This is a genomic window from Rossellomorea aquimaris, assembly GCF_003315075.1.
In the GTDB taxonomy this organism is placed as follows: Bacteria; Bacillota; Bacilli; order Bacillales; family Bacillaceae_B; genus Rossellomorea; species Rossellomorea aquimaris_C.
Map to the genome: position 1 here is coordinate 1 of NZ_QNRJ01000018.1, position 57671 is coordinate 57671.

The window sequence follows — 57671 nt, forward strand, 5'->3', positions numbered from 1 at the left end:
TCTCCAGATTTCAGGGGGTGGCAATTTTTTTGCTCAAAAAGCCCTCTATTATAGGAATTTATAACCTATTTCTTATAAAAGTTTTGACAATACGATGTGTTCCTAGGGGGAGAAAAAATGAAGAAAAAGCTACTTGGTATTGTTTTTGGCGCTTCATTGGTACTTGCAGCCTGCGGTGGCGGCGGCGAAGAAAGTACAGAAACAAGCTCTGGCGGAGTAGACCCTGAAAAAATCGTGAACAATAAATGCACCAGCTGTCATGGTGGAAACCTTGAAGGCGGTATGGGACCGGCCCTTAATAAGATCGGTGCTGAATTAAACAAAGATCAAATCCTGGAAGTCATTCAAAATGGTAAAGGTCAAATGCCTGCAGGACTCATCGAAGGTGAAGAAGCAGAAGCAGTGGCAGAGTGGTTGGCGAATAAGAAGTAAGTGAGGAAGAAGAGTCCTGAATTGAGGATTCTTCTTTTTTGATTTATCCACATACTTTCTCCCTTCCCTTCTTTAAATATATGTTACAAAAGCTCATCTGATAGATTTTGTTAAGATTCCGTACTAAAACCGCAAAAAATTATAACCTAGTAACTTAATCAGATTAGCATCACCCTAAGGTTTAGCATCTGCTCATTATCAAACTTTTCCCCTTGCTTATAGTACCAGGTTATAGATAAAAATACCTACATTTATAACGGTAAATAGGTATAACCGACAATAAAAAAGGTAAAATATACACATTATTTCAATCTTTGAAACGTAAATGTAATAATTTTTTTCCTTAACAACGGACAAAGTGATGTTATAATAATTTTCGGGAGAGCAATTCGAGGTTTTTCGCCATTTCGTGTCTAATTATGGTAAAGACGTCGTTGTGTTCAAACACCGTACATATGTCGATAACAGCCAAGAGGGTAACTACATAATACAAATTAGGTGATTTTAAAATGATAGAAATGAAAGACGTGTATAAGCAGTACAGCAACGGTGTCATGGCTGCCAATGGCTTTAACGTCCACATTAAGCAAGGCGAGTTTGTGTATGTTGTCGGTCCAAGTGGCGCCGGGAAGTCTACATTCATCAAGATGATGTACCGCGAAGAGAGGCCTACTAAGGGCGATATCATCGTAAACAGTATCAATCTGGCAAAATTAAAAACTAGTAGAGTTCCATATTTAAGAAGAAACGTTGGAGTCGTGTTTCAGGATTTTAAGCTGTTACCATCTCTTACAATCTATGAAAACATTGCCTTCGCACTTGAAGTAATAGAAGAACATCCAAAGCAAATAAAGAAGAGAGTCATGGAAGTACTGGATCTGGTAGGGTTAAAGCATAAAGCAAGAATGCTTCCAAATGAATTGTCAGGCGGAGAGCAGCAGCGTGTATCGATTGCACGATCCATCGTGAATACGCCGAAACTTGTGATTGCCGACGAGCCTACGGGTAACCTGGATCCGGAAACATCCTGGGATATCATGAACATCTTGGAAGATATCAGTAATCGTGGAACAACGGTGATCATGGCTACTCATAATCGGGAAATCGTAAATACCATCAAGCATCGGGTAATTGCCATCGAAAATGGCCGAATTGTTCGTGACGAACAGCGAGGTGATTACGGCTATGAAAGCTAGGACGTATGGTCGACATCTAAGAGAAAGCTTCAAAAGCATCGGACGTAATGGCTGGATGACATTCGCATCCGTGAGTGCCGTTACTGTAACCCTGCTACTTGTTGGTGTGTTTATGGTACTTATGCTAAACATGAACAAGGTTGCAACCGATATTGAGAAAGACGTTGAAGTACGCGTACTACTTGAGATCGGTACTGAGAAAGCTCAAGTAGAAGAAATAGATAAGAAGATTAGCCAAATAAGTGGAGTGGAATCCGTAGAATATTCTTCTAAAGAAGAAGAACTTCAAAATCTTGTAAAAGATTTAGGAGACGATTTCAGGTTATTCGAACAGGATAATCCATTATACGATGTATTTATCGTAAAAGCGGAAAATCCCCGTGAAACTGGGAAAATCGCTGCTGAAGTCAGCAAGTATGAAGGTGTGAACGAAGCACTTTATGGTGAAGCGAAGATTGAAAGATTATTTAATGTATTGGAAATGAGTCGAAACGTTGGATTAGTGTTAATCATCGGTCTATTGTTTACCGCCATGTTCCTCATTTCAAATACAATCAAAATCACCATTGTCGCCAGAAGAAGGGAAATCGAGATAATGAAACTCGTGGGTGCAACCAACTGGTTTGTACGCTGGCCATTCATTCTAGAAGGATTATGGCTCGGAATTTTAGGTTCTATTATCCCGATCGCTCTTGTCACAACAGGTTACTACTATGCTTATGGATTTATTAAACCAAAACTACAAAACAATTTTATTCAGATATTAGATTTTACCCCCTTTATCTATCAAGTAAACGGATTAATTCTATTAATGGGTTGCCTGATTGGGGCTTGGGGAAGCTTTATGTCTGTACGTAAATTCTTAAAAGTGTAAAATTTGATAGGTTGATAGAAGCTGAAAGGAGCATGCCGCTTGAACAAGAAGTATTTCATATCATTATCCATTGCAGCAGCATTAACAATCGGGAGTCTACCAACGTTAGGGACAACAGCTAACGCTAATTCCTCCGTGGAGGATTTAAAGAAACAGCAAGAAGGCGTTTCTTCTAAAAAAGAGGAAATCAATGGAAAGATCGATGAGAAAAAATCAGAGATTAACCAAAACATCAGTAAACAACAAGAAATCCAATCACAAATTGCTGAAATCAGTACAAAATTAAAAGATACTGAAACAAAGATTACCGAGAAAACAAAAGAGATTGATGAAACAACAGCAGAAATCAATAAACTTAAAGAAGAAATTGAAGTTCTAAAGCAAAAGATAGAAGAACGTAACGAACTATTAAAAGAACGTGCCCGTGCCATCCAGGAAAAAGGCGGCTCTGCAAATTATCTTGATGTTCTACTTGGTGCGGAAAGCTTCGGCGACTTCATCAACCGTGTAACAGCAGTCAATACAATCGTAAGTGCAGATAAGAAGATCATGGACGAACAAAAACGTGATCAGGCTGAATTAGAAAAGAAACAAGAAGAAGTAGAAGGCAAGCTTGCGGAATTAGAATCCACTAAAGCAAGCCTTGAGTCTTTGAAACAAGATCTTGATAGTCAAAAAGCTAAAAAAGCGGATTTATTTAAGCAGCTAGAAGCGCAGCAGGCTTCTTTGGAAGTGGAGAAAAAAGATCTTCAAAAAGAATCTGATGAGCTTTCTAAAATGGAACACCAGCTTGAAGGTGAAATCCAGGCTGAACAAGCACGTCTAGCAGAAATGGCACGTCAACGTGAAATCGAACGCAAGCGTCAAGCGGAAGCGGAAGCGACAAAACGTGCAGCAGAACAACAACAGGCAACTGCGAGCAGCAATAGGGGTGGTGGTTCTTCTTCTGCAGCACCTGCCCCTGCTCCAAGTGCACCAGTGAGTGCCGGTGCCTGGACAGCTCCAGCTTATGGAACGATTACAACTAACTTTGGCTGGGACACATTGAACGGTAAGCAACGTTTCCACTATGGTACAGATATCGCGGCAAGTGGCAGTGTTCCAATCTTAGCTGCAGCTGATGGTTATGTCATCAAGAGTCAGTACAGCTCAAGCTATGGTAACGTAGTATACATCACTCACTCAATTAATGGTCAAACGTTCACAACGGTTTATGCCCACATGGCTTCTTCATCAGTAAGCTCTGGACAAGCAGTGAACAAAGGGGACAGAATCGGTTACATGGGTAACACAGGATACTCTTTCGGACAGCATTTACACTTTGAACTTCATGCAGGTTCTTGGACTGCATCGAAATCCAATGCTGTAAACTCACGTCAATATATTAACTTTTAATTAGAAAACCCCGCCATGAGCGGGGTTTCTTTTATGAATATATTTCATTTGGTTTGTATTACATAAATATGTAAGGAAATGGAATGGAATATTATTCTCATGACTGTTTTCATATCCTTTTTCTTCTAGTATAATGACAACTATATTACCTAAATATGATAACTAATGATTTGTAAAGTCCTTCGAAATGGCAAACTAATTGAAAGATTAGGACGCAAAACCACGGGTCTTCCATTTTTTTATCTTAAAATAATGATCGCCGGGTTACCGAAAACAATGGATTACAATGAATACTAATTAGGACGTTTTATTAGTATCATTTACCCTGCCTTTTTGGTGGGATTTTTTTATCTATATGTCCAGTATAGTAGGATTTGAATCTGTAGTAAGGATGATGATGTTGGAATCGACTGAATTAAAAAGGCAATTAAGAAGTTTTTGTAGAAGGAACCGTACTGCATTAAAGTATACCTATGTTGGTGAATATTCAGCAGAAGAAATCACCGAGATGATTATTGAAAATCTCGGCGCCCAAGAGGTTAAGAGGATACTAAACGACATTGAAATCATCCATCGCCGTGGTGGAAATACAGTTACATACTTTATGCTTATTTTAGAAGGGTTAAAAGCAGCATAAAACCGAATGTGGATCCAATCCGGCATTCGGTTTTATTTATGTAACAGGCAGTAAGTAGTTCGTGCCTATTTCAATGATTAGACACACACTCTTTCCGTAAATCTGTAATAATTCTCCTATAGGATACACTATGAGTAAATAACTTGCTTGTATATGTAGAATTTAAGATACTAATACATAATAGGGTATATTTTCCGAACGGAGGAAACCAAATGACAGGAGATTTATTCGAACATCATAAAGCGTCAAAGCTCCTCGATCCAAAGCGTCAGGAGCTCGTACCAGTGGACAAAGTACTCGAGCTTCTCAAACTCAATAAAGACGATATCGTTGCCGACTTAGGCTGTGGAAATGGCTATCTGACTCTACCCATTGCCAAAGCGGTTGAAACAAAGGTCCAGGCAGTAGATCTGCAGCAGGAAATGCTGGAATACCTGAAACACCGTGCAAACGAAGAAAATGTAGACAATATCGTATATGTGAAATCATCCCTGGAATACCTCAGCTTCAACAAAGGTACCTTGGATAAAATCGTATCCGCCTTTGTCTTGCACGAAGTTCCCGACCTGATCAAAGTATTTCAGGATCTACACGATATGCTGAAGGAAAATGGAATTTGGCTGATCCTGGATTGGGAGAAGGTAGAATCTGAAATGGGACCACCAATAGATCATCGGATATCTTCCGGGGAACTCGATCGACAGCTCAAATCATCCGGGTTTCACACAACAGTAGGTCACTTGCATCCATCGGTATATTACATTGTTGTCAGAAAGAATAATAGATAAGCCAGAAAGTATCTGAAGGGAGGGGAATGCCTATGACTGAACAATGGTACACTATAGGCTCCTTCACATTCCCTGCTTCATGGGGATCCATTATCGCATCGTTCATACTCACATTCTTGTTCCTCTTCTTCTGGAATAGAAAAGCGAGCGATTGGTATTCCAATAGTATATTTACCTTTTTCCTTGTCTGGAAGCTGAGTGTGATTGTGGTAGACGTTCAAACGGTCATGGAGCATCCCATTACGATCCTCTATTTTCACGGAGGATCCATTGGGTACTGGTTAGGTCTGATAGCGGCTCTAACCTACATATTTGTTAAAAAAGTAGATCATCCGTCTATTATCATCATTTCATGGATGGTCACGGTTCTTGTCTATGAAGCGGTCTTTCAAATGCTTCATCACCACTATCTTCTAGCTGGTATTCAAGTACTGCTCAATCTGCTGATCCTTGTCTTTTCCATTAGAAAAACCAGTGATCCCGGCGGCGATATCTGGGCAGGACAGTTATTGGTAATCTTTACATTAGTCCAGCTATTTCTAAGTGCCTTCATTGGGGGCTTTGAATTTACCGTCACCGCCTGGACGTATTTGATCATGATGACTTATCTCATCTTTCTTTTAAACGTAAGGAGGAAACACAATGAATAAACGAAATTTTGCGTTGGCCATCGTTGCGCTTCTGATCGGCATTTTCTTAGCGAACTTTTTTCAGGATCAGCAGGAAAAGAAGGCAAGGGAAGAGGCCGCTCAATTAGCCAATGAATCCATGGATCTGTCTAATGCAGTGCAGGGTCTCGCAAAAGGGGACCGCGCTCCAGATTTTGAATTAACCACCTTAGCTGGTGAAGACGTAAAGCTTTCAGATTATCGAGGTAAGAAAGTTATCCTGAACTTCTGGGCTACCTGGTGTCCTCCGTGTAAAGCCGAAATGCCCCATATGCAGAGTTATTACGAAAACAATGCCGATAAAGAAAACGTTGAAATCCTTGCCGTCAACCTGACCTCCATGGACGAAGGGGAAAAGGCTGTCCAGGAATTCATCGACGGCTACGAACTCACCTTTCCCATCCCAATGGATGAAAAGGGAGAAATCGGAGACGAATACCGGGCGTTCACTATCCCGACCACCTACATGATCGACACCAAAGGCATCATCCAACACAAAATCGTCGGCCCCATGAACGAAGAAATGATGGGTAAAATGGTCGAAGGAATGGAATAATGGAGAGGGACGGACCTCAACATAGCGATGTTTGAACTGATACACTATGAGGTATTAACAGAATATAGACTCGCTAGAAAGATAAAGGAGGAGATATGAACATGTTTCATTACACAAAGGAAGTTTCAATGAGTGTGAAAGAAGCGGTGCAAGCGGTAGAAACCGCTCTGAAAGATGAAAGCTTCGGTGTGCTATGGAATCTCGATCTTGCCCAGAAGCTGCAGGATAAAGGCCTTGATTTCAATGAAGAAGTAGTCGTATTAGAGGTATGTAATCCACATGAAGCCAAAAAAGTACTGGAAGAAAGCATGCTCGTAAGCTACTTCCTGCCGTGCAAAGTAACGGTATACACAGAAGGCTCAACCACCAAAATCGGTATGGCAAAACCAAGCAAGCTGATCGAAATGGTGGATAACGATGAACTGAAAAACATGGCATTGGATATTGAAAATCGCCTGATCGGATGTTTAGATAACGTTCAATAAACGAAGGGCACCTGTTGCAATTGGACAGGTGTTTTTTTATGTCTTCGGGTACATCCTACTCCTCACAATCTTCTGAATATGATACACTTTTAAAAATACATAGATGCAGGAAGGATGACAGAGATGAAGTTCACAACGAAGGTCGTACATAGTCAGTTAAAAGGAACTGAGGAAATCCGCAGTAAGACGACGCCGATTTATCAAACATCTGCCTTTTCTTTTACCTCTTTAGAAGAGTTGGAGGGTTTCTATGAAGGGAAATCTCCATATCTCTATACAAGAACGGGAAATCCGAACACAGACGAGCTTGGTAAGATGGTGGCTGACTTGGAAGGAGCCCCGGCAGGTGTCGCAACCTCTTCTGGATTATCGGCTATCCTTGTTGGCATCCTCGCTGTTGTGCAATCGGGCGATCATATCATTGCCGCCGAGGATTTATACGGAGGTACGTTCCATATGTTAAAAGAAGAGCTGAAATCATTCGGTATTTCTACTTCATTCGTTGATTTTACAAGTGTGGAAGAATTAGAGGAGGCCATTACTCCACAAACCAAACTCCTCTACAGTGAGACCGTCACAAACCCGTTTATGCGAGTGGAAAATATCCCGAAAATGGTCGAATTCGCGGAAAAACACAACCTGAAAACGATGATCGACAACACATTTGCCACACCGTTTCTGCGCCAGCCTTTCTTAGAAGGAGTGGACCTGGTCGCTCACAGTGCCACGAAGTATATCGGAGGACACAGTGATATCACAGCAGGAGTCGTCGTGGGAAAAGAAGAGCTTGTCCAAAAAGCGAGAGAAAAAGTCGTCAACATCGGATCAAACCTGAGTCCATTTGAAGCGTGGCTGACATGCCGCGGAGCAAAAACATTGGCTCTTCGAATGGGGACCCAAGCAAAAAATGCCGAAGTCCTGGCGGCGGACCTTCGAGCAAATGAATATGTGAAGGAAGTCTATTATCCAACGGATTTGTCCGATAAGGGAAATGGGGCCATCGTAACGATCGAGCTATCCAGCACATGTGATATCAGCACATTTTTCAAATCACTTGGCTGGATTAAAATCATCCCTTCCCTTGCCGGTGTAGAGACGACGGTTTCCTACCCATTAGGAACGTCCCACCGCGCTCTACCGAAAGAAGCTCAGGAAAAACTGGGCATAAACACACATGTCGTACGCATATCGTTAGGTATTGAAGACGGGGAAGACATCGTCGTGCAATTGAACGAAGCGATCGAAGCTTCGATTAAAAATTAAATAATGTAAAAATTCTAATAATACCCTTGACGTTGAGGTCGGTTACCCTTTATAATTCATCTCAACGCAAGAATTTTCACATTGACAACTACATGCTCTTATCCAGAGAGGTGGAGGGACTAGGCCCGATGAAACCCGGCAACCTTCATGTGCGCATTAAAGCGTCACATGAAAAGGTGCTAATTCCTGCAGGCGATCTGCCTGAAAGATAAGAGGAGGACCCTATTAAATTAGACCCTCTTCTTAGGAAGAGGGTTTTTATTTTTTCCTCTTCTATCTTCTTAAGGAAATATACTTCTTCGATTTTTGAGTCTCTGATTTCAACAGGAGAATTTTAGCCGTAATTCAACAGGAGAAAATGGGTCGATATTTAACAGTTAAATAAGTCGGAAATTCAACAGTCAAATAAACGCATTATTTTAACAGTCAAATATCATTCCAAATTCAACAGTCAAATTAACACTAAAATTCAACAGTCAAAAATCCAACAAACATCAACAGGCAAACGTCCAAAACATCCAACCGCCAAACGAAAACCCAAATACCAAAAACATTTCAGGAGGAATTCTCTATGACAAAATCATTCGATTTCGACACACTACTTCTTCACGGTGGCCAGGAGCCGGATCCATCCACAGGCTCAAGAGCAGTGCCCATTTATCAAACGACATCCTACGTTTTCGATAACAGTGATCATGCGGCAAAATTATTCGCCCTCGAAGAACCAGGTAACATCTATACACGAATCATGAACCCGACAGTAGATGTTTTAGAGAAGCGCCTTGCTCTTTTAGAAGGAGGAATCGGAGCACTCGGTGTTTCATCCGGAATGGCTGCTATCTCTCTATCGATCTTGAATATCGCCGGAGCAGGTGATGAAATTGTAGCGGCTACCAATCTCTACGGTGGAACCTATAATTTATTCTCGACCACTCTTCCGAAATACGGGATCAAGGTCCATTTTGTAGATCCGACTGACCCGGAAAATTTCCGCAAAGCGATCACTCCTAAAACGAAAGCCGTATTCGCAGAGACAATCGGAAATCCAAGTCTTCACGTCCTCGATATTGAAGCGGTGGCAAAGGTGGCTCATGAAAATCATATCCCGCTGATCATTGATAACACATTTGCCACTCCATATGTATGTAAGCCGATTGAGTGGGGAGCGGATATCGTCATCCACTCTGCAACAAAATGGATCGGCGGTCACGGTACAGCAATCGGGGGAGTGGTGATAGACGGTGGAAAGTTCGATTGGAATCATGATAAGTTCCCGGGTTTCACGGAAGAGGACCGGAGCTATAATGGACTTCGCTACGCACAGGATGTGGGCCCTGCAGCCTTTATTACAAAATTAAGAGTGCAGCTGCTTCGTGATTTGGGAGCGTGCTTAAGTCCGCAAAACGCATTCCTATTGCTGCAGGGATTAGAAACGCTGCATCTTCGCATCGAACGTCACACAGAGAATGCCTTGAAGATTGCGGAGCATTTAGATCAGCATAATGGTGTCGCTTGGGTATCCTATCCTGGGCTGCCGCAGCATCCGTCCCATAAACTTGCTCAAAAATATTTGAAAAACGGAGCGGGATCCATCGTCGTCTTTGGTATTAAAGGTGGCAGGGATTCAGGACGGAAAGTAGTCGATAATATCTCCCTTTGGTCTCATGTTGCCAACGTAGGGGATGCGAAATCACTGATTATCCATCCGGCATCCACGACCCATCAGCAATTAAACGACCAGGAAATCCGTGCGACAGGTGTGACCGAGGATCTGGTGAGACTTTCTGTTGGATTAGAGTCTGTGAAGGACCTGATCGAGGACTTGGATCATGCCATTGAAGTGGCGTTGGAAACATCACGGGTATAATGGGAGATATTTTGAACCAGCGGGGGTATACCGGGTGAAATCCTGATCACCCCAACCACAACACCAAAAAAGGAGGTGGAGGAATGGAGAGGCCATACACCTATGAAGTTAGCTCCATTACCATCCCATCCCTAACATTAGAGTCAGGCACCACGTTGAAAAATGTAGATCTTACGTATGAACGAACAGGAAACAAAGACGGACCGACCATCCTGGTTTGCCATGCCCTCACCGGGACCCATATCGTGAAGGGGACGAGTGAAGACCGCGGCTGGTGGGACGGACTGATTGGTCCCGGCTCGTATATTGATACCGAACATTTTAATGTGATTGCCTTTAATGTATTAGGAGGATGTGAAGGAAGTACGGGACCGGCGTCCACCAACAAACATACGGGAGAGCGTTACGGTCCGGACTTCCCGGGTATTACGGTAAGGGACATGGTCCATGCACAATATAAAGCACTCCAACAACTTTCAATCGACCACATCGAAGCGGTCATTGGAGGCTCACTTGGAGGGATGCAGGCATTGGAATGGGGAGCCCTGTATCCCGCCTATATCAATAAAGTATTCGCCCTTGCCGTCACTCCTGCCTTAAATGATTATGGTCTCGCTTTTAATCACATCGGAATCACAGCGATTGAAGAGGACCCCGGGTTTCAAAAGGGGTATTATCCACCAGGCGCTATTCTAAAAGGGTTAGAGATTGCCAGAATGGTCGGCATGGTCACGTACCGGACACAGGAGCTGTTTGATCAGCGTTTCCAACGTGAAAAGCAAAACGAACGGTTCAATGTCGAAAGCTATCTCGATTACCAAGGAAAGAAATTAGGAAAGCGGTTTGATCCAAACAGCTATCTTACCCTGCTGAAAGCGATGAATTCACATGATATCGGAAGGGCAAGAGGAGGAATAGAAGAGGTAGCGAAGGACTATCAGTGCGAACTGATTTCGATAAGTTATGAAGGAGATTTAATTTATTCACCCCACTATCTAAAGGAGTTTACACAACTTGTATCAAGGAGTGAACATTACTTTATCTCCACTTCCTTTGGTCATGACGGGTTTCTGGTGGAATTTGAAAAGTGGGGAGGGATCATTGCTTCTCACCTCAATAACCATAACGTTCAAAGAGTTTTTACAGGGACAAAATAAGAGCACTCTTATCATAACTCGTCCCCCTCCGGCATATAGTTAGATAAGCAAAGACATCGCACCGCCTTAGCGCGTTTTTGTGTGGTGTCTTTTTCGTTGGATAAGAAAGGCTGGCGTCCTTGGTAGCGCCACTCTTATCTATACAAGACCAACAACAAGCTGGAGGGGAATATATGGAGTGGACGGGCAGAAAGCTCATCATCACAATCATCATTAGCATGCTGATCGGTGCTGGAGGAATGTACGGCGGCTTGGAATGGACGGGCAAGGGTGGGGACGAGCTTGCTCAGTTTGACGGAAAAGGCGAGCTCAATGACAAGCTGCACAAAGTAGAAGTAGCGTATGACTTGATTAGTGACAAGTTCTTTCAGGATGTGGATAAAGGGCAGCTCGTGGAAGGTGCCATTCAGGGGATGCTGAAGACACTGGATGACCCTTACTCCGTTTACATGAATGCCGAAACGGCATCGCAGTTTAATGACGCCCTGGATTCTTCTTTTGAAGGGATCGGAGCAGAAGTCACGATCATGGACGGAAAGCTGATCATTGTTGCTCCTTTTAAGAATTCTCCTGCGGAAGAAGCGGGACTGAAACCGAATGACCGGATTATTAAAGTAGACGGAAATAGCATCGAAGGACTTGACCTCTACGAAGCTACCTTGAAGATCAGAGGGAAAAAGGGTACTGAGGTTCAATTGGAGATTACAAGGGAAGGACTGACGGATCCCATCAAGGTATCTGTGAAACGTGATGAAATTCCTGTCGAGACGGTCCTCTCTGATGTGAAGGAAGTGGGTGGAAAGAAAACAGGGTACATCCAGATTACGACTTTCTCAGAAAATACCGCCGTTGATTTTAAAAAGCAATTAGAGGAACTGGAGAAGAAAAAGGTAGAAGGATTGGTTCTTGATGTGAGAGGGAATCCAGGAGGTCTCCTTTCAAGTGTAGAAGAAATCCTTAAAGAATTTGTAACGGAGAAAAAGCCGTATGTTCAAATTCAAGAGCGAAGTGGAGAAGTGATGAAATCCTTCTCAAACAGTAAAGCAAGAAAGGCTTACCCTGTTGTGGTGCTGATAGATGAAGGAAGTGCCTCGGCTTCTGAAATTCTCGCTGGTGCGTTAAATGAAGCGGAAGGGTATCCACTCATCGGAACGAAGAGCTTTGGGAAAGGCACGGTACAACAAGCCGTTCCAATGGGAGATGGAAGCAACATCAAGCTGACGATGTTCAAGTGGCTGACGCCAAATGGAAACTGGATTCATAAAAAGGGGATCAAACCGGATATCCCTGTCAGACAGCCGTCCTACTTCTATGCCCACCCGCTTCAAATCGAAAAGCCCCTTCAAGAAGGGATGAACAATGAACAGATTCAAAACGCCCAGGAAATGCTTCAAGGCCTTGGATTCTCCATTGACCGCGTGGATGGATACTTCAGTAAGAAAACGGAAAAGGCCGTAAAGGATTTCCAAAGTCAGGAGAGTATTGAGGTTACAGGGATCGTTGATACTGTAACGGCGGAAAGATTACAGGAAGAAATCTTTGAAGCGGTAAAGAATGAGAAGAATGACCTGCAGCTGCAGGCGGCTTTAGAGTATATTGAAAGAACAGCACAGCGTTAATATTTGGGAGCCGACCATCATGATGGTCGGCTCTATTTTCATTTAGCAAATCACACATAATCACTTGTATTTCCTGTTTATCCGACATCATTTCCCGGGAAAATATGCAGAATACTGTCGGAAATGAAATCGAATCGTAAAACGATCAAATAAAATTGCAATAGGTTTTAGGGGAGTCTTTTGTTAAAATAGTAGATAATGCAAATTTTCTTAAAAAAGGTGGTGACGGATCATTGGTTGAGCTTTGGTTGCTTGAGGTTGTGAAGGGATTTGGAAAGTTATTTCTTCATCCTGTATTATATTTGTCGGTGTTTTTCGCTATCATGACGGGCTATTATCGTGTCAAAAGAGAACGGAGAGATTTTAATACGAGATTGCTGGACGGTTATCATGATACGCGGGTTTTATTTTCATATGGAATGGTGGTTGGATTGCTGTTTTCTGTCGTAACAGTTGGAGCAGGGGTCGTGATTCCTTTCGCCGGAATCATGCTAATAGGGTTGGTGTCCACCCTGTTTGCATTAACGAGTCGTTTCCACCTCATGTCTGCGGCCATGACGGTAGGGTTTTCGTATTTCATCCTGGTTGCGGTGGATTATTTTCAGTGGGAAATCCCTTATGTGAATACATATGTAGATAACCTGAATGTAGGGCTGCTGAGCTCCATCGTCGTGCTTCTTGGTGTGTTGATGATGATTGAAGGAAGCCTCATTCGATTGAACGGGTGGAAGCATACTTCACCCCGTCTACTTAAAAGTGCCCGTGGACTGAAAGTAGGTGCCCATCAAGGGAAGAAATTGTGGCTTGTGCCGATGTTTGTGCCGATTCCTACGGGGACATTTACCCTTCCGTTTGAATGGTGGCCGGTGTTTACTATGGGGACAGAAGCGTATTCACTCCTTTGTGTACCGTTTCTCCTTGGTTTTCAGCAGCTTGTGAAAAGTACCTTGCCTGAGGTTGCGATCAAGCATACAGGTTACAGGGTTTTCTGGCTTGGTGCTTTCGTATTGACGCTTGCTGTAACGGGATTCTGGGCTCCCCTATTTTCAATTGGAGCAGCTGTTGTGGCAATGGGAGGACGGGCATGGATTGCCTATCGCTACCGAAGTGCCGAGGATTCTAAGCCGTACTTCTTTAAAAGACAGTCTAAAGGAGTCATGATTCTTGGAATTCTACCTGGTTCTCCTGCAAAGAAACTGACGCTTCAAGTAGGGGAAATTGTACTGAAAGTGAATGGAGTCGAAGTAAATACTGAAAGAGCGTTTTATGAAGCCCTTCAAAAAAACGGGGCGTACTGTAAGCTTGAGGTACTTGGGACAAACGGGGAAAACCGTTTTACGCAAGGAGCCCTCTATGAAGGTGATCATCACGAGCTGGGAATCATTTTTGCCGATGAATCTTCAGGTTGGGAGCACCATCAGGTTTCATGTAATTCTTCATTAAGTTCAGGAATATAATCAAAATTTTCCGGAATGAATTTCATTGTTAGTCGGAAACTCTCCTTATTTATACGGAATGGAGTTCATATTCAAATAGAATTCTATTTATAAGCTTATTACTTCTAAAAAACCAAGCGTGTGGAAGGGGAATCAGAATGGGGAGGTTGTTGCAAGTACCTAATCCACAAACCGGAGAAAGCTTAAAAAGTTTTTTGTCACGGATTTCAATGGCAAATCATTATGAATATATTTCATGGATGTACGAATTATGCAATTTTAAAAACGGAAAAAGTCTATATCGTTTGACTCCACGTGAAAATGACTTAAATGAACTGTCAAATTTAGTGGGAATACCATGTGAAAAATTATGGGGAATGACTTATGTAAACGAGTTTAATGATCGTTTATCTAGGGATTATTATACCCAACTAATTTATAAAACTGGGTTAGTTTATAAGCACTCAAAAGTTTGTCCGTGTTGTATTAACGAGGATAAGTATGAACATAAAATGTGGGACTTGAAAATAAACTTGGCTTGTTATAAGCATAAGATTCTTCTTATTAATGAATGTTCAAAATGCCATGGTTTTATTTCATATAGAAGAATTAATGTTGAATATTGCAACTGTGGGTTTCCTCTTATGAATCTGCCCAAGTTACATGCAAATAAAGCATTAATAGAGATTTCAAAATTACTTCAATATTCGCTTAATAAGATTTCTATTAAGGAGGAAACTTACAATCCTTTTTATGAATTATCCTTGAAAAATCAAGTTAGCTTATTAACTTATTTCTCAAAACAATTAACCTTATATTTGGATTATGTGAAATTCACCAATAATATTTCAACAACAAATAAAAATTTTCAACAAATAATAATCGATGCATTTGAGATATTTGAGAATTGGCCAAATAATTTTCATTCGTTTTTAAACAAGTTTCGAAGTACTCGAATCGAAAAAAGAGGAGCCAGGTTGCAGTTATCAGGTATATATATAGGTCTACATAGAAAGTTTACTCAACCTGAGTTTTCTTTTTTAAGAAATGAATATTACCAATCAATTAATAAAGATAAAAATAGAAATCATAAAGTAGTCAGATCAAAAATTTCATTAATAGAAGAATCAAACTTTCTAAATTCAAATGAAGTAACAAGATTATTAAAATTGAAACCAAGCACAGTAAAAAAGTTAATTATAAATGGAGTGTTAGAAGGTGATTACAAAGATTTTTCAAGTCATGAGCAGTTACTGGTTCCAAAAGAATCAATTAACAAGTATCATGCACTATTAAAAAATAATCTGAGTTTAACAGAGGTTGCCGCTATGCTCGATATTGGAGTAAGAAAGGTAGTTGAGTTGCAAAATGAGGGACTAATTAATGCATTACTTGGACCACACATGGGTATAAATCAATGGTTGTTTGCAAAAGATAGTGTAGATTTGCTACTATCAAACTTATTAAGTACAGTCAAAATTGAGGATGACAAATCTGGTGAAACTATAAATTTTAGACAAGCGACTAGAATTGCAAGCTTTTATAAACTGAAAATTGGAGATTTTATCAAACTTCTTCTTAAGAAGGAGATTATACCTTATCTCATTCAACCTCAAAACAATGGATTAAATCAAATCATGTTCAATAAATCAGATATTGAAAAGACACTCAAGTTCTATAATGAACGAACCGGTTGTGTCTTCAATGCATTAGAAATTTCCCGAATTTTGGGTGTGTGTGATGGTTATGTTCGATTTTGGATAAACGCTGGCCTAATTAGAAGTAATAGTGAAAACCAAGTGAAAAAGGTTCATATTAACGACTTATTAAATTTTCAAAAAAAATATATTTCATTACAGAGTTTATCTGCTAAATTGAATATTCACTCAACAAAATTGCGTCGATTACTATTAGAACAGAAAATCTACCCTGTTTTGGGAATGCACTAATTGGAGGTTATTTATATTTAGTGAAGGATGTTAAAGAGCATTTAACCTGTAGCAATAATACCTATTCCTGAAAGATTGAAATATTAAGGGATATTCATTATTTAAACCCTCTTTTTTTTACCAGTGTTTTAGACCTTGTCTCGGGTATCTTTATTTTATTTTTCGTTGAGAGGTGTCTTAATTCGTTTACTTTTCCTCGTTACTTTTCTCCACTTAGAAATTCAGATTAAATATTTCATTTTACAATCATCACCGGGCACTTTGCTCTTTTAGCCACTTTATGACTGACGCTTCCAAGGACCATTTCCTGAAGAGTATTCAGTCCGCGGCTTCCTATTACTACCGCATCGAAATTGTTTGAATTGGCATGGTGGACGATTGTCGGACCAGGCTCCCCGTGCAAGTAGTGAGTAGTATAGTCAATGTTAGCCTGCATAATCTTATGTTCAATCAGTTGGAGCTTTTTTCTCCGCTGATCTTGAGCATCGGTTCCCCAATGCTGAAGTACATCTTCTTTCGATTGCCTTCCATCAATAACATAAACCACGTCAATCCTTCCATGGCTTTGGCAAGATGCAAGGGCAATCGCTTTTTCAGTTGCGCGTACAGAATGTTCAGATCCATCTGTTGCTAACAGAATCTTTTTGAACATCATCTAATCCCCTTTCGATACACTGATATGATATATATTTAATTCGATAATAAATGATTATTTCCTTTTACATTCTTTTATAATTATTTTTACAAACAGACAATTTAGTGTGTAAATCAATCAAATTCGAAGCATATAAGAGAAAATGGTTGTTAAAATCGCTTTCATGATTGGTTCACAACTGGATGATTTCATTATATAATGTCTCTTGTGTTTAACGGACCCGGCTTTCATGAGAGTTGAAAGTCATTAATATTTTTTATAATGAGGTGTAGTATGGATAAATTGTTAACAATAAAATCCCAATGGTTTGGGAACATCCGTGGTGATATACTGGCAGGAATGGTAGTTGCCATGGCATTAATCCCTGAAGCGATTGCTTTCTCTATTATTGCCGGAGTTGATCCGATGGTAGGGTTGTACGCATCCTTCTGTATTGCCGTGGTGATTGCCTTCGTTGGTGGACGTCCCGGTATGATTTCAGCTGCAACAGGTGCGACTGCGTTATTGATGGTCACGCTTGTGGCAGATCATGGTCTTAAGTATCTGCTTGCGGCTACCATCTTGACGGGTGTGATTCAAATCCTGATGGGTGTATTTAAATTAGGGAGATTGATGAAATTTGTTCCCCGCTCAGTCATGGTGGGATTCGTGAATGCGTTGGGAATCTTGATCTTTACGTCTCAGCTACCTCACTTCGCAGGCGAATCTTGGGTGATGTATGCGATGGTCGCTGGTGCATTAGCCATTATTTATATACTGCCGAGATTTACAAAAGCAGTGCCATCTCCGTTGGTAGCGATTGTTACGATAACAGTAGTGGCGGTTCTCACTAATAGCGGTGTTCGAACAGTTGGGGATATGGGTGAATTAACGCAGTCACTCCCGATATTCTTAATCCCTGAAATCCCTTTTAACTTTGAAACTTTGCAAATCATCTTCCCTTATTCACTATCCATCGCCATCGTTGGACTGGTGGAGTCATTGCTGACGGCTTCAATTGTGGATGATATGACAGATACAACAAGTGATAAAAACACTGAGGCAAAAGGACAAGGTATTGCAAATATTGTGTCTGGCTTCTTTGGAGGTATGGCTGGTTGTGCGATGATTGGACAATCTGTCATCAACGTGAAGTCAGGCGGTCGAGGAAGACTTTCTGCTTTCGTAGCCGGGGTATTCCTCATGGTCTTGATTTTATTACTGAATGATTTCTTAGTGAACATTCCGATGGCAGCACTTGTAGGTGTCATGATCATGGTTTCAATTGGTACGTTTGATTGGTCTTCCATCAAGAATCTTCACAAGACACCTTTGTCTGATACAGTTGTGATGGTGGCAACGGTCATGACAGTCCTATTGACCCACGATCTATCCAAAGGGGTTTTAGTGGGCATCATCTTGAGTGCGGTATTCTTCGCTTCCAAAATTTCTAAAGTGAAGATTACTGTCCTGTCGTCTGAACAGTCGCATAAGAAAGTTTATCGTGTTACAGGTCAATTATTCTTTGCCTCTGTCACAGAGTTCGTTGAATTCTTTGACTTCAGTGAAGAAGTAAAAGAAGTGACACTGGATCTTTCCCGCGCTCATCTATGGGATGATTCAGCTGTCGGGGCAATTGACAAAGTGGTCATCAAATACCATCAAAATGGTGTGAAGGTAAACTTGAACGGTCTAAATGAAGAAAGTCATAAACTCGTCGACAGGTTAGCACTTCACAATAAACCTGGTGGCCTTGATAGAGTTGTGGGACATTAATCAAGAAGCTCTCAGTCTGTTTTACCGGACTGGGGGCTTTTTTGTTTCTTTCTGGACGGATTGGTCAATTGGATTGCTATATTATATTATATTCATTTATAATTAATAATAAATGAATATAATGTAATATAGTAAATGATGCGTGAGGTGGAGTGGATGTTGAAAGACACAGGTGAACGCGTTATCCCCGATCAAATGAAACCCTCTAATGGACTTTTACTGGAGCATTTGGCACGGTATCAGTTTTCCCTGCCGTTTGTGACAGGCAGGGTATTGGACTTGGCCAGCGGGTCAGGTTACGGGGCGCAGTTCATTGCCAAGAAGAAAAAAGAGGACATCAGCGAGGTGATCGGCCTGGATGCAGATGAGATAGCGGTCAGATATGCACGGGGACGATACTTTCACCCAAAGGTGGCTTATTACTGTGAAGATGCGGCCGATCCCGAGCTTTCTAAAGAGTATGGGACCTTTGATACGATCGTGTCATTTGAAACGATTGAACATATTAAGGAAGAAAAACAGTTCCTTTTCAATCTGTATCAGCTCCTGAGACCTGGAGGGACACTATTGTTATCCACCCCTTTTGGAAAGGGGCGCGGTGTGGAGTGCGGTTCTCCGTTTCATGTTCATCAGCTGACGGTGCAGGAATTTTACCATCTTTTTAATGGCTATCCTTATGAGCGTGTAGAATTTTACTTTCAACACGGGGTGTTGATTGAACCGGCGCGGGAAGATCGTTGCTATCCCCTCGGAATTGCCGTTTGTAAAAAGAAGAAATCATGATGAAACAGGACCATTAAGGTTCTGTTTTTATTATGCCTCAAAAACAGGAAAGAATAATAAATGGTTATAAATAAATATAAAAGATTATATTTAATTTTATTTTGTTATATTTATATAGAAATAAAGAGATATTCGAAGGATTAATAAGTAATCTTCCCATGTTTTCGCTTTCATTGCGTTTTCCTTGTGTGTGGGTCTGTGTTATGATTCGTTCTGTTGAAAACGGAATGTGCTCATCGTGAGAGTCGAGAGCAATAAAAAATTGAAAGAGGTGCTGAATTGAATTTACAGACAATGAAACAAGACTGGTTTGGCAATATAAAGGGAGATGTGTTATCAGGCATTGTCGTTGCACTTGCACTCATTCCCGAAGCGATTGCTTTCTCCATCATCGCAGGGGTGGACCCGATGGTCGGTCTTTATGCTTCCTTTTGTATATCCGTCGTCATTGCCTTTCTTGGAGGACGTCCCGGGATGATCTCGGGTGCTACGGGGGCTATGGCACTATTGATGATTACTCTCGTGGCAGATCATGGGTTGCAGTATTTACTGGCCGCAACTATTCTTACAGGGGTTTTGCAAATCTTATTTGGGGTATTTAAATTGGCAAGTGTCATGAAATTTGTACCGCGCTCGGTAATGGTAGGGTTCGTGAATGCACTTGGTATTCTGATTTTCACTTCCCAGCTTCAACACTTCGAAGGTGAAGGTTGGATGATGTATGGGATGGTTGCATTAACATTAGCAATCATATATATTTTACCGCGCTTTACAAAAGCTGTTCCATCGACACTCGTGGCAATCGTTGTCGTAACGGTTATCGCGATTCTAGGGAATGTTGACATCAGGACCGTGGGTGACTTAGGAACATTAAAACAAGAATTGCCTGTTTTCCTCCTTCCTGATATCCCGTTAACTTTTGAAACACTGCAAATCGTTTTCCCGTATTCTCTTGCTTTAGCAGTGGTCGGTCTTCTGGAATCACTGTTAACCTCATCGATTGTTGATGATATGACAGATTCTGAAAGTAATAAGAATAAGGAAAGCCGTGGACAGGGATATGCGAATGTGGTGACAGGTTTCTTTGGAGGGATGGCCGGCTGTGCAATGATCGGACAATCCGTCATCAATGTGAAATCGGGCGGAAATGGGAGGCTCTCCTCCCTTGTAGCAGGAGTATTCCTGATCTTCCTGATCATTGTCCTCGGAGGAGTCGTTGTACAGATCCCGATGGCTGCCCTTGCAGGCGTCATGATCATGGTGTCAATCGGTACATTTGACTGGTCTTCTGTACGAAACCTTCACAGATTGCCTAAAACAGATGCTACCGTGATGGTGATCACGGTATTGACGGTGGTCTATACACATGACCTATCCAAGGGTGTATTCGCAGGAGTACTTTTAAGTGCAATTTTCTTTGCAGCGAAAATTTCCAAGGTTGAAGTAGTGAAAGAGAAGGTAAAGGGCGATCATCATAAAAAATACCATGTGCATGGCCAAATCTTTTTCGCCTCTGTCAACGATCTCATTAATAAATTCGAATATAAAGATGTGGTTCAATCAGTTGAAATCAATTTGAAGAATGCCCACCTCTGGGATGACTCAGCCATTGGTGCATTTGATAAGATCGAAACCAAGTTCGAGCAAGAAAATATTACGGTCTTCTACACAGGATTGAATGAAGAGAGCCAAAGGTTAAAGAACCGCATCGGTGGATTATCCAAAGCATCAGGACACTAACATCAGTATAGAAAGTAGGGAACGACGTGTATAAACGCATTTTGCTGGCAGCAGATGGATCGGATCATTCCATGCGGTCTGCCGAACATGCCATTGAGTTAGCTAAGAAATTTGATAGTACTGTAGATTTGGTTTATGTTGTGGATGGTGATACATCAAAGTATGATGTCCTTCACCATGAAAATAAGATTAGAATTGAAGAGGCTAGAAAGCAGCGAATCTTTCCTTTGGAGGAAATGTTTGAAGAATCAGGTGTTCATTACGTCACTCAAGTGCTTCACGGGGAACCGGCACCTGCCATCATCGAATTTACGGAAAAAGCTAAGTCGGATCTCGTTGTGATTGGGAGCAGAGGGCTGAATTCCCTGCAAACGATGCTCTTAGGAAGTGTGAGTCATAAAGTCGTGAAACATGTTCATTGCCCGGTTATTATAATTAAATAACAAAAAGGTTGATCTGAATCACAGATCAACCTTTTTACATGCTGATAATGATAAGATGGAGTAGTGTAAAGCAAGGTGTGGGAGGGGTTTTTTTGTTTCAATCGAGTCATTCTGTACCGTTTCAATCAAAGGGCTATTATGGCTGGTATATCGTCGGAATCGCCGCGCTGGGCATTTTCTTTTCCGGACCAGGCCAGACTTATTCCGTTTCGGTGTTTATAGATGCGTATATCCGTGAATTTGGATGGGGACGATCAGAGGTTTCCTCCATCTATTCTGTTGCTACCCTCGCTGCCGGCCTTTGTATGTTTTTTGTAGGAAGGTTTATTGACCGTTTCGGACAACGCAACATGCTGGTAGCCGTGTCTCTTCTGTTAGGGTTCGCATGCCTGTGGAATAGTCTTGTCGGCAATTTGGTCATGTTATTCATCGGCTTTTTCCTGCTTCGTATTTTAGGGCAGGGCTCGATGACGCTGATTCCCAACACGCTGGTCCCGCAGTGGTTCATCGTCAAAAGAGGGAAGGCATTGAGTTACATGGCGATAGGCGGCTTTGCCAGTTCCGCTTTTTTCCCCGTTGTAAATGCATGGCTCTTGAATGAATACGGCTGGAGATTTTCCTGGCTGGTCTGGGGAGCGATCCTGATCGTCCTGGTTGCACCGCTCATGCTCTTTTTTGTCAGAAACAAGCCTGAGGACATCGGTCTCCTTCCTGATAACTATGTGAAGAGCACATCTTTAAAGGATGATGAAAAAACAAATGAGATTGAGGAAGAGAACTGGAGTCTCCAGGAAGCAATGAAGACAAAAGCATTCTGGCTGATTCTTTTTTGCGTGAGCATCCCTGCCATCATCAATACCGGCATCACCTTCCACTTGATTTCGATCTTTAAATGGAATGATCTTTCTCCAGGAATGGCAGCCGTTGTGCTGAGCCTGATGGCACTTATCGGCTTTCCAATCACGCTTGTCGCAGGAAGAGTATTGGACCGGGTGAAGGTCAACTATGTATTGGCGGGGATTTTCTTAGGTGAAATCATCTTCATGGTCTTTCTATTAACCACCAACACTACTATGACGGCCATTCTCTTTGGTGTTCTTTGGGGCATCAGCGGTGGCTTTGAACGGATCGCCCTGAATTACGTGTGGGCAAGCTATTATGGAAGGGAGTCACTGGGCAGTATTAAAGGCACGGCGACGACAGTGATGGTCATCGGTTCTGCATTCGGCCCGCTGCCATTTGGATATGCATTCGACTTTTTCCATGGCTATACAGAAATATTGGTCGCTTCGACGGTTCTTCCCCTGCTTGGGTTTACGTGTGCCGTCATTGCGAGGAAGCCGAATAAACAAGATTTAGTAATGAAAGGATAGGTTCCATGGACAAAGAGGCAGTCCTGTCAATCAGAAGGGAAAGCGGACTGACGCAGCGTGCTTTCGCAGATGCAGTCAAGTGCAGCTATTCCCTGATTGCATTAGTGGAAAGCGGGAAGCGGCGCGTGACAGCGAAACTTGAAAAGAAGATCCGCAAGGCTTTCCCTTATAAAAAAAAGCATAAAGAAAAAAGGCCGTGAATTCGTTCACGACCTTTTCTATAAACGTTCGCCATTCTTCAAGCGTTCAATATACTCACTCAAATCTTCTTTCTTCACACGCCAATGACGGCCGATTTTAAACCCGGGAAGCTTCCCTTCCTGAACCAATTTATATGTTGTCATTTCACTTAGCTGCAGATACTCGGCAACCTGTGCAACGGTCATGATTTCTCGCGTCATTTAGGATCCTCCTAATTCTACTTTACTACTAATGATAACATAAACACCTCTTATAACGGAAAAAGAGATCTACAGCTTTAGTGAAATATTTTAAATTCGAGCGAAGATAAACGTTAATAAAGAAATTCAAACCACAAAAATAGAATTATGAAAAGAGGAGCACCTCACTTTACTCGAGTAAATGAATGTATGAACCAAAATACACACTGAAAATAATCAATCCTTAATTAGAAAATCAAACCTTACCCATTTTATAAACTATGGAAGGGGTTTTTAAATATTCTTTAACAAGATTATCTAAACCCACATTCATGATGATTTGATTTTTTATTAAGTACATGTAGTAAAGCAACCCTATCTATTGTTGCCGTAGGAACAATAGTCTTTTTCCATCTTTAATTTTTGGCCCTGATATTGAGGTTAGTTTTCCCCTAGTATATCTTTTAATAACTTGTTTTATCTGAAGGTTGAGTTGTAATGACAATTCTAGAGTTGTTATAAACCTTTTATGAAAGTCCATAAAGTTTACGAAGGGAATAGCCTCTGTCATTCGGTGATCAATCTCTCCAAATCGACCACTTTCTATCCAATATTGTATGTCTGATCTTTTAATTCCTAAGAGGATCCCGATATCTCTATATGAGATAACTTTAGACTTCTCACAATCCCTTAATATAATGTCTTTAATTAGAAAATAGAGGTCTCTTTTATCTAATATTAGCTTTGAAATTTCGTTTGAATTACAAGTAAATTTAATAGATCCATTTAAAATGTTTCTAATGATAAAATGTGTCTTTTCGGGACCTACCCATTCCACAGCATGGTTAAAATTAATCGGGTTATCATCAATACCTTCAATAGATGCTTGCTTAACTTTTTTATCGAATTGAAAAACAGAACTTTTTGGGATAACCCAGCAATATGCACTGCCTGATTTATAAGTAAAAGCGTCTTCAATTAGGTGATTATTCAAGATAGAATATGTAGCTTTTGGGCTTGTTCCCCACCTTTCTCTCAATTCTTCTTTGGAGTAACTTTTTTCAAAATGACACATGAAAGAGTCTATTTCCTCTTGTTTGATTAGAGTAAATTCAAAATCATAGTACCTTATTTTATGAAATTTTATTTGATTTGAATTGGTAATACTTCCATTAAATCCAGGATATAAAAATTTTACCTCATCAGATCTTATGTGATTTGACGGTGAAAGTCCTTTGTCAATCGCTATATAGTTAGTAAATTCTTTGGAAATTTCCCATAAAGGTGTGTTAATAATTCTTGGAAGTCCATATTTAATAAAGCTTTTAAGATAATAGTTATCCTCATTTTTTTTTGCTATATTAATGAATTCATTAAAATTATATGGCCAATTAGAAATAATTTTAAATACATAACCATATAAACATGCCACCTGTTCAATAGTACGGAAATTCTTTAAATGGTGTCTGTCTAAGATGTTTCCTGTGAAATGTAAATTGTTTTTTGGCATTGAAAATTCATTTCTAGGAATCATTTTAACAGCCCATAAGGCTAGAAAATCTAGAGTTTTTAAATAAGTTGGCGGATCGTGAATCCAGGCTAAAGGTGATACCAGGTTATTATTTTCATGAATTTCATTCAATAGTTGTTGGTATTTAATAAGTACATCAGGATACTTGGGTCTAATTGGTGAATTTGATAGTTTATTTTTACATTTGCTACATTCATCCTGTATAATAGACTTAGTATTTTGAATATTATTACAACGATTGCAACTGTCCAACAGTAATGTTTTGTGCTCTATACAAATAATAGAATGGCAACTTATCCAGGACTTTTTTTGATAGCCCCTTAACTTAAGGCACTTTGGACAATACCTACTTTTCTTGGATAAAAACCAAAAGCTTCTTGATTGTTTTCGAATTTCTTTGTTATTACTCTCAAAATGATGATATAGAGTTAACTTCTCTGCTACTTCTAAAGTGATTCCGAGAAAATCAGAAATGCTTTTTAACTCATCCCCAAATACCCAATTGACTCTTTCAGGTTTCAAATCAATGGATAACTCCTCTTCAATTAATTGGAATACCCAGTCAAGATTACTCATCTCATGTTCTCTAGCTACCCTGTATATAAAACTTAATAGCGTTTCTTGTGGATAAGGTTTTGGATAAAAAAGCAACATACATTCAACCACCCTTTTAATTAGAGTGTTACCTTATTTTGTGAATTTTAAATGTAGGTGATGATAAATGAAAGGTGCAAGGAAAATCAAAGCTAGCAGCAAACTAAGCATTAGAGGAAAGCACAATAGCACAAAGATGTACCAAATGATTCCTTGGGAAAGTACGTTGGAGCGAGACTTTATTAAACTTCTAGATTTTGATCCAACCGTTGTTTCTTTTAAATTTCAGCCTGAACAAATCAACTTTATCTACAAAGGAAAACAACGAAAATATTATCCGGATTTTCTTGTCGAAAGAAATGATTTTGAAAAGTATATTTATGAGGTAAAGGCCTTTGAAAAAATTGAAGAAGATATAAATAAATTGAAGTTTCAGGTTGGAATAAAGTTCTGTAGTGAAAGAAATATGAAATATGTAGTAGTAACAGAAAAGGATATTAGAAAAGGGTTTTTAATTGAAAACCTCGATGTATTATCTGAAGTCAGACAAGAGTCTACCAGCAGTACCGTGATGAGTGAAGTGATAAGAATAATGGAAGCACTAGGAGGGAAAGCGAAAATAGCAACCTTGAAAGAAAAAATTAAGCCTATTAGTGATGGTGAAGCAGAAAATAATATATATTATTTGATTTATACCCATCAATTATCAATGGACTTAATATCAATTCCTATTAATGATGAATCTATTGTAGAAAGGATGAGTAATTAGTGGCAGGATATTCTTTCTCACCCGGGTCTAGATTTTTAATTAGAGACAATGAGTATTTAATAAGAAAAGAGATACAACAAGATGTTGAACTCGATAATTTAAATTACAAACAAATTGAGCTTTGGAAAAAGGATGAGCTGCTAAAACTATGGTGGGAAGGCACATTAGTTTTTAGGGAAAAAGAGGCAGAAATAGAGTATATACGGATTCTAAATATAAATGATTTAAACGAAAAATCAAAAAACGAAGCTATTAGACGTTATAAGATATTAGAGCCAGTTATAAAAGGTGAGGTTTTACCATCTGAAGTTAAGGATTATATCAATTCGTTAAATGGAGAAGTGAAAAAGTCAGCTTTTTATGAATGGAAGAAGAGATGGGAATGTACTGAGGACATTCGAGCATTAGTCGCTTTTAAATCGGGTCCAAAGGGACCCAAGATTTCACCAGAAGTTCAAGACGTTTTGGATGGTGCTATTAACCATTATCTAGAGAATTACGTCTATGAAGGTTTAAAATATACGATTGAAGATATCTATTCAGAATTTATTCTAAGGATTGATGAAGAAAATCAATACAGAGAATCATTAGAAAAATTAAACTACGTTTCTCGTTCTAAAGTTAGAAGAAGGTTTATGGAGCTAGTTGATATTTATAAAGTTGATTTACCTAAAACGGGTAGAGTATTAGCCCAATTAAAGAGAGATGGTGTTAAAGAAGAGGTAGTTACGACTAGACCCCTTCAAAGAGTTGAAATTGATTGGACGCCTGTGGACCTGATGATGATTGATCCAGCAGATTTAAAACCTAAAAGACCAAATTTAATTTATGCCGTGGATAAATTTTCAGGAATGCCAATGGGTTTTTTTGTTACTTTTAAGCCTGTTGACAGCATGGCTCTAAAGCAATGTCTAATTCATGTAATTATGCCTAAAACTTACTTGAAGGAATTATACCCTTTAGTTGATAACGAATGGATCGCTCACGGAATTCCACATACTATTGTGGTTGATAACGCGAGTGTTAACGATTCATATGAGTTCGAAGAGGCGTGCCTTCAGCTAGGAGTAAATGAGGTTCAATTTTGCAAAATCGATGCAGGTCACCAAAAGGGGACAATCGAAAGAGCTTTTAGAAGGTTAAACACCATGTTTATACATAGTCAAAAAGGCACTACCTTTTCAAATTTCATTGAAAAAGGAAGATATGATTCTCAAAAGAATGCTTGTATAACTATTCAGGGTTTTATTTATATGGCACATCTCGGAATGGTTGACATTGTAGCTAATAGTTATGACAAGAGACGGGGGAATTCTCCTCAAAACCTTTGGAGTCAAGGGATTAAGGATAATAAACGCCTGACCCTTCAAATTCCACGAAGTATTCAATCTATGAAAATCATTCTTATGGGAGGATCAGAATTAAGGATTATTCAGCAGCAAGGGGTGGTAATTCAAAATGAATATTATTATAGTCCTGAGTTAATGGAGCTAAAGAACCTGTTAGAGAAATATAAACGAAAGAATGAGAAAGTAAGAATTCGATTTGATTTGTGTGACATGAGGATGGTGTTTGTCTTTGACCCCATAAATAAGAAATATATCGCCGCTGAATTCACTGGACTAAAAAGGAAAAAAATAAATGTGGATTTGCCTGTTCCATATATGGCTTTGGAATTAGATATCCAAAAAAGAAATGAAGTAAGAAATTCATTCAATCCCAGTAACAGAGCAAAAACAAAACGTAAGATGACATTTATTCGGGAACAAGATCAAAATAAAGTTAAAAAGTGGATGAAAAATAAAGGGGAAATGAATTCCCTGGAACAAAAGGTTAACTTCCTTTCCGAAGCTGTGCTGAACCAACCAAAGGAAAAAAAAATGAATAACAACGCTGTTATTACTACTGAAACTTATATCGATGTTCCTAAAGAAAATGATGAAATAAAAATCATAAAAGAAGACAAGAAAGTAAAACAAAGCAAAGAAAATAATCCTAAGGATAAGGCTCAAGTTGATAGAGGAGAGATGTGGTTCATGGAATATGAGGACACAGATATTGAAGATCTTCCAAGTTGGAATGCATCAATGAAAAAAGACAGAAAGGAGCTGCAGTAATATGGATAGTGATCAACAATCTCCATTTAAACGCCTGAATGGTATCCCAGCAGACCAAATAGATGTGAAGAATAGAAGAGAGCACGTAAAGAAAATAGTTATCGAGCATCCAAATTATATTAAGTTACTTTCAGAGGTTGAGGATATACATTTCTATTCTCAAGAATCTGTAAAACCTGATTCAATGTTTTTGTCCGGCGTTGCAGGAGTAGGTAAGTCCACAGTATTAGAAGAGTACACTAACCGTTTCGAAAGACAGATAGTTAACAACAATACTGTCATCCCTGTGTTGTACTCTACAGTGCCAGTAGGTGCTACTCCAAAATCGGTAGCTTCAAAACTACTATATTCATTAGGGGACCCTTTATATGAAAGAGGGACAGAAATTGGTCTAACAAGCCGATTACTAAACTTTATAAAGAAATGCAAGGTTGAACTGATAATAATAGATGAATTTCAACATCTATTAGATAGAGACACACAACATGTACTTAATAAAGCATCGGAATGGGTAAAATCCTTTTGCGATGAGGCCGGGGTACCAATTATCTTATGCGGATTCCCTGAATCAAAGAAAATATTTAAGTTCAACCCTCAACTGGATCGACGATTCCTTGTGAAGCTTAAAATGGAGGGATTTTATTACAATACTCAAGAAGAGCAAATCGAATTCAGGACATTTTTAAATAGCATTGATAAAAGGTTGCCTTTTGTAGAAAGTTCTTCTCTTGCATCCAAGCAATTGGCCGATAAACTTTACTATGCTACGAATGGGTTGCCTTCACATTTGAATAAAATTTTATATGAAGCAACTGCATTAGCAGCAAAAAGCGGAAGCGATTCTATAGATGAAAATCATCTTTATGAGGCGTTTAATAAGCTTGAATTTTCTACACGTCCGTTTGTCTCCAACCCTTTTACTGTAAAAGAATTCAATATTGTTGAAGCGTTTGAAATTGAGAAGCTTAGAAGTAAGGATGCGAATTAAGAATAGACATTATATATGAACTTTGATAATAAATCCTGTTATTATTTGCTGCAGGGTTTTTTCTTATTCAATTAAAGGGACGTATTCTCGAATAACATATTGTGGAAACCCTATGGGTCTGGGATAATTGGTATTAAATTAAAGAGGAAAATATTGAGAATTAATTAATGATTAATGTGATTTAATACAATGTATCTAAAGGGGGAATCAGAATGGTGATATATATCAAATCAACTTCAAGAGATTCGGGTATTGGTGATGATGTTGTGCTTAGAGAAACTGAGACAACAAGACTTATATTTCGACCTGAGATTGTAAACAACATACATAACTCTAACGCTTCAATCAAAGGGAGTTTTAATTTTCAAAAGAAGAGAAAAAAGGACACTTGGGAAGATCATAAGGAGTTTGAAGCTAGTAAGCTCAAAGCTGATGAATGGATTAAAATTGCTATTGATACAGGCGAGACCCTAAAACTCTTTAATGAATTAAAGAAGTATTATAAAGTACATGAGGAATATGGTGTAAAGCAAGGGAGCTACGCCCTCTATAAAACTAACCCTGGTCTTGAAAAGGTTTTAACTTTGTTTGAAGGGAATAATGAGCTATTGACTCAGTTGTTGGAAGAGGATAAAAGTGAAGTGTTGGAGCAGGCACTGGAGTGGATTGTAAACACTGAAAACTCTGATAAGGTGGTTGATAAGCTCAGCAAGCTAAGGGAGAGTGAGTTGGATCAGTTAAACACCTTGGTTGGGCTAACCAACCTTAAGAGGCTGTTAGAAGTTTGGGAGGAGAACAGGGAAAATAGCTCAGAGAAGTTTTGGCAAGTTCTATTAAAAGATAATACTTGGGTATTAAGTCAGTTATTCTCAAATCCAACTGTGTTAATTGAGGACGAAGCTTATGTTGGAGGAAAGACTACTAACAATGACAGTGGTAAATTAGTTGATTTCTTGTATGCTAACCCTTTCTCAAAGGATGCAGTATTGATTGAGATCAAAACACCTACCACCCCACTTGTTTCTAATACTGAGTATAGAACGGGAGTACACTCAGCCCATAAGGAGCTTATGGGAGCTGTAACCCAGGTTCTTACTTACAAAGGTACACTACAAAGCGAATATTCAAATATACTTGTAAACAATGTTAGGAGTGGTAAAAATATAGACTTTGATGTAATTAACCCTTGTTGTGTAGTTATAGCAGGCAGGTTTGATACTTTAATAGAAACTTCTCATAAACATTCATTTGAACTATACAGGAAGGAGTTGAAGAATGTAATTGTGCTAACCTTTGATGAGTTATTTATGAGGGTTAAAAACTTAATAGACTTGTTGGAGAAATAAAAATAGAAGGTCTTTAATGCTCAATCCTAGATTAAAAAAGTAGTGGTTGCTTTTATTCAATAAGACAAAATAAATGATCTTCAACAAACGGGGCTTTAATTGCTGGCTCAAATGAAATGTGATCACATAATTTTAGTAAAGGGCAGGCAGTTTTAGTCTTCTAAAACCGAAAGATTGTATTGAAGAGTCGAATGAGGAAGTAACCTTCTGAAAGGCTCCCCCCTATGTTGAGTAGCACTCTTTCTAGTAAGAGATAGTGTGTTATAAGCTCAGTTAATAAATTTACCGTAACAGTTCGGTTGAAGAAGCCTACCCAACGGGTTGGTGTAACACATGATCCTTGGTTAACAGATACGGTTAGAATGCAAATTAATAAAACAAAAAATCTTATTGCTGACGAATATATGAATTTAAGGTTCTCTGGTATTTATTGCATAGTTAAATTTTATTAATAGTATTTAACTAAATGCACTTAACAAGTAGAGTAAGTGGTTCAAGCAATAAGTGAAACTCGCTACTTGATCTATCGCTATTGCATTCTCATTAATTCCGCTTAACTATGAAAATTATTAAATATTTATTCCGGCAATTTATGAAAAATAAGCAGTTTCCTCAATCATAGTCTTAAAATATTCCGAATAATTACGAAAAACCGTTATAGAAGGATTCTTTGTAAATTAATACTACATTCCTGCAATTAATGAAAAATTACATTTCATAATATGAAAAAGGATAGCCGCGGCTATCCTTTTTTCATTCTTAATAGATGCTCAAATGACGGTTTTTACCTTTTAAAATTTGAAAGACGCCATATAGAAATAACCCGGCTGCTACAATTCCCAGCAGCCATTGTCCATAAGGTTGTTGAGCTAACTTGGAAAGTGCTCCGTCCAACCCTTGTGTTTTATCCGGATCGGCTGTGATTGCGGTTTGTATAAAGAAATAGCCGATCAGTAAAAAGACGGTTCCCCGGGAATATAATCCGAGCTTTCCTGTCTTTCTTCCCAGTTCCCATTCTTTTTCACTCATTTCATGTCGTTTAAATTTGTTCGTGTATTTTTCAGTATAAGCTTTATGAATTTCATAGAGTGCATATCCAATAATGATAAGTCCGACAATCCCTACAATCCATTGACCAAAGGGCTGAGACAATAACTTAGCAGATAAGGTTTGTTTAGATCCAGACCCCGAGCCGGAGCTTTTGGCATGCATCGCAATGGCGAAAGCATTATAAGTCAAGGAACCGTAGGCAATCCCGCTGATCAGATTAGCCAGTCTTCTGAACATGGATTTCCCATCGTTTTTCACATGTTCCGGATCCTTTACCACTTGAATGAGGCGCCAAAGAACGATTCCGATCAGGCCAACACCCAATATCCACAAAAGGACTTCCCCAAAGGGTTTACTCGCCACTGCTGAAAAGGCACCACTCGAGTCCGAAGTGCTTCCTCCTATTCCGAGTGCGGCCATAACGGCTAATGCACCAATCAGCATATAAACAATTCCTCTTGAAATATATCCAATTCGTGCGAACCCTTTAATCCAAGGTTTTATATCATTTGATGAAACAGATGAACTCGTGCTTGATGATGTAATGGATGAAACTCCTGCCATATACACTTCTTCCCTTCTGGTTCTATTTTCGTCATACTTATGTATGCTATTCCCCGGAAACTAAAAAGAGAAACCTTTTTAACGAACAGTAAATGTTGGATGGATTGAACTAAATTTGCCGTTTTTTCTTTTAAAAAATTTTACAAAAATCCTATTTACAACGAATTAGGAGAGGAGTAATATATCTATCATCAAATGAATATTCTTTATCGCTTAATTCATTTTTGAAGCGGGGGACCCGAGTATTAAAAGGGGTGAATCCTTTCTTTTGAAAGGTAGGGCTACTTCCATGACCCGAATCCGTCAGCTAACCTCGTAAGCGTAATGGGAGAGGATGATACTTGTGATCGATTATGGATGACCACAGGCTTAGTTCCTGCTGGTCTTTTTGTGTTGTTTAGAAGTCTGGATCCGGAGGCCAGAGGTCATGAGTCAAACCGGCCATAAAGGGCAAAGGAAGCCTTATGCCACGTTCGTCATATGCTTGTCGCCTCTGTTCGATCCGCATGGTTGTAATGAAGAAGTACTAGATGGTTAAGCTATTAAAAAGGTTTTGGAGGATTTCATCATGAAAAAGCAGTTTGCAGTTATTGGATTAGGGAGATTTGGAGGGAATCTGGTTCAGGAATTGGCTGATCTGGATGTTGAAGTGTTAGCCATTGATATTCATCATGATGTCGTCCAGCATTATGTAGACATTGCCACGCATGCCGTGCAGGCGAATGCCATGGATGAATCTGTATTGAAATCCCTTGGGCTGAGAAACTTTGATCACGTGATCGTGTCCTTTGGGGATAATATAGAAGCAAGTATTCTTACCACCTTACTTTTAAAAGAATTAGGGGTTAAAGAAGTATGGGTGAAAGCTTCAAACGCCTATCATCAGAAGGTGTTGGACCGGATCGGGGCCGATAAAGTCATTCACCCTGAACGTGACATGGCTCGAAGAATTGCCCATCACATCACGTCAGAAAAGATCATTGATTATATCGAACTATCCAAAGAGCACAGTATTGTAGAAGTGTATGCATCTAAAAAGGTCGCAAATAAAACCTTAAACGACCTGGACGTCCGGGCAAAATTCGGTTGTAATATCATTGCCATTCACCGCGGGGAGGAAGTCATTGTATCCCCTTCTGCCGATGAAGTCATAAAAATGGAAGATCTGCTGATCGTCATTGGACATAACAGGGATATCAACCGATTTGAAAAAGAAGGAGTATAACCTATGAAGAATAAGGTGATCCGGTTAAGCCCTCCTCAACTTCTCGTTGTGACGTTTCTATTTTTTATCATCGTAGGAATGGGTTTGCTTAAGCTGCCGTTTGCCACCACAGAGTCGATTACATGGCTGGATGCCTTGTTCACGACGACTTCCGCTATGACGGTTACAGGGCTTGCGGTCGTTGATACAGGAGGTGCCTTCACCCTTTTTGGAGAAGTGGTCATTATGAGTCTGATCCAAATCGGAGGACTGGGTATCATGTCCTTTGCCGTTTTGATCTTTATGATGCTTGGAAAGAAAATTGGATTTAAAGAACGACTTCTTCTTCAACAGGCATTAAATCAGACGTCTGTAGGAGGAGTCATCAAGCTTGTAAAATATTTATTTATCTTTTCCTTCCTTGTTGAAGGATTTGCCGTTCTGTTACTGGCGTCTGAGTGGGTTCCTGAATTCGGTTGGAGAAGAGGGCTGTATGTCAGTATATTTCATTCTATTTCCGCGTTTAATAATGCAGGATTCTCTCTATGGTCCGATAGTTTAATGGGTTACGTGGGAAGTCCCGTCGTCAATATCACGATTTCGTTTCTGTTTATTGTTGGCGGGATCGGTTTCACCGTTTTAGTGGATCTATGGAAATCGAAAACGATTCGACGACTGTCCCTCCATACGAAAATCATGGTAGTTGGGACATTTGTCATCAATGTATTCGCTTTTATGATGATTTTCATCCTGGAGTATAATAACCCAAATACGCTGGCTCAGTTACCACTCCTGGATAAACTATTCGCTTCTTATTTTCAAGCGGTCACACCCCGCACAGCCGGTTTTAACTCGATCGATTATGGCAGCATGGAACGCTCCACTTTGCTTCTCACGATTCTTTTGATGTTCATCGGGGCGGGGAGTGCTTCCACGGGTGGAGGAATCAAGCTGACCACCTTTGTTGTGATTTCATTGAGTGTGTTTGCTTTCTTGAAGGAGAAAAGAGAAATTCGTATTTTCCGTCGTACGATTGATCAAAACTATATTTTCAAGGCCTTGGCCGTGTCGATGATCAGTGTGCTCCTTGTTTTTACGGCTCTATTTTTTCTTGATATGACGGAAAGGAATGCGTCTTTCCTGGCTATTCTCTTTGAAGTGGTATCAGCCTTTGGAACGGTGGGGTTGTCCATGGGGATTACCGGCTCCTTGACAGCCATAGGTAAATGGATCATTATCATCGTGATGTTTGTCGGGAAACTTGGCCCCCTCACACTGGCCTTCTCCCTATCCAGACCGGACAAAGAAAAGATCCGCTATCCAAAAGAAGATATCTTAACAGGTTAATATTCAACCAATCGGCTCTCTTCATTTGCCCTTCACGGGTAAATGGGGGAGCCGTTTCTTTATTTTCATTTTTCAAAAACGACAAAGAATCAATCCATAACCACGCATGAGTCTAAAAACGGTTCTGTTAAGCGTTTTCATCATGGGTTTTTGATATTGACTAAACCACTGGGCGCGATTATACTGTTGAAAAATTCTGAACTTTAGGCGGTGCTGTTGTTGAAGCGTGTGTTTAATTTTTCTGCTGGTCCTGCAGTGTTACCTGAGCCTGTTCTGAAAAAGGTTCAAGGTGAATTATTGAACTATCAGGAAACGGGCATGTCTGTAATGGAAATGAGTCATCGATCTGCCCCTTTCCAAAATATAATAGAAGAAGCGCGGAAATTAATACGTGAACTTCTCTCGATCCCGGATGACTATCACGTGATATTTATGCAAGGCGGAGCTTCCCTGCAATTTTCCATGATTCCTTTTAACCTGCTCGGTTCACATCAAGAAGCCGACTATATCCTGACAGGCAGCTGGTCAAAAAAAGCTGTCAAAGAGGCAGAGAAGGTTGGGAAAGTCCGAACTTTATCACCTCAAGAGAAGTTCGAAATCCCTGCCTATACACCAGAAAATTTTTCACGACAGGCAAGCTACGTACATATTACATCCAACAATACCATTGAAGGAACGCGTTACCATGAGTGGCCAGAAACCGGAGGCATTCCCCTTATAGCCGATATGTCCTCACATATCCTTTCTGAGAAAATCGACGTTTCCTCTTTTGGCCTGATCTATGCTGGTGCTCAAAAGAATCTGGGTCCTTCGGGTGTAACGGTGGCGATCATTCATGACAGTCTGGTCGGTCAAGCATCGAATACGTGTCCTACGATGCTGAATTACGAAACGTATGTAAAGCATGATTCCCTCTTTAACACGCCGCCGACCTTCTCTATATATGTATTAAAGCTTGTACTGGAGTGGGTGAAGGAGAATGGCGGTGTGGAAGGGATGCAGGCTCAAAATGAGAGGAAGGCCGGTCTCTTATACAACTGTATAGATGAATCTTCTTTATTCCATAACTCTGTCCCGAAAAAAAATCGTTCCTTAATGAACATTCCTTTTTCAACACGTGATGAGGAGCTGGACGCTCGATTTCTAAAAGAAGCCAAGGCTCGCGGGTTTGAATTTTTAAAAGGACATCGTTCCGTGGGTGGAATGCGAGCTAGTTTATATAATGCCATGCCGCTTGAAGGTGTGGAAGCACTGGTCGGTTTCATGAAAAAATTTGAGTCTGAGCAAGGAGGAGTATGAAAATGATTTCAATCAATACGTACAATGCCATTAGTCAAAGCGGATTATCTCTTATAGAGGATGATCTGAACTACCATCTGAATGGGAATGGGGATCCCGATGGAATTCTGGTCAGATCAAAGAACTTACATGATTACTCTTTTCCGGCTTCGGTCAAAGCCATTGCCCGTGCAGGGGCAGGAGTCAATAATATCCCGATTGATCACTGTACGGAAAAAGGGATTGTTGTCTTTAATACGCCCGGTGCCAATGCAAACGCCGTGAAAGAGCTCGTACTGGCTAATTTGATCGCTTCTTCACGTAACCTGTACTCTGCAGTCGGCTGGACGAACACGCTTAAAGGAACGGAGGAAGACGTTCCGAGTGTCGTAGAAGCAAAGAAAAAGGAATTCGTAGGAAGTGAGATTAAAGGGAAGAAGCTTGGTGTTGTAGGCTTGGGAGCGATTGGCGTCCTTGTCGCAAATGATGCCCTGGCCCTTGGGATGGATGTGGTCGCCTATGATCCATTTATATCCGTGGACGCAGCGTGGCGCTTATCCCAGGATGTGAAGCGCGCTCATCATATTGAAGAAGTATGGGCAGAGTGTGATTTTGTGACGCTGCACATTCCATTAACAGACAAAACGGCCAGCTTTGTGAGTGAAGAAGGCTTCACGAAGATGAAAAAGGGTATGACGATCTTAAATTTTTCAAGAGGTGAGCTGGTAGAAGAAGGGGCTCTCGAAAAGGCCCTTGAAGCAGGAATTGTCCGTAAATATGTGACGGATTTCCCTAATGAAAAGGTATTGAACATGAAAAACGTCGTCCCTGTTCCTCATTTGGGCGCGTCTACCGTTGAATCTGAAGAAAACTGTGCCATCATGGCGACAAAGCAGCTGAAAACATATCTTGAAACCGGTAATATTAAGCATGCTGTGAACCTGCCCGATGTGGAACTGCCTTATAGCGGAAAAATGCGAGTGACGGTCATGCACCAAAACATCCCGAATATGGTCAGTCAAATCGCCAATGTTCTCTCAGGCTACGCAGTCAACATTGCAGATATGATCAACCGCAGTAAGCATACGTGGGCCTATACCATGATTGACTTGGATCAGAAACTCCTCGAAGAAGAACAACAACAAGTGAAAAGCAGGATGAAAGAAATACACGGTGTGGTTTCCGTCCGCCTCATTTAAATAAAGTGACTAGAACTCCCTTAACCCGAGAACAATGTGTAATAAAGCGGTTGAGGGAGGATTTATTTTGATGGCGACCATCCATTTTAACAATAGAGATCTTTATTTTGACGATTTAGGTAAAGGGACTCCCCTGGTCTTAATCCATCCCCCGGGTATGGGGAGGATGACCTTCATAAAGCAGCATGTCCTTTCCAGGCACTTTCGCCTCATCATTCCGGACTTAATAGGCCATGGTGACTCCTTTACCATGGAACAGAATATTAGTATCTCTCAGTTTGTAGAGGACATAAAGGCGATTCTCGACCACCTGAACATTGCTGCATGTGTGATGCTCGGATATTCTGCAGGGGGAGTGGTGGGACAAACATTCGCCTGTACTTATGAAGGTCGGGTCTCCACTCTCATTTTGGTAGGGGGATATCCGAAAGTCACGAATCCCAAGCTGAAATGGATGCACCATATGGGCATGAAAATGGTTCGAGAACATCCGGCTCGCCTATCGGGGATTATTTCCAGAGCGCATTTCAAGGATAAGCTTGAGCGGGAGAAGCTGAGGGATCATATGAATAAGGCGAACCACCACGTTTGGTATCAGTTCTACGAGCAATCCCTTCACTACGATGGGATAGAGCAGGTCAAGAAGCTTCCCATCCCGCTTCTCTTAATTTATGGGGAAAGGTCGGATTGGATCAATTCTCATCTCAAACTGTATAACGATTGCTATCCTAAGAAAATATATGTGATTCCTGGAGCCTCTCATCAAATTCCCACACGTTATCACAGTGCTCTAAATAATATACTGTTAGGTGAAATAGAAGGGTGATGATCTTTGCTCTTACTCCTTCTACTTGATACTATCTTAATAAAGTAAAGTCGATCAATGAGAGGAGAATTCGATGGGAATTCATCACTATTTTAAAAGCTTATCCGACCTTGAAACCCTCATTCGCTGTCCGGGCCGATTCAAGTATCATGAGCATAACGTAGCCAGCCATTCGTTTAAGGTGACCAAAATTGCTCAGTTTTTAGGAACGGCGGAAGAACAGAGCGGGAAACAGATTGATTGGAAAGCACTGTATGAAAAAGCCTTGAATCATGACTACGCGGAACTTTTCACAGGGGATATCAAGACCCCTGTAAAATATGCATCGGGAGAGCTGCGTGAGCTCTTCAGCCAGGTGGAAGATCAGATGGTCAATAAATTCATCACTACAGAATTCCCCCCGCAATTTCAAGAAGTGTACAGAGAACGGTTTAAAGAGGGGAAAGACGATACGCTAGAAGGAAGAATCCTTTCTGTAGCAGACAAAATCGATCTTCTGTATGAATCCTTTGGAGAAATTCAAAAAGGGAATCCGGAGCCTCTATTTATTGAAATTTATCAGGAAGCCCTATCGACGATTGTGAAATACAAGGACCTGGAGTGTGTACAATACTTCCTGGAATACATTCTTCCTGATATGCTTTCGGAGAAATTCATCCCTCACAGTGAGTTGAAGGAACGGACCCAGAAGTTAATTCAGCAGGGTGAAGAGTAGGAAAACCCTTTCCAGATAGGGGGAACTTCGGTAGAATATGTGTTATTCCCTTATCTTTAAGGAGAGTTGAACGTGTCTAAAATCATTTTAGGTTTATTTTTACCAGGATTGCTTGTCGTTCTGTTCACACGGGTGACGTATAACCATTATGTCGGATTGATCTTGACCGTAGCCCTCATCGCAGCTTCGGTTTCAAAGGGCTATACGGACTCCTGGTTACTGATTGTCGTAGACGCGGCTTCATTAACCGTCGGATTCTGGTATAGCGACCGGATGATGAAAAGAGCAAAGAGAAGTGCATGATTTCGGTGACAGATGAATAGAAATTTGAAAACAGGCTCTATCTTTTAAGAAGATAGGGCCTGTTTTTCTTATGCCATAGCCCATGCATACTCCTTTAAAAAGGTCGGGGGGAATTCACGTGTAAACAGATTTCTTAATTGTGGATAAATGAAGAATAGTGTGAATAAGTGAAGGGGTGAACATGTTATTCACAGTTTGAATCCGCATTCATCAACATTGTGCACAAGAAATTTGACGAATTGTGAATAAGTTTAGGGATTTTCCACAAGGAATATCGACTTATACACATAGTTGTACACAGGTTGTGTATAGAAATACTCGTATTATGTCGAAAATCTCTAATAAGCTCCTTACTACCTCCCGTAAAATGTCGAAATCACGATTCTAGCCTCTAAACTGTTTCTTCATCAAAAGTTATCCACAATCCAGATAATGTGATGTCTATAATAATAAAAAAACGAACTTTTGTTCGCTTATTAATGGTTAATACTGTAGGAAATGTGGTAGAATGTGTATAGAAGAATGGACAGTGTTTAAGATGGGTATAAGTAGGTAAATACAAGGTAGCAGTCCTTTACTATAGGAGGTTTCACGGTGAAAGATCAATTCGAGCTCAAGTCTAAATATAAACCAGAGGGAGATCAGCCCCTGGCGATTGAAAAATTAGTTCAAGGCATAAATGAAGGGAAACGTCATCAAACCTTACTTGGGGCTACAGGGACAGGAAAGACATTCACTGTCTCCAATGTGATCAAGCAGGTTGAGAAGCCGACCCTCATCATTGCTCATAATAAAACATTGGCGGGGCAGCTCTACAGCGAATTTAAAGAGTTTTTCCCTGATAACGCCGTTGAATATTTTGTCAGTTACTATGACTATTATCAGCCGGAGGCATACGTTCCTCAAACGGATACATTTATTGAAAAGGATGCCAGCATCAATGATGAAATCGATAAACTCAGGCACTCTGCCACATCTTCTTTGTTTGAACGGAAAGATGTCATCATCATTGCCAGCGTGTCCTGTATTTACGGTTTAGGTAACCCGGAGGAATACCGGGAGCTCGTTCTTTCCCTGCGTACAGGAATGGAAATCGAACGAAATCAATTGCTGCGTAAGCTTGTGGATATCCAATATGAACGAAACGACATCGACTTTCAGCGTGGGACCTTCCGTGTTCGGGGCGATGTAGTGGAAATTTTCCCGGCTTCCCGTGATGAACACTGTATGCGTGTAGAGTTTTTCGGAGATGAAATTGACCGGATTCGTGAAGTGGATGCCCTGACCGGTGAAATCATGGGTGATCGGGATCATATCGCGATCTTCCCGGCTTCCCACTTCGTAACCCGTGAAGAAAAATTGCAGGTAGCCATCAAAAATATTGAAAAAGAGCTTGAAGAGCAATTAGCCATCATGAAAGAAGAAAATAAACTGCTGGAGGCCCAGCGTCTGGAACAGCGGACCCGTTATGATCTCGAAATGATGAGGGAGATGGGCTTCTGCTCGGGGATTGAAAACTACTCACGTCACCTGACATTAAGGCCTTCAGGATCGACTCCGTATACTCTCATGGACTATTTTCCAGACGATTTCTTAATTGTGGTCGACGAGTCCCATGTGACGTTACCCCAAATCCGGGGAATGTTCAACGGGGACCAGGCCCGTAAAAAGGTGCTTGTGGATCACGGCTTCCGTCTGCCTTCCGCCATGGACAATCGGCCCTTGCGTTTTGAAGAGTTTGAGAAGAAAACACAGCAGCTCCTCTATGTTTCAGCCACACCAGGTCCATACGAATTGGAGCATTGTCCTGAGATGGTCGAACAGATCATCCGTCCAACAGGACTTCTGGATCCGGTCATCGAGGTACGTCCCATCGAAGGGCAGATCGATGACCTTCTGGGTGAAATCAACGAACGTATCGAGAAAAATGAACGTGTCCTTGTGACGACCCTTACGAAGAAAATGTCTGAGGATCTCTCGGCATACTTGAAAGAAATGGGTATCAAAGTTCAATATTTGCATTCAGAAATCAAAACGTTGGAACGGATTGAAATCATCCGTGACCTCCGTTTGGGTAAATATGATGTATTAGTGGGAATCAACTTACTCCGTGAAGGGTTGGACATCCCCGAAGTATCACTTGTCACCATATTGGATGCTGACAAAGAAGGCTTCTTGCGTTCTGAACGTTCCCTCATTCAAACGATAGGCCGTGCAGCGCGTAATAGCAACGGTAGAGTCATCATGTACGCGGACAGAATCACCGACTCTATGCAAAAAGCACTTGATGAAACAGAACGTCGTCGGACGATACAGGAAGAATACAATGAAAAACACGGTGTTACCCCGACGACCATACAAAAAGAAATCCGGGATGTCATAAGGGCAACCCATGCCGCAGAAGAAGCAGGGGTTTATGAAGGAGAACAGACAAAAGTTTCGAATATGTCTAAACCGGAGCGACAAAAACTTATTGCTAGCTTAGAAGTGGAAATGAAGGAAGCAGCCAAGGCATTGGACTTTGAGCGCGCTGCACAGCTTCGTGATACCATTCTTGAGCTCAAGGCGGAAGGATGAACGAAATATGGCGCGAGACCAAATAATCGTACAAGGAGCTAGAGCTCATAATTTAAAAAATATAGATATTAAAATTCCACGGGATAAACTGGTCGTTTTAACGGGGCTTTCGGGTTCAGGGAAGTCATCCCTTGCCTTTGATACCATTTATGCAGAAGGACAAAGGCGTTATGTCGAATCCCTTTCTGCATATGCCCGTCAATTCTTAGGTCAAATGGATAAGCCTGATGTCGATGCAATCGAGGGATTGTCCCCGGCGATTTCCATCGATCAAAAAACAACAAGCCGTAATCCACGTTCGACTGTAGGGACGGTAACCGAAATTTACGACTATCTAAGACTGTTGTTTGCAAGAGTAGGGAAACCGATTTGTCCAAATCACGGGATCGAAATCTCCTCCCAAACGATTGAACAAATGGTTGACCGTATTCTTGAGTACCCGGAAAGAACAAAGCTTCAAGTACTGGCACCAGTTGTATCAGGCCGTAAAGGAACTCACGTGAAGACCCTTGAAGAAATCAAGAAACAAGGGTTTGTCCGAGTACGTATCAACGGTGAAGTCCAGGATCTTGGAGAAGAAATCTCCCTTGAAAAAAATAAAAAGCACTCCATTGAAGTGATCATTGACCGAATCGTCGTGAAAGAGGGTGTCGCAGCACGTCTGTCCGACTCACTTGAAACGGCACTTAGATTGGCGGACGGTCAGGTGATCATCGATGTAATCGGGGAAGAAGAACTTTTATTCAGTGAGCATCACGCATGCCCATACTGTGGATTTTCCATAACGGAACTGGAGCCAAGAATGTTTTCCTTCAATAGTCCGTACGGTGCCTGCACAAGCTGTGACGGATTGGGAACAAAGCTTGAGGTCGATAAGGAGCTGGTGATTCCCAACTGGGATCGCACTCTCGACGAACATGCGATTGCTCCGTGGGAACCGACAAGCTCCCAATACTATCCGTCTCTTCTTAAGGCCGTATGTGATCATTATGAGATTCCGATGGAAATGCCTGTAAAGGATATCCCGAAACATCAAATGGATAAGGTCCTATATGGATCCGGCAAGGATGAGATTTACTTCCGTTACGAGAACGATTTTGGGCAAGTTCGTGAAAACTATCTTCGTTTCGAAGGGGTCATCCCGAATGTCGAGCGCCGTTACCGTGAGACAAGCTCTGATTATATCCGTGAACAGATGGAGAAATACATGGCGCAGCAGGCTTGTCCAACCTGTAATGGTCACCGTTTGAAAGAAGAGAGCCTGGCAGTAAAAGTAGACTCTCTTCATATAGGGGAAGTAACAGCCTTTTCGATTGAAGAAGCAGAGCAGTTTTTCCACAAGCTTGAGCTATCGGAAAAAGATATGAAGATTGCCAATCTTATTTTGAGGGAGATCCGTGAACGACTTGGGTTCCTGGTCAACGTTGGACTTGAATACCTCACATTAAGCCGGGCAGCAGGTACGCTGTCGGGGGGAGAAGCTCAACGTATTCGATTAGCGACTCAAATCGGTTCACGTCTGACGGGGGTCCTCTACATTCTTGATGAGCCGTCCATCGGATTGCATCAGCGGGACAATGACCGACTGATCGACACCTTAAAGAACATGAGGGAAATAGGAAACACCTTGATCGTAGTCGAGCATGATGAAGATACGATGATGGCAGCTGACTACCTCATCGATATCGGACCTGGAGCGGGTGTGCATGGGGGAGAAGTGGTTTCTGCGGGAACACCTCAGGAAGTGATGGACGACTCGAACTCATTAACGGGTCAGTACCTTTCAGGGAAGAAGTTCATCCCTCTTCCACAGGAAAGACGTAAACCTGATGGGCGGTACTTAGAGATTGTGGGAGCGAAAGAAAATAACCTGAACAATGTCAAAGTGAAGCTGCCATTAGGAATCTTTACAGCGGTGACTGGAGTGTCGGGATCCGGTAAAAGTACGTTGATCAATGAAATCCTGCATAAGTCACTGGCTCAAAAGCTTCATAATGCCAAATCAAAACCTGGTGAGCATAAAGAAGTGAAGGGCATTGAGAACCTTGATAAGGTCATTGATATCGATCAATCACCAATCGGTCGTACCCCAAGATCCAACCCGGCTACATATACCGGGGTATTCGATGATATCCGGGATGTATTTGCCACAACCAATGAAGCGAAAGTTCGTGGCTATAAAAAAGGCCGTTTCAGCTTTAATGTAAAAGGCGGACGTTGTGAAGCATGTCGCGGAGACGGGATCATCAAGATCGAAATGCACTTCCTCCCCGATGTATATGTTCCATGTGAAGTTTGCCACGGGAAACGATACAACCGGGAAACCCTTGAAGTGAAATACAAGGATAAAAATATATCCGATGTACTTGAGATGACAGTCGAAGACGCAGTGAAATTCTTCGAAAACATTCCTAAGATCAAACGTAAGCTGCAAACCATCTTTGATGTTGGACTTGGCTACATCACTTTAGGTCAGCCGGCCACTACGTTATCAGGGGGAGAAGCTCAACGTGTGAAGCTTGCTTCAGAATTGCATCGTCGTTCTACCGGCCGCTCTCTATACATTTTAGATGAGCCGACAACTGGACTTCATGTGGATGACATCGCAAGACTCTTAGTTGTTCTTCAACGACTTGTTGAAAACGGAGATACGGTTCTCGTCATCGAACACAATCTCGATGTCATTAAAGCAGCCGATTACCTTGTAGACCTTGGTCCTGAAGGTGGAGACAAAGGTGGTTCCATCGTTGCAAGCGGAACCCCTGAAAAAGTGGCTGAAGCAAAGGGTTCCTACACAGGTAAATACCTAAAACCCGTCCTTGAGCGCGACCGTGAACGAATGAAGAAGAAGATTAGGGAAAAAGAAGAAGTGACGAATTAGTGACTAAAGAGGCTGGGATAAAAGTATTTTAGTCTAAGTAAAACTCGATCAAATCTGCACCTTAGTAGGCAGATTTGTTCGGGTTTTTTAGTTTTGCCCCAGCCTCTTTAACTAAAACACTACACCAATACCATTCTCCATCCACCAACCAAAACCACAACTCCATACCTACCTAAATTCAGCCTCAAGATGGAGTGAAGAAAAACACCACTATGTGAAAATAAGATTATAAACAAATGCATTGAAACCTTTTGCTTCACGTATCGTAAATAATAGTAGAGGAGATGATGAAGATGGAGACCAATAAGGTACTATCAGCCCTATGCTATTTCAGTATATTTTTTGCAGGCTTCCTTTTTCCGCTGATCGTTTATTTTGTATCAGATAATCCTTATGTGAAAAAGGACGCAAAAGCAGCCTTTTTATCTCACTTACTACCGGTCGTTGCGGTTCCCCTTGTGATTGCAGGCTTATTTTTGGATATGGGGGTTTTCGCGAGTGGTGCGGGATTGCCGATATTCACCGTCATCATGATCGGTTTAGCCATATTACTTAGTGTTGTCGTTGTCATTTGGAATGTGTATAAAGGCATTAAAGTACTTTTATAATCAATAAAGGGGATGAAAGAGTATGAATGAAGAACGCAAACGCATTTTGGATATGTTGGAAAATGGGACGATTTCGGCACAGGAGGCAGTGGCCTTATTAGAAGCACTCGATCAAAAGCCAAATACATCAAAGGTAAAAGAAAAGGATTTCCTTGATGAATTTGTGTCCATCTTTCAAGAAGGCAAAAAGGGAGAGCAAGAACACTCTACTCATTCGGGCAATCCGAAAGATAAGCTTCTGGATTTCATGAATACGGCGTTGAACAAGATTAAGAATTTTGACTTTGACTTTCAGTGGAATCAATCGGTGGAGCTGTCTCATGTATATCAACAGCCCAATACGGATTTTGAGAAAATTGATATAGATGTGGCCAATGGAAAGGTAGAGCTGATCCCTTGGGATGGTGAAGAAGTCCGGGTGGAATGTGAGGCGAAGGTTTATCGTACGGAAGATCATGAAGAAGCGCGAAAGCAGTTCATGGAGAATACGTCCTTTGCCGTAGATGAGGATACACTGTATTACTCCACGCAATTAAAGTGGATGAAAGTGGACTCTAAACTCTACATTCCGAAGCATCAGTATAAAAGGATTTCTGTCCGTTTATTTAATGGAGGATTAAAGGCAGAGCATTTAGATGTCCAGGATCTTCGTGCCAAGGCTGCTAATGGAAAGATCCATATCAATCATCTGGTAGCGAAGAAAGCCGAAGTGGAAACATCCAATGGTGCGATTTCCATTTTGAACGCGAAAGCAGAACGTGTTGAAGCTGAATCCATTAACGGAAAGGTCCATGTCGAAGGGGATATCTCAATCTCAGATGTGCAATCCCTGAACGGAAACGTCGTATGTGCCTTGACGGGGGAGAAAGCCGACACGCTTCACGCAAAGACCGTAACGGGCAACATCGATTTACTCGTTCCTGAAAACATCAACATTTCCGGAGAGGCTAAATCAAACTTCGGTAGTTTTAAGCTGGAGTTGCAGGGTATTGATGTACTGGAAGAAAAAAATGAAGTGGTCCAAAAGTCGATTCGTTTCAGTCGTAAAACCGACTCAGACGATAAGCTTCATCTTTTTGCGGAAACAAAAGCGGGATCTGTCCTCATAAAAAAGTATGAAGAGAAGAATGTTAATAAGGACAACGCATAAGATGAGAAAGAAGGAATAACGATGAGAAAACAATTAGCACGATCAAGGTCTGACAGAAAGCTCGCCGGGGTGCTTGGGGGTTTGTCCCGTTTTGTGGGAATCGATGCAACGATTCTTAGGGTGATATTCATCATCCTGCTTATTCCGACGGGATTCTTTCCTCTGGCCATCGTATACGGTTTATTGGGCTTCGTGCTGCCAAATGAGGAGGAAGCCATCAAATAATGAGATGGATGATTGGAATTTTAATCAATGCAGTAATCTTTATTGCATTGGCAGGATTTTTTCAAGGGTTTGAAGTATCCGGGTTCGGGGCAGCAATCGGAGCCAGCTTTATTCTTTCGCTACTGAATGTTCTGGTCAAACCGTTTTTGATTATCCTGACCCTGCCGGTGACGATTTTATCTCTGGGGCTGTTTCTCTTCGTCATTAATGCCATTACGCTACTGCTGACGGATGGTCTGATGGGAAGCAGCTTTGAGTTATCCGGTTTTGGCTTGGCTTTTCTGGCATCGATCATTTTGTCCCTTGCCAATCTGGTGATTCAAAAAACCGTGATGGATCCGATGAAGGAGAAGTAAATAGGAAAAGACTCCGGCTTGGTTGTTGAGCCGGAGTTTTTTTATGGGCAAAAAAGGGGATTTCTATATTAAAATAGAAATAGTTGGAAAGAGGAGGAGTGACTCATGAAATTTAGTTCGGATGTCATTAAGGGATATGGGGATATCGATGTACCGTACACACTAATATCCCAAGGGGAAGAGGCGGAAGGAATCGCCATCCTCCTGCCAGGATTGGGATATACCGTACAGGCACCATTGCTTCACTATTCAACGGGTATCTACTTACATAAAGGTTATGATGTGCTCCATATTAACTATCAATATACTTCGGCCGACTATGAAGGGTTTTCTATAGAAGAAGTAGATGATGCTTTAAAGCACGATGTGAAGGAAGTCATCGATCAGGTTTTACAGGAAAAAAACTATTCACGTATTCACCTGGTGGCTAAGTCATTTGGTACCATCGCATTATGTAATGAATTCACAAGAGAGTCTTTTCAGGATGCAAAGCTCATCTGGTTAACCCCGTTATTAAAAGAGGACGAGGTATTTCAAGCGATGTTAAATAGTGGGCAGGAGGGAATCTGTATTATAGGAGATGCGGACCGTCACTATGAAGAAGATCGGTTCAATGAATTAAGGTCGAATCACCGCCTGCACATGCATCTAATCAAAGGGGCCAACCACAGCCTTGAACATGATTTTCAAGTCCTCGATTCCATATCTACTCATAAAGAGATCATGTCGATTATCAAAGCATTTACTGAAGCGTAGCCAAGGCTGCGTTTTTATTCATTTGTTTCACGGCTTCATCACCAAGTAAGCTACCTTGCGCTTTTCTCTATAATTGCTAAAATAGGTTAGAGTAAGAATCGTTTATAAATATGAAACGAGTGTAATGTGAAGGAGGAGCTGCATGTGGCAAAGGTCCGCACAAAAGATATTGTCGAGAAGTTTAAATTAGAGCTTGTCGGTGGAGAAGAAGGTTTACATAGACCGATCACAACGAGTGACATTTCCCGTCCAGGCTTGGAGATGGCTGGTTATTTCAACTATTATCCTGCAGAGCGGATACAATTATTAGGAAAAACCGAGTTGTCTTTTCTGGAGCTGTTGGATGATGCGGAACGTAAGCGCAGAATGGAAGCGCTATGTACAGATATCACGCCTGGTATCATCATTTCCAGAGACCTGGAGATTCCCCCTGAGTTAGTGGAATCAGCGAACCGGTATGATGTACCTGTCATGCGTTCTTCGATGAAAACAACACGATTCTCTTCGAGGCTGACAAACTATCTGGAGAGTAAGCTTGCCCCGACAACGGCGATCCATGGTGTACTGGTGGATATTTATGGAGTCGGAGTGTTGATCACAGGGAAAAGCGGTGTTGGTAAAAGTGAAACCGCTCTTGAACTAGTGAAAAGAGGTCATCGTCTTGTAGCAGATGATTGTGTCGAGATTCGCCAGGAAGACATGGATACGCTCATCGGCAGTTCTCCTGAATTGATTGAACATCTGTTGGAAATCCGCGGTTTGGGTATCATCAATGTCATGACGTTATTTGGTGCAGGAGCGGTCCGCAGCTATAAGCGTATTACCCTTTGCATCAATCTCGAGCTATGGGATAAAACGAAACAGTACGACCGTCTTGGACTGGAAGAAGAGACGATGAAAATTATCGATACGGATATTACAAAATACACCGTGCCTGTTCGTCCTGGACGAAATCTCGCGGTTATCATTGAGGTGGCTGCCATGAACTTCCGTCTGAAACGTATGGGCGTAAATGCAGCAGAGCAATTTACAAACCGATTGTCTGATGTGATTGAAGATGGAGAGAATGAAGATATCTAATCCGATAACGATCACATGCCATCTTAATGGAAAAAAAGGAGAGAGAAAATGAACGAGAACATTACGCCAATCGATCCCATTGCCATTTCACTCGGTCCGATCCAAGTACATTGGTACGGTGTCATCATCGGACTTGGGATTGCTTTAGGATTGTATTTAGTCATTCGTGAGAGCAAAAGATTGGGTCTTCATCCCGATACATTCATTGATTTGCTCGTTTGGGCGATTCCCATCGCGATCATTAGTGCCCGCGCTTATTATGTCATTTTTGAATGGGACAATTATTATGCCGATCACCCTGGGGATATCATTAAAGTATGGAATGGTGGAATCGCCATCCATGGTGCATTGATCGGTTCTGTCCTTACTACGATTGTGTTTGCCAAAATAAAAGGGCTGCCTTTCTGGAAGCTCGTTGATATTGCGGCACCGAGCATTATTTTAGGTCAGGCAATCGGTCGCTGGGGTAACTTTGTAAACCAGGAGGCCCATGGATGGGAAGTGTCCCGTGCATTTCTTGAAAGCCTGATGCTCCCTGATTTCATCATTAATCAAATGTATATTAATGGAGCGTACTATCACCCTACATTCCTATACGAATCTCTTTGGAGTTTTGCCGGATTGATTCTTCTTCTTGTCTTGAGAAGAAAAGCAAGCAGTCTTCGTCGTGGAGAGCTGTTCTTAACATATGTGATTTGGTATTCCATCGGTCGATTCTTTGTCGAAGGATTGAGAACAGACAGTCTGATGCTGGGGTCTTTACGATTCGCACAAGTCATTTCCATTGTTCTTATCATTGGTGCGATCGGTGTATTCTTTTACAGAAGAAAAGCCGGCCTTGCGAAGAAGGGATACGATGAAAAGACGGATAGCGTAAACGCTTAACAAAAGGAGAGTAGGGAGTATGTGGATGTCATCTTTGAAAAATGGCGGCCTTACAGGTTTGAAGACAACGTGGTCACTGGGGAAGGTCATCTTTCCAATCACGCTGATCGTGTTTTTGCTTCAATATACACCTGTCCTTCCTTGGGTCATGGAGAAGATTTCTCCGTTTATGAAGCTTATCGGCCTTTCAGGTGATGCGGCCATTCCTCTTGTGTTAGGGAATTTTCTTAACTTGTACGCAGGAATAGGTGGAATCTTATCCCTTGATTTAACGGTGAAAGAAGTGTTCATCATTGCCGTGATGCTCTCCTTCTCTCATAATTTATTTATTGAATCAACGGTAGCCGCAAAGGTTGGCGTGAAGATTTGGCTGATTGTCGCTGTAAGAGTCGGATTGGCCCTGGTATCGGCGGTCGTCATCAATCTGGTTTGGAACGGTGGATCTGAAATCGCCAAGTACGGTATGATGCCTCCACAACAAGCTGAGCCGGACGGGTGGGGGGAAATCATTCTCCTGGGACTCGAAAAAGCAGGATTTGGTGTCCTGCAGCTAGCTCTTATCGTCATTCCTCTTATGATGATTATTCAAGTGATGAAAGATCTGAAATGGATGGAAGTTTTTTCACGCTGGATGTCCCCTGCCACGCGGGCGCTTGGCATGAATGCAAATACGTCATCCACGATGGTAGCGGGACTCGTCATCGGTCTGGCATACGGAGCAGGCGTCATGATCCAGGCGGTTAAAGAAGATGGAGTGAGTAAGAAGGATGTCACGATTGCCTTCATCTTTTTAGTCGCATGTCACGCCGTGGTGGAGGATACGTTAATCTTCATCCCACTCGGCATCCCTGTCCTGCCCCTCCTGATCATCAGGCTGGTCACGGCGATTTTGTTAACGATGGTGGTTGCCTACATTTGGAACAGGGTCGATGCAAAGAAAGAAAAGGAGAGACATTATGAGCAGGATTACAACAATATTATTTGACTTAGACGGAACATTGATCAACACCAATGATTTAATCATTTCATCCTTTTTGCATACATTGAATCATTATTATCCAGGGCAGTACGAGGAAAAGGACGTTCATCCTTTTATGGGACCACCATTGGAAGAGTCATTCGGGGGATTGGACCCCGACCGAATGGAAGAAATGTGTACCCACTACCGTGCTTATAATCATGAGCATCATGACGCACTAGTGACTGAGTTTGAAGGGGTGTATGAAACCGTTCAAGCCCTCTACGAAAATGGATATAAATTAGCGATTGTCTCAACGAAAGTCCGTGATGTTGTGTTAAAGGGACTGGACCTGATGAATCTTCGTCCGTTCTTTGAAGTCATCATCACCCTGGACGAAGTGGACAACGCGAAGCCTCATCCTGAACCGATTGAGAAAGCTCTCGTGGCATTGGGATCCACGCCTGGTGAAGCAATCATGATCGGGGACAATCACCACGACATTTTAGCCGGGAAAAATGCAGGAGTGCTATCGGCAGGTGTCGCTTGGAGTGCGAAGGGAAGAGAGCACCTGGCTCACTACGAACCGGACTTCATGCTGGATAATATGAAAGACTTATTAAAGATTGTTGGAGTTCCGACTACATGAGACGAACGACCCGCTACCCTGTAGAAGGAGCAAATTCTCTCTGGCATGTTTACAAAACCGTTCCTTTCGGGAAGGTCGTCAAAAATTTCATCGTGATTCAACTGGCAAGGTACACACCCTTTCTGGGAATGAAAAATTGGCTGTACAAAACGTTTTTGAAGATGAAGATCGGTGAACACACTTCATTCGCCCTGATGGTGATGCTTGACGTCATGTTCCCTGAGAAAATATCGGTTGGACGTAATACAGTCATCGGGTACAATACGACGATCCTCGCCCATGAATACCTGATCAAGGAATACCGATTAGGTGAGGTGGAAATCGGATCGGAAGTGATGATCGGAGCCAACACCACGATATTACCGGGTATTCAGATTGGCGACGGGGCGATTGTATCGGCAGGAACCCTCGTACACAAAGACGTCCCGGCAGGAGCGTTCGTTGGTGGAAATCCCATGAGGATCATCTACACCAAAGACGAACTTGCCGAACGCTGGCGAGAAGATGCCATCTACGGATTGAAAAGAGAAGAATAAGGGAAAAGGCAAAGATAGATTGAGTTCTATTTTTGCCTTTTTTGTTTTTCAAAAAAATCCACCAATCAAACGGTTGACGAATAAAAAAAGAAACGCTACACTACAAATAACTTTATTTTATTAGCACATTAGCGAACTAAAGGATTTCTGAATAATCCAGAATTAGTAGCAATCCCCAAATCGGGGAAAAATAGATGAATTAATACGCCAAAGGTGGTTCTTATGACTAAGTTATTCATGTTCGAGAAGCCATTGGGAATGAGAGATACATTTCCTGATTTATACGAAATCAAAGATCAGACGAAAAAGAAAATGGAACAGGCGATGAAGCTGTGGGGTTATAAATTTATTGAAACCCCCAGCCTTGAATATTATGAAACCGTCGGTGAAGCATCGGCGATATTGGATCAGCAGCTATTCAAGCTTCTGGATCAACAGGGGCACACCCTCGTGTTAAGACCGGATATGACCGCGCCGATCGCCCGGATTGCCGCATCAAAATTATTAAAGGATGAAGCACCGCTGCGACTGGCCTACTCCAATTCAGTATTTAGAGCTCAGCAACGGGAAGGCGGACGTCCGGCCGAATTTGAGCAGGTCGGAATCGAATGCATCGGTGACGACTCAGTCAGCGCCGACGCTGAAGTAATTGCGTTAATGGTATCGGTTTTAAAAGAAGCAGGATTGGAGAACTTCAAAATTTCCATCGGGCATATCGGTTTTGTGCAGGAGCTGTTCACGCAAATCGTCGGGACTGAAGAACGGGCGGATACGTTAAGAAGATATTTATATGAGAAGAATTATGTTGGATATCGCCGGCATGTCAATGAGCTGGCTCTTTCATCCATCGATAAGCAGAGGTTGTTCCGTTTCCTGGAATTACGGGGATCAGAAAATGTGCTGGGTGAAGCTCATTCTCTTTTAGAAGGGGAAAAAGGGCTGCACGCATTAGAACAGCTGAAAGAGTTGTGGAGTATTTTAAAAGATTACGAAGTGGAGCAATATGTGAAGTTCGACTTGAGTCTGGTGAGCCACATGAGTTACTATTCCGGTATTTTATTTGAAGTGTACGGCGAAAATGTCGGGTTTGCCATCGGAAATGGCGGCCGCTACGATAAGCTCCTTGAAAAATTCGGAAAGAACTCCGGTGCGACAGGCTTCGGGTTACGTCTCGATTATGTCCTTGAAGCGATGCAGGTTGAGTTAACTTCCACTCTTCAGCAGTGCGTGCTGTTCAGTGATGAGCGCAGGAAAGAGGCGATTCGTTTGGCTAATGAGCTGCGAAGTGAAGGAGTCAATGTGGTACTGCAGAATTGGAAGGGCGCAGGAGATGTGGACGAGTTTACGAAGGGCTTCAGTCATGTGCACTTCGTTGTGGGACAGGACCCGAAAGGCGGTGAAACATCATGAGTTCATTAACCATTGCCATGCCTAAAGGCAGGATATTTGAAGAAGCCGTGGAACTATTAAGGAAAGCGGATTACAATCTGCCACCTGAATTCGATGATTCGAGGAAACTGATCATCGAGGTTCCCCAGGAAGATTTACGATTCATCCTGGCAAAGCCGATGGACGTTCCGACCTATGTGGAGCATGGAGTCGCTGATTTAGGGATTGCCGGGAAGGACGTTATGCTGGAAGAAGAGCGAGACGTGTATGAGCTGCTTGATTTACGGATCAGTGGTTGTTACTTGGCTGTCGCAGGACTGCCGAATACAAAAATGAGTGATGTGGCACCTAAAATTGCCACAAAATATCCGAATGTTGCGTCATCCTATTTCCGGGAGCAGGGTGAGCAGGTGGAAATCATTAAACTAAACGGATCCATTGAGCTCGCTCCTTTAATCGGGCTCGCTGATCGCATCGTCGATATCGTCTCAACGGGAAGAACCCTGAAGGAAAATGGGCTGGTGGAATACGAAACCATCGTCGACATCACCTCACGCCTCATCGTCAACCCCGTCAGCTACCGAATGAAAGACGAAAAAATCCATGACCTCGTCACCCGGCTGACACGCATCATCGGGTAAGAGGGGTAAGAGGGACGGACCTTGCCTGGAGCCGGTCAAATACAGGGATATCAACACTTATAATGAAACTCTGAGGTTCGGATACTTGTTTATTCAGGCAAGGTCCGTCCCTCTAAAGATAGATTACATAGGGAATACGGCATCTGCTGTCGTTAGCAGGTCCGTCCCCCTTAAAAGGCTGGTGAGTTGTATGAAGATTATTAAGGATATGAGCGGGGCGTCGATTAATCGCTCGGTCGACAGTGGTACGGAGAATCAGCGAAGAGCGGTACAGGGGATTATTGCTTCTGTGCAGGAGAATGGAGATCGGGCCGTCCGTGAGTATACCAAGGAATTTGATGGGGTTCAATTAGAGAACTACAGGGTTTCGCAGAGTGAAATCGAGGAAGCCTTCACAACTCTTGATCCCGAGATGATCTCGATCATTGAAGAAGCTGCGGATAATATCCGTGACTTTCACTCTAAGCAAAAGAGATCTTCATGGTTTACAACCAACGAGGATGGAACGATGCTCGGCCAAAAGATGACGCCCCTTGATTCAGTCGGCGTGTACGTGCCGGGTGGGACGGCTGCGTATCCTTCCTCTGTATTAATGAATGTGCTCCCTGCTAAAGTAGCGGGAGTCAAACGAATTACGATGGTTTCTCCGCCTGGAAAGGACGGGAAGCTGTCTCCCGGCGTGTTGGTGGCAGCTAAAATTGCCGGAGTGGAAGACATCTTTAAAGTGGGCGGTGCTCAAGCCGTAGCGGCACTGGCGTATGGAACGGAATCCATCACTCCCGTGGATAAAATAACAGGACCGGGGAACATCTACGTCGCCTTGGCAAAACGGGAAGTGTTCGGTGATGTGGATATTGATATGATCGCCGGCCCGAGTGAAATCGTGATCCTGGCCGATGAGCATCAGCGTGCCGATGAAATTGCCGCAGACCTTCTTTCGCAGGCAGAGCATGATGTGTTTGCCTCTGCGGTTCTCGTGACGAATTCGTCTACATTGGCAGAATCGGTATCATCACAGGTGGAACGACAGCTCTCTTCCCTTCCGAGAGTAGACATTGCCCGTCAGTCCATCCGTGATTTCGGAGCCATCTACGTGACGAGAGATATTGAAGAAGGAATCGATGTTGTGAATCAACTCGCAGCGGAGCATTTGGAAATTTTAACAGAGAAGCCGTTTGAAACGATGGCAAAAATCCGTCATGCCGGAGCCATCTTCCTTGGCCGATACAGCTCGGAGCCTGTCGGGGATTACTTTGCAGGACCGAATCACGTACTCCCGACGAACGGGACGGCACGTTTTTCCAGTCCATTAAATGTAGATGAATTTATGAAAAAGACAAGTGTGATTTCCTACAGTGAAACAGCACTGCAGCAAAATTATCAAAAAATCGCAAAGCTTGCCCGCTTGGAGGGTCTTGAAGCCCATGCAAGGGCAGTGGAAATCCGATTCGATAAAGAGAAATAGGGAAGAGGGACGGACCTCTGGAGAGGTCCGTCCCTCCAAAAAGGAGGACATCATGGTGAGAAGTGCAGAGATTGTGCGTAAGACGAATGAGACGGATATTCGTTTGAATTTTGGAATCGATGGAGAGGGAAACTCAGAGATTAAGACCGGAGTCCCTTTCATGAGTCATATGCTGGATTTGTTCACAAAGCATGGGCAATTTGATTGTACGATCGAGGCTAATGGCGATATTGAAGTGGATGATCATCACACGACAGAAGATATCGGTATCTGCTTGGGACAGGCATTACTCGAGTCACTGGGAGACAAAAAAGGGATTAAGCGTTACGGCTCTGCCATGGTTCCGATGGATGAAGCCCTTGCCCAAGTCGTGGTGGACCTGAGTAATCGTCCGCACCTTGAGTTCCGTGCAGAACTTCCAAGTCAGAAAGTCGGGACCTTCGATACGGAGCTAGTTCATGAATTCCTTTGGAAGCTTGCCCTTGAAGCACGAATGAATCTTCATGTCATCGTTCATTATGGTCACAATACCCACCATATCATCGAAGCGATCTTTAAAGCACTGGGACGTGCCTTGGATGAAGCAACCACGATCGATCCCCGGGTAAAAGGGGTTCCGTCAACGAAGGGAATGTTATAATTCATGATCGGCATTGTAGATTATGGGATGGGGAATCTGTTCAGCGTCAGTAAAGCACTTGAACGGTTGAACGTTCCTTATTTTATCAGTGATCAACAAGAGGAATTACTGAACGCAGATGGATTGATTTTACCAGGGGTGGGAGCATTTAAAGATGCCATGAACCTTCTCGAAACCACTCATCTGAAAGAAACCATCCTCACTTTTGCCCAAAGCGGGAAGCCCCTCTTAGGCATATGTTTGGGCATGCAGCTCCTTTTTGAGGAAAGTAAGGAGAATGGATCAACAAAAGGATTGGCTCTTCTACCAGGAGAAGTGCTTCACATCCCAAAAGAGGACAGTCAGGGAAACTCGTTCAAAGTCCCTCACATGGGATGGAATCTTCTGCGTTACCAAAAAAAATCCCCCCTTTTAGAAGGGTTATCAGAAGGCTATGTGTACTTCGTTCACTCCTATTATGTGCACGAAGGATCCAAAAACGTGATAGCGGCAAGTGCTGATTATGCGGGAGTCGAAATCCCGGCAGTCGTGAGCCGGGAAAATATATACGGAATGCAGTTTCATCCTGAAAAAAGCGGGGAGCTTGGAATGAAGCTGTTAGAAAACTTTACAAAACGAGTGAAGGAGAGGGTCTCATGAGTTTTACGATTTATCCAGCCATTGATATGCGGGGCGGGAAGTGCGTTCGTCTCGTTCAAGGTGACTATAATCAGGAAACGGTTTATGGAGACTCTCCGTTTGATATGGCGAAGAAATTCGCCGAGGAAGGGGCCGAGTGGATTCACATGGTGGATCTCGATGGGGCAAAGGAAGGCTCCCGGATCAATGATGAATTCGTGATCAGTGTGGCAGAGAAGCTTGAAGCCAAGGTGCAGATCGGGGGAGGCATCCGCTCCAAAGAAGATATCGAGCACTATTTAAGCCGGGGCGTCGATCGTGTGATCATCGGCAGTATCGCTGTCTCCAACACGGAATTAGTGAAGGAATGGCTGGCGGAATATGGTGATAAGATTGCCATCGGGCTCGATGCAAAGGACGGATATGTGGCAACCCACGGATGGTTGGAAACGTCAGGTCTCAAAGCCGTCGATCTAGGAAAAGAACTGGCTGAAGCCGGCGCAGAAACATTCATCTTCACCGATATTGCCACAGACGGAATGCTATCTGGTCCTAATGTTGAAGCGGTTGTCGATCTTGCCGAACAAACGGGGAAATCAGTGATTGCGTCTGGAGGCATTAGCTCACTTGAAGATCTGAAGACTTTAAAGCAATACGAAAACCAAGGCGTCTCCGGGGCGATTTGCGGAAAATCACTTTATACAGGGAAGTTCACGGTGAGCGAGGCTATAAATGAGGTGAAGACATGTTAACGAAACGGATTGTTCCTTGTCTGGACGTGAAGGATGGCCGGGTGGTAAAAGGCATTCAATTTGTGGAGCTGAGAGATGCGGGAGATCCCGTTGAACTTGCTAAAGTGTACGACGAACAAGGTGCCGATGAACTCGTCTTCCTGGATATTTCAGCGTCACATGAAGGACGGAAAACGATGGTGGAAGTCGTTCAGCATGTAGCGGCGGAATTGGCGATCCCTTT

Annotated in this window: 55 protein-coding genes and 3 riboswitches (1 of these 58 running past the window's edge); of the genes, 51 read left to right on the forward strand and 4 right to left on the reverse strand. The window is 41.9% G+C overall.

Annotated elements, in window-relative coordinates; all coding sequences use genetic code 11:
- Window positions 1-117: 117 nt before the first annotated feature.
- From cccB to DET59_RS16995, 15 genes are all read left to right on the forward strand, one after another.
- Complete coding sequence (gene cccB, locus DET59_RS16925; protein WP_113970798.1) at window positions 118-432, forward strand: cytochrome c551; 315 nt, start codon at window positions 118-120, stop codon at window positions 430-432.
- A 509-nt stretch (window positions 433-941) separates the two neighbouring features.
- Window positions 942-1628, forward strand: a complete 687-nt coding sequence (gene ftsE, locus DET59_RS16930; RefSeq protein ID WP_113970799.1) for a cell division ATP-binding protein FtsE — start codon at window positions 942-944, stop codon at window positions 1626-1628.
- On the forward strand, window positions 1618-2502 hold the full coding sequence (gene ftsX, locus DET59_RS16935) for a permease-like cell division protein FtsX (protein ID WP_113970800.1): 885 nt from the start codon (window positions 1618-1620) through the stop codon (window positions 2500-2502). The genes ftsE and ftsX overlap by 11 nt, the downstream gene beginning before the upstream one ends.
- A 39-nt stretch (window positions 2503-2541) precedes the next feature.
- Window positions 2542-3897, forward strand: a complete 1356-nt coding sequence (locus tag DET59_RS16940) for a murein hydrolase activator EnvC family protein (protein ID WP_113970801.1) — start codon at window positions 2542-2544, stop codon at window positions 3895-3897.
- A 179-nt stretch (window positions 3898-4076) separates the two neighbouring features.
- Window positions 4077-4169, forward strand: a riboswitch (cyclic di-GMP riboswitch).
- Window positions 4170-4252: 83 nt separating this feature from the next.
- Window positions 4253-4534, forward strand: coding sequence for a hypothetical protein (locus DET59_RS16945; protein WP_142675603.1), 282 nt, complete (start codon window positions 4253-4255; stop codon window positions 4532-4534).
- Between the two features lie 212 nt (window positions 4535-4746).
- Window positions 4747-5322 (forward strand): class I SAM-dependent methyltransferase, encoded by a 576-nt coding sequence (locus DET59_RS16950; protein ID WP_113970803.1) that lies wholly within the window; start codon window positions 4747-4749, stop codon window positions 5320-5322.
- 32 nt (window positions 5323-5354) lie between these two features.
- Window positions 5355-5972: a hypothetical protein gene (locus tag DET59_RS16955; RefSeq protein WP_113970804.1), complete on the forward strand. Its 618-nt coding sequence runs from the start codon at window positions 5355-5357 to the stop codon at window positions 5970-5972.
- On the forward strand, window positions 5965-6546 hold the full coding sequence (locus tag DET59_RS16960) for a peroxiredoxin family protein (RefSeq protein ID WP_113970805.1): 582 nt from the start codon (window positions 5965-5967) through the stop codon (window positions 6544-6546). Before DET59_RS16955 ends, DET59_RS16960 begins: the two co-directional genes overlap by 8 nt.
- A gap of 101 nt (window positions 6547-6647) precedes the next feature.
- Window positions 6648-7031 (forward strand): DUF302 domain-containing protein, encoded by a 384-nt coding sequence (locus DET59_RS16965; protein ID WP_113970806.1) that lies wholly within the window; start codon window positions 6648-6650, stop codon window positions 7029-7031.
- A 123-nt stretch (window positions 7032-7154) separates the two neighbouring features.
- Entirely contained in the window at window positions 7155-8294 is a 1140-nt protein-coding gene (locus DET59_RS16970) for a trans-sulfuration enzyme family protein (protein WP_113970807.1), read from the forward strand.
- Between the two features lie 95 nt (window positions 8295-8389).
- Window positions 8390-8509, forward strand: a riboswitch (SAM riboswitch).
- A gap of 356 nt (window positions 8510-8865) precedes the next feature.
- Window positions 8866-10161, forward strand: a complete 1296-nt coding sequence (locus DET59_RS16975) for a homocysteine synthase (RefSeq protein ID WP_113970808.1) — start codon at window positions 8866-8868, stop codon at window positions 10159-10161.
- A gap of 83 nt (window positions 10162-10244) precedes the next feature.
- Window positions 10245-11318: a homoserine O-acetyltransferase MetX gene (gene metX / locus DET59_RS16980; protein ID WP_113970809.1), complete on the forward strand. Its 1074-nt coding sequence runs from the start codon at window positions 10245-10247 to the stop codon at window positions 11316-11318.
- Between the two features lie 173 nt (window positions 11319-11491).
- Window positions 11492-12937 (forward strand): S41 family peptidase, encoded by a 1446-nt coding sequence (locus DET59_RS16985; RefSeq protein WP_113970810.1) that lies wholly within the window; start codon window positions 11492-11494, stop codon window positions 12935-12937.
- A gap of 233 nt (window positions 12938-13170) precedes the next feature.
- The gene (locus tag DET59_RS16990; RefSeq protein ID WP_113970811.1) at window positions 13171-14394 is read left to right on the forward strand and encodes a PDZ domain-containing protein; all 1224 of its coding nucleotides are present in this window, start codon (window positions 13171-13173) and stop codon (window positions 14392-14394) included.
- A 137-nt stretch (window positions 14395-14531) separates the two neighbouring features.
- Window positions 14532-16322: a TniQ family protein gene (locus tag DET59_RS16995; protein ID WP_113970812.1), complete on the forward strand. Its 1791-nt coding sequence runs from the start codon at window positions 14532-14534 to the stop codon at window positions 16320-16322.
- Window positions 16323-16557: 235 nt separating this feature from the next.
- On the opposite strand, the gene DET59_RS17000 is transcribed toward DET59_RS16995, so the two are convergent.
- Window positions 16558-16974: a universal stress protein gene (locus DET59_RS17000; RefSeq protein WP_113970813.1), complete on the reverse strand. Its 417-nt coding sequence runs from the start codon at window positions 16972-16974 to the stop codon at window positions 16558-16560.
- 276 nt (window positions 16975-17250) lie between these two features.
- Here DET59_RS17000 and DET59_RS17005 point away from each other — a divergent pair, with 276 nt between their 5' ends.
- The 6 genes from DET59_RS17005 (at window position 17251) to DET59_RS17030 (ending at window position 23271) form a co-directional block, all read left to right on the forward strand.
- A complete protein-coding gene (locus tag DET59_RS17005) occupies window positions 17251-18732 on the forward strand; it encodes a SulP family inorganic anion transporter (RefSeq protein WP_113970814.1) in 1482 nt (493 codons plus the stop codon).
- Between the two features lie 156 nt (window positions 18733-18888).
- Window positions 18889-19515, forward strand: a complete 627-nt coding sequence (locus DET59_RS17010) for a class I SAM-dependent methyltransferase (protein ID WP_113970815.1) — start codon at window positions 18889-18891, stop codon at window positions 19513-19515.
- A 294-nt stretch (window positions 19516-19809) separates the two neighbouring features.
- A complete protein-coding gene (locus DET59_RS17015) occupies window positions 19810-21255 on the forward strand; it encodes a SulP family inorganic anion transporter (RefSeq protein WP_397540961.1) in 1446 nt (481 codons plus the stop codon).
- Window positions 21256-21281: 26 nt separating this feature from the next.
- Window positions 21282-21698 carry a universal stress protein gene (locus tag DET59_RS17020; RefSeq protein WP_113970817.1) on the forward strand — a complete coding sequence of 139 codons (417 nt, stop codon included), beginning with the start codon at window positions 21282-21284 and terminating at the stop codon, window positions 21696-21698.
- Between the two features lie 92 nt (window positions 21699-21790).
- Window positions 21791-23071 carry an MFS transporter gene (locus DET59_RS17025; RefSeq protein WP_258549713.1) on the forward strand — a complete coding sequence of 427 codons (1281 nt, stop codon included), beginning with the start codon at window positions 21791-21793 and terminating at the stop codon, window positions 23069-23071.
- A gap of 5 nt (window positions 23072-23076) precedes the next feature.
- Window positions 23077-23271: a helix-turn-helix domain-containing protein gene (locus DET59_RS17030; protein WP_113970818.1), complete on the forward strand. Its 195-nt coding sequence runs from the start codon at window positions 23077-23079 to the stop codon at window positions 23269-23271.
- An 18-nt stretch (window positions 23272-23289) separates the two neighbouring features.
- Here the strand turns inward: DET59_RS17030 and DET59_RS17035 are convergent, their stop codons facing one another.
- Both DET59_RS17035 and DET59_RS17040 read right to left on the reverse strand, forming a co-directional pair.
- Window positions 23290-23472 carry a helix-turn-helix domain-containing protein gene (locus tag DET59_RS17035; protein WP_060671699.1) on the reverse strand — a complete coding sequence of 61 codons (183 nt, stop codon included), beginning with the start codon at window positions 23470-23472 and terminating at the stop codon, window positions 23290-23292.
- A 358-nt stretch (window positions 23473-23830) separates the two neighbouring features.
- Entirely contained in the window at window positions 23831-25636 is a 1806-nt protein-coding gene (locus tag DET59_RS17040; RefSeq protein ID WP_113970819.1) for a TniQ family protein, read from the reverse strand.
- A 67-nt stretch (window positions 25637-25703) separates the two neighbouring features.
- Here DET59_RS17040 and DET59_RS17045 point away from each other — a divergent pair, with 67 nt between their 5' ends.
- From DET59_RS17045 to DET59_RS17060, 4 genes are all read left to right on the forward strand, one after another.
- Window positions 25704-26345 (forward strand): TnsA endonuclease N-terminal domain-containing protein, encoded by a 642-nt coding sequence (locus DET59_RS17045; protein WP_113970820.1) that lies wholly within the window; start codon window positions 25704-25706, stop codon window positions 26343-26345.
- Window positions 26345-28462, forward strand: coding sequence for a Mu transposase C-terminal domain-containing protein (locus DET59_RS17050; protein WP_113970821.1), 2118 nt, complete (start codon window positions 26345-26347; stop codon window positions 28460-28462). Before DET59_RS17045 ends, DET59_RS17050 begins: the two co-directional genes overlap by 1 nt.
- A gap of 1 nt (window position 28463) precedes the next feature.
- Complete coding sequence (locus DET59_RS17055; RefSeq protein WP_113970822.1) at window positions 28464-29450, forward strand: TniB family NTP-binding protein; 987 nt, start codon at window positions 28464-28466, stop codon at window positions 29448-29450.
- 212 nt (window positions 29451-29662) lie between these two features.
- The gene (locus tag DET59_RS17060; protein ID WP_113970823.1) at window positions 29663-30796 is read left to right on the forward strand and encodes a Shedu immune nuclease family protein; all 1134 of its coding nucleotides are present in this window, start codon (window positions 29663-29665) and stop codon (window positions 30794-30796) included.
- A 759-nt stretch (window positions 30797-31555) separates the two neighbouring features.
- Here DET59_RS17060 and DET59_RS17065 read toward each other — a convergent pair.
- Window positions 31556-32410, reverse strand: a complete 855-nt coding sequence (locus tag DET59_RS17065; protein WP_113970824.1) for a DUF1206 domain-containing protein — start codon at window positions 32408-32410, stop codon at window positions 31556-31558.
- Window positions 32411-32610: 200 nt separating this feature from the next.
- A riboswitch (cyclic di-AMP (ydaO/yuaA leader) is annotated at window positions 32611-32748 on the forward strand.
- Between the two features lie 230 nt (window positions 32749-32978).
- Between DET59_RS17065 and DET59_RS17070 the strand changes: the two genes are divergently transcribed.
- From DET59_RS17070 to hisF, 26 genes are all read left to right on the forward strand, one after another.
- Window positions 32979-33635, forward strand: coding sequence for a potassium channel family protein (locus tag DET59_RS17070; protein ID WP_113970825.1), 657 nt, complete (start codon window positions 32979-32981; stop codon window positions 33633-33635).
- Between the two features lie 3 nt (window positions 33636-33638).
- A complete protein-coding gene (locus DET59_RS17075; protein WP_113970826.1) occupies window positions 33639-34961 on the forward strand; it encodes a TrkH family potassium uptake protein in 1323 nt (440 codons plus the stop codon).
- A gap of 219 nt (window positions 34962-35180) precedes the next feature.
- Entirely contained in the window at window positions 35181-36260 is a 1080-nt protein-coding gene (gene serC / locus DET59_RS17080) for a 3-phosphoserine/phosphohydroxythreonine transaminase (RefSeq protein ID WP_113970827.1), read from the forward strand.
- A gap of 2 nt (window positions 36261-36262) precedes the next feature.
- Window positions 36263-37438 carry a phosphoglycerate dehydrogenase gene (locus tag DET59_RS17085; protein WP_113970828.1) on the forward strand — a complete coding sequence of 392 codons (1176 nt, stop codon included), beginning with the start codon at window positions 36263-36265 and terminating at the stop codon, window positions 37436-37438.
- Between the two features lie 70 nt (window positions 37439-37508).
- Window positions 37509-38264 carry an alpha/beta fold hydrolase gene (locus tag DET59_RS17090; RefSeq protein WP_258549715.1) on the forward strand — a complete coding sequence of 252 codons (756 nt, stop codon included), beginning with the start codon at window positions 37509-37511 and terminating at the stop codon, window positions 38262-38264.
- Between the two features lie 73 nt (window positions 38265-38337).
- On the forward strand, window positions 38338-38979 hold the full coding sequence (locus tag DET59_RS17095) for an HD domain-containing protein (RefSeq protein WP_113970830.1): 642 nt from the start codon (window positions 38338-38340) through the stop codon (window positions 38977-38979).
- Between the two features lie 72 nt (window positions 38980-39051).
- Entirely contained in the window at window positions 39052-39282 is a 231-nt protein-coding gene (locus DET59_RS17100; protein ID WP_113970831.1) for a CsbA family protein, read from the forward strand.
- Between the two features lie 594 nt (window positions 39283-39876).
- Window positions 39877-41859 (forward strand): excinuclease ABC subunit UvrB, encoded by a 1983-nt coding sequence (uvrB, locus tag DET59_RS17105; protein WP_113970832.1) that lies wholly within the window; start codon window positions 39877-39879, stop codon window positions 41857-41859.
- Between the two features lie 7 nt (window positions 41860-41866).
- On the forward strand, window positions 41867-44740 hold the full coding sequence (gene uvrA, locus DET59_RS17110; RefSeq protein WP_113970833.1) for an excinuclease ABC subunit UvrA: 2874 nt from the start codon (window positions 41867-41869) through the stop codon (window positions 44738-44740).
- 293 nt (window positions 44741-45033) lie between these two features.
- Window positions 45034-45348, forward strand: coding sequence for a magnetosome magnetite crystal formation protein family (locus DET59_RS17115; protein ID WP_113970834.1), 315 nt, complete (start codon window positions 45034-45036; stop codon window positions 45346-45348).
- Between the two features lie 22 nt (window positions 45349-45370).
- A complete protein-coding gene (locus DET59_RS17120; protein ID WP_113970835.1) occupies window positions 45371-46498 on the forward strand; it encodes a DUF4097 family beta strand repeat-containing protein in 1128 nt (375 codons plus the stop codon).
- Between the two features lie 21 nt (window positions 46499-46519).
- The gene (locus tag DET59_RS17125; RefSeq protein WP_113970836.1) at window positions 46520-46723 is read left to right on the forward strand and encodes a PspC domain-containing protein; all 204 of its coding nucleotides are present in this window, start codon (window positions 46520-46522) and stop codon (window positions 46721-46723) included.
- Window positions 46723-47079 carry a phage holin family protein gene (locus tag DET59_RS17130; protein ID WP_113970837.1) on the forward strand — a complete coding sequence of 119 codons (357 nt, stop codon included), beginning with the start codon at window positions 46723-46725 and terminating at the stop codon, window positions 47077-47079. Before DET59_RS17125 ends, DET59_RS17130 begins: the two co-directional genes overlap by 1 nt.
- A gap of 105 nt (window positions 47080-47184) precedes the next feature.
- Window positions 47185-47835 carry an alpha/beta hydrolase gene (locus DET59_RS17135; RefSeq protein ID WP_113970838.1) on the forward strand — a complete coding sequence of 217 codons (651 nt, stop codon included), beginning with the start codon at window positions 47185-47187 and terminating at the stop codon, window positions 47833-47835.
- A 144-nt stretch (window positions 47836-47979) separates the two neighbouring features.
- Complete coding sequence (gene hprK, locus DET59_RS17140; RefSeq protein WP_113970839.1) at window positions 47980-48915, forward strand: HPr(Ser) kinase/phosphatase; 936 nt, start codon at window positions 47980-47982, stop codon at window positions 48913-48915.
- Window positions 48916-48963: 48 nt separating this feature from the next.
- A complete protein-coding gene (gene lgt / locus DET59_RS17145; protein ID WP_113970840.1) occupies window positions 48964-49800 on the forward strand; it encodes a prolipoprotein diacylglyceryl transferase in 837 nt (278 codons plus the stop codon).
- Between the two features lie 19 nt (window positions 49801-49819).
- Complete coding sequence (locus DET59_RS17150; protein WP_113970841.1) at window positions 49820-50785, forward strand: nucleoside recognition domain-containing protein; 966 nt, start codon at window positions 49820-49822, stop codon at window positions 50783-50785.
- Window positions 50757-51407, forward strand: a complete 651-nt coding sequence (gene ppaX / locus DET59_RS17155) for a pyrophosphatase PpaX (protein WP_113970842.1) — start codon at window positions 50757-50759, stop codon at window positions 51405-51407. The genes DET59_RS17150 and ppaX overlap by 29 nt, the downstream gene beginning before the upstream one ends.
- Window positions 51404-51943: an acyltransferase gene (locus DET59_RS17160; RefSeq protein WP_113970843.1), complete on the forward strand. Its 540-nt coding sequence runs from the start codon at window positions 51404-51406 to the stop codon at window positions 51941-51943. The genes ppaX and DET59_RS17160 overlap by 4 nt, the downstream gene beginning before the upstream one ends.
- Window positions 51944-52165: 222 nt before the next feature.
- Window positions 52166-53353, forward strand: a complete 1188-nt coding sequence (locus DET59_RS17165; protein WP_113970844.1) for an ATP phosphoribosyltransferase regulatory subunit — start codon at window positions 52166-52168, stop codon at window positions 53351-53353.
- A complete protein-coding gene (gene hisG / locus DET59_RS17170; protein ID WP_113970845.1) occupies window positions 53350-53973 on the forward strand; it encodes an ATP phosphoribosyltransferase in 624 nt (207 codons plus the stop codon). The genes DET59_RS17165 and hisG overlap by 4 nt, the downstream gene beginning before the upstream one ends.
- A 190-nt stretch (window positions 53974-54163) precedes the next feature.
- A complete protein-coding gene (gene hisD, locus DET59_RS17175) occupies window positions 54164-55438 on the forward strand; it encodes a histidinol dehydrogenase (RefSeq protein WP_113970846.1) in 1275 nt (424 codons plus the stop codon).
- Window positions 55439-55493: 55 nt separating this feature from the next.
- Window positions 55494-56078, forward strand: a complete 585-nt coding sequence (gene hisB / locus DET59_RS17180; protein ID WP_181778215.1) for an imidazoleglycerol-phosphate dehydratase HisB — start codon at window positions 55494-55496, stop codon at window positions 56076-56078.
- Between the two features lie 3 nt (window positions 56079-56081).
- Entirely contained in the window at window positions 56082-56717 is a 636-nt protein-coding gene (gene hisH, locus DET59_RS17185) for an imidazole glycerol phosphate synthase subunit HisH (RefSeq protein ID WP_113970848.1), read from the forward strand.
- Window positions 56714-57448, forward strand: coding sequence for a 1-(5-phosphoribosyl)-5-[(5-phosphoribosylamino)methylideneamino]imidazole-4-carboxamide isomerase (gene hisA, locus DET59_RS17190; protein ID WP_113970849.1), 735 nt, complete (start codon window positions 56714-56716; stop codon window positions 57446-57448). Before hisH ends, hisA begins: the two co-directional genes overlap by 4 nt.
- Window positions 57442-57671, forward strand: partial view of an imidazole glycerol phosphate synthase subunit HisF gene (hisF, locus tag DET59_RS17195; RefSeq protein WP_113970850.1) — the start only. It continues 529 nt past the right edge of the window; the window shows 230 of its 759 coding nt (coding positions 1-230); its start codon is at window positions 57442-57444; its stop codon lies beyond the right edge, outside the window. Before hisA ends, hisF begins: the two co-directional genes overlap by 7 nt.

Bases quoted from the DNA above. Each gene is read 5' to 3' on its own strand.
- cccB (WP_113970798.1), top strand. From the start codon at position 118: ATGAAGAAAAAGCTACTTGGTATTGTTTTTGGCGCTTCATTGGTACTT.
- ftsE (WP_113970799.1), top strand. From the start codon at position 942: ATGATAGAAATGAAAGACGTGTATAAGCAGTACAGCAACGGTGTCATG.
- ftsX (WP_113970800.1), top strand. From the start codon at position 1,618: ATGAAAGCTAGGACGTATGGTCGACATCTAAGAGAAAGCTTCAAAAGC.
- DET59_RS16945 (WP_142675603.1), top strand. From the start codon at position 4,253: ATGTCCAGTATAGTAGGATTTGAATCTGTAGTAAGGATGATGATGTTG.
- DET59_RS16950 (WP_113970803.1), top strand. From the start codon at position 4,747: ATGACAGGAGATTTATTCGAACATCATAAAGCGTCAAAGCTCCTCGAT.
- DET59_RS16955 (WP_113970804.1), top strand. From the start codon at position 5,355: ATGACTGAACAATGGTACACTATAGGCTCCTTCACATTCCCTGCTTCA.
- DET59_RS16960 (WP_113970805.1), top strand. From the start codon at position 5,965: ATGAATAAACGAAATTTTGCGTTGGCCATCGTTGCGCTTCTGATCGGC.
- DET59_RS16965 (WP_113970806.1), top strand. From the start codon at position 6,648: ATGTTTCATTACACAAAGGAAGTTTCAATGAGTGTGAAAGAAGCGGTG.
- DET59_RS16970 (WP_113970807.1), top strand. From the start codon at position 7,155: ATGAAGTTCACAACGAAGGTCGTACATAGTCAGTTAAAAGGAACTGAG.
- DET59_RS16975 (WP_113970808.1), top strand. From the start codon at position 8,866: ATGACAAAATCATTCGATTTCGACACACTACTTCTTCACGGTGGCCAG.
- metX (WP_113970809.1), top strand. From the start codon at position 10,245: ATGGAGAGGCCATACACCTATGAAGTTAGCTCCATTACCATCCCATCC.
- DET59_RS16985 (WP_113970810.1), top strand. From the start codon at position 11,492: ATGGAGTGGACGGGCAGAAAGCTCATCATCACAATCATCATTAGCATG.
- DET59_RS16995 (WP_113970812.1), top strand. From the start codon at position 14,532: ATGGGGAGGTTGTTGCAAGTACCTAATCCACAAACCGGAGAAAGCTTA.
- DET59_RS17000 (WP_113970813.1), bottom strand. From the start codon at position 16,974: ATGTTCAAAAAGATTCTGTTAGCAACAGATGGATCTGAACATTCTGTA.
- DET59_RS17005 (WP_113970814.1), top strand. From the start codon at position 17,251: ATGGATAAATTGTTAACAATAAAATCCCAATGGTTTGGGAACATCCGT.
- DET59_RS17010 (WP_113970815.1), top strand. From the start codon at position 18,889: ATGTTGAAAGACACAGGTGAACGCGTTATCCCCGATCAAATGAAACCC.
- DET59_RS17015 (WP_397540961.1), top strand. From the start codon at position 19,810: ATGAAACAAGACTGGTTTGGCAATATAAAGGGAGATGTGTTATCAGGC.
- DET59_RS17030 (WP_113970818.1), top strand. From the start codon at position 23,077: ATGGACAAAGAGGCAGTCCTGTCAATCAGAAGGGAAAGCGGACTGACG.
- DET59_RS17035 (WP_060671699.1), bottom strand. From the start codon at position 23,472: ATGACGCGAGAAATCATGACCGTTGCACAGGTTGCCGAGTATCTGCAG.
- DET59_RS17040 (WP_113970819.1), bottom strand. From the start codon at position 25,636: ATGTTGCTTTTTTATCCAAAACCTTATCCACAAGAAACGCTATTAAGT.
- DET59_RS17045 (WP_113970820.1), top strand. From the start codon at position 25,704: ATGAAAGGTGCAAGGAAAATCAAAGCTAGCAGCAAACTAAGCATTAGA.
- DET59_RS17055 (WP_113970822.1), top strand. From the start codon at position 28,464: ATGGATAGTGATCAACAATCTCCATTTAAACGCCTGAATGGTATCCCA.
- DET59_RS17060 (WP_113970823.1), top strand. From the start codon at position 29,663: ATGGTGATATATATCAAATCAACTTCAAGAGATTCGGGTATTGGTGAT.
- DET59_RS17065 (WP_113970824.1), bottom strand. From the start codon at position 32,410: ATGGCAGGAGTTTCATCCATTACATCATCAAGCACGAGTTCATCTGTT.
- DET59_RS17070 (WP_113970825.1), top strand. From the start codon at position 32,979: ATGAAAAAGCAGTTTGCAGTTATTGGATTAGGGAGATTTGGAGGGAAT.
- DET59_RS17075 (WP_113970826.1), top strand. From the start codon at position 33,639: ATGAAGAATAAGGTGATCCGGTTAAGCCCTCCTCAACTTCTCGTTGTG.
- DET59_RS17085 (WP_113970828.1), top strand. From the start codon at position 36,263: ATGATTTCAATCAATACGTACAATGCCATTAGTCAAAGCGGATTATCT.
- DET59_RS17090 (WP_258549715.1), top strand. From the start codon at position 37,509: ATGGCGACCATCCATTTTAACAATAGAGATCTTTATTTTGACGATTTA.
- DET59_RS17095 (WP_113970830.1), top strand. From the start codon at position 38,338: ATGGGAATTCATCACTATTTTAAAAGCTTATCCGACCTTGAAACCCTC.
- uvrA (WP_113970833.1), top strand. From the start codon at position 41,867: ATGGCGCGAGACCAAATAATCGTACAAGGAGCTAGAGCTCATAATTTA.
- DET59_RS17115 (WP_113970834.1), top strand. From the start codon at position 45,034: ATGGAGACCAATAAGGTACTATCAGCCCTATGCTATTTCAGTATATTT.
- DET59_RS17120 (WP_113970835.1), top strand. From the start codon at position 45,371: ATGAATGAAGAACGCAAACGCATTTTGGATATGTTGGAAAATGGGACG.
- DET59_RS17125 (WP_113970836.1), top strand. From the start codon at position 46,520: ATGAGAAAACAATTAGCACGATCAAGGTCTGACAGAAAGCTCGCCGGG.
- DET59_RS17130 (WP_113970837.1), top strand. From the start codon at position 46,723: ATGAGATGGATGATTGGAATTTTAATCAATGCAGTAATCTTTATTGCA.
- DET59_RS17135 (WP_113970838.1), top strand. From the start codon at position 47,185: ATGAAATTTAGTTCGGATGTCATTAAGGGATATGGGGATATCGATGTA.
- lgt (WP_113970840.1), top strand. From the start codon at position 48,964: ATGAACGAGAACATTACGCCAATCGATCCCATTGCCATTTCACTCGGT.
- DET59_RS17150 (WP_113970841.1), top strand. From the start codon at position 49,820: ATGTGGATGTCATCTTTGAAAAATGGCGGCCTTACAGGTTTGAAGACA.
- ppaX (WP_113970842.1), top strand. From the start codon at position 50,757: ATGAGCAGGATTACAACAATATTATTTGACTTAGACGGAACATTGATC.
- DET59_RS17160 (WP_113970843.1), top strand. From the start codon at position 51,404: ATGAGACGAACGACCCGCTACCCTGTAGAAGGAGCAAATTCTCTCTGG.
- DET59_RS17165 (WP_113970844.1), top strand. From the start codon at position 52,166: ATGACTAAGTTATTCATGTTCGAGAAGCCATTGGGAATGAGAGATACA.
- hisG (WP_113970845.1), top strand. From the start codon at position 53,350: ATGAGTTCATTAACCATTGCCATGCCTAAAGGCAGGATATTTGAAGAA.
- hisD (WP_113970846.1), top strand. From the start codon at position 54,164: ATGAAGATTATTAAGGATATGAGCGGGGCGTCGATTAATCGCTCGGTC.
- hisH (WP_113970848.1), top strand. From the start codon at position 56,082: ATGATCGGCATTGTAGATTATGGGATGGGGAATCTGTTCAGCGTCAGT.
- hisA (WP_113970849.1), top strand. From the start codon at position 56,714: ATGAGTTTTACGATTTATCCAGCCATTGATATGCGGGGCGGGAAGTGC.